This window comes from Methylobacterium sp. CM6241 (assembly GCF_054817845.1).
In genome coordinates this window covers 1,896,897-1,952,525 of sequence record NZ_CM139246.1, presented here as the reverse complement: position 1 = coordinate 1,952,525, position 55,629 = coordinate 1,896,897, and the positions used below count along the sequence as shown (strand labels likewise).

At 65.3% G+C, this 55,629-nt stretch carries 54 protein-coding genes and 1 tRNA gene (1 of these 55 cut by a window edge); 26 read left to right on the top strand and 29 right to left on the bottom strand.

Going from position 1 to position 55,629, the window contains the following annotated elements:
* Positions 1-670, bottom strand: the 5' portion of a protein-coding gene (locus ACYQR9_RS09040; protein WP_461229760.1) for a multidrug effflux MFS transporter. It extends 497 nt beyond the left edge of the window; only the first 670 of its 1,167 coding nucleotides appear in the window; its start codon is at positions 668-670; the stop codon falls past the left edge of the window.
* A 319-nt stretch (positions 671-989) separates the two neighbouring features.
* Positions 990-1,583: a hypothetical protein gene (locus ACYQR9_RS09035; protein ID WP_056432306.1), complete on the bottom strand. Its 594-nt coding sequence runs from the start codon at positions 1,581-1,583 to the stop codon at positions 990-992.
* Between the two features lie 260 nt (positions 1,584-1,843).
* Here ACYQR9_RS09035 and ACYQR9_RS09030 point away from each other — a divergent pair, with 260 nt between their 5' ends.
* Together ACYQR9_RS09030 and adh are read left to right on the top strand one after the other, a co-directional pair.
* Positions 1,844-3,283, top strand: a complete 1,440-nt coding sequence (locus ACYQR9_RS09030; RefSeq protein WP_461229374.1) for a serine hydrolase — start codon at positions 1,844-1,846, stop codon at positions 3,281-3,283.
* Between the two features lie 479 nt (positions 3,284-3,762).
* Positions 3,763-5,283, top strand: coding sequence for an aldehyde dehydrogenase (adh, locus tag ACYQR9_RS09025; RefSeq protein ID WP_056432300.1), 1,521 nt, complete (start codon positions 3,763-3,765; stop codon positions 5,281-5,283).
* Between the two features lie 76 nt (positions 5,284-5,359).
* Here the strand turns inward: adh and thrB are convergent, their stop codons facing one another.
* From thrB to ACYQR9_RS09005, 4 genes are all read right to left on the bottom strand, one after another.
* Positions 5,360-6,325 carry a homoserine kinase gene (gene thrB, locus ACYQR9_RS09020; protein ID WP_461229373.1) on the bottom strand — a complete coding sequence of 322 codons (966 nt, stop codon included), beginning with the start codon at positions 6,323-6,325 and terminating at the stop codon, positions 5,360-5,362.
* A gap of 79 nt (positions 6,326-6,404) precedes the next feature.
* Complete coding sequence (gene ispH, locus ACYQR9_RS09015) at positions 6,405-7,400, bottom strand: 4-hydroxy-3-methylbut-2-enyl diphosphate reductase (protein WP_056432293.1); 996 nt, start codon at positions 7,398-7,400, stop codon at positions 6,405-6,407.
* A gap of 124 nt (positions 7,401-7,524) precedes the next feature.
* A complete protein-coding gene (locus ACYQR9_RS09010; protein ID WP_461229372.1) occupies positions 7,525-8,751 on the bottom strand; it encodes an acyl-CoA dehydrogenase family protein in 1,227 nt (408 codons plus the stop codon).
* A gap of 95 nt (positions 8,752-8,846) precedes the next feature.
* A complete protein-coding gene (locus tag ACYQR9_RS09005) occupies positions 8,847-10,244 on the bottom strand; it encodes an aminotransferase-like domain-containing protein (RefSeq protein ID WP_461229371.1) in 1,398 nt (465 codons plus the stop codon).
* A gap of 141 nt (positions 10,245-10,385) precedes the next feature.
* On the opposite strand from ACYQR9_RS09005, the gene ACYQR9_RS09000 reads away from it, so the two are divergent.
* The 5 genes from ACYQR9_RS09000 to ACYQR9_RS08980 all read left to right on the top strand — a co-directional run bounded on the left by ACYQR9_RS09000 (position 10,386) and on the right by ACYQR9_RS08980 (position 15,725).
* Positions 10,386-10,682, top strand: a complete 297-nt coding sequence (locus tag ACYQR9_RS09000) for a DUF1127 domain-containing protein (RefSeq protein WP_207413215.1) — start codon at positions 10,386-10,388, stop codon at positions 10,680-10,682.
* 236 nt (positions 10,683-10,918) lie between these two features.
* Positions 10,919-11,209: a DUF1127 domain-containing protein gene (locus tag ACYQR9_RS08995; RefSeq protein WP_461229370.1), complete on the top strand. Its 291-nt coding sequence runs from the start codon at positions 10,919-10,921 to the stop codon at positions 11,207-11,209.
* A gap of 179 nt (positions 11,210-11,388) precedes the next feature.
* A complete protein-coding gene (locus ACYQR9_RS08990; RefSeq protein ID WP_056432278.1) occupies positions 11,389-13,296 on the top strand; it encodes a monovalent cation:proton antiporter-2 (CPA2) family protein in 1,908 nt (635 codons plus the stop codon).
* Positions 13,289-14,743, top strand: coding sequence for an MATE family efflux transporter (locus ACYQR9_RS08985; RefSeq protein ID WP_461229369.1), 1,455 nt, complete (start codon positions 13,289-13,291; stop codon positions 14,741-14,743). The genes ACYQR9_RS08990 and ACYQR9_RS08985 overlap by 8 nt, the downstream gene beginning before the upstream one ends.
* 118 nt (positions 14,744-14,861) lie before the next feature.
* Entirely contained in the window at positions 14,862-15,725 is an 864-nt protein-coding gene (locus ACYQR9_RS08980) for a DUF937 domain-containing protein (RefSeq protein ID WP_461229368.1), read from the top strand.
* Positions 15,726-15,761: 36 nt separating this feature from the next.
* On the opposite strand, the gene ACYQR9_RS08975 is transcribed toward ACYQR9_RS08980, so the two are convergent.
* From ACYQR9_RS08975 to ACYQR9_RS08965, 3 genes are all read right to left on the bottom strand, one after another.
* Positions 15,762-16,013, bottom strand: a complete 252-nt coding sequence (locus tag ACYQR9_RS08975) for a Flp family type IVb pilin (protein WP_461229367.1) — start codon at positions 16,011-16,013, stop codon at positions 15,762-15,764.
* Positions 16,014-16,353: 340 nt separating this feature from the next.
* The gene (locus ACYQR9_RS08970; RefSeq protein ID WP_082469922.1) at positions 16,354-16,599 is read right to left on the bottom strand and encodes a DUF3072 domain-containing protein; all 246 of its coding nucleotides are present in this window, start codon (positions 16,597-16,599) and stop codon (positions 16,354-16,356) included.
* Between the two features lie 252 nt (positions 16,600-16,851).
* Positions 16,852-17,415, bottom strand: a complete 564-nt coding sequence (locus tag ACYQR9_RS08965) for a TetR/AcrR family transcriptional regulator (protein ID WP_461229366.1) — start codon at positions 17,413-17,415, stop codon at positions 16,852-16,854.
* A 104-nt stretch (positions 17,416-17,519) separates the two neighbouring features.
* Between ACYQR9_RS08965 and ACYQR9_RS08960 the strand changes: the two genes are divergently transcribed.
* Positions 17,520-18,212 carry a glutathione S-transferase family protein gene (locus tag ACYQR9_RS08960; RefSeq protein ID WP_461229365.1) on the top strand — a complete coding sequence of 231 codons (693 nt, stop codon included), beginning with the start codon at positions 17,520-17,522 and terminating at the stop codon, positions 18,210-18,212.
* Between the two features lie 384 nt (positions 18,213-18,596).
* On the opposite strand, the gene ACYQR9_RS08955 is transcribed toward ACYQR9_RS08960, so the two are convergent.
* The gene (locus ACYQR9_RS08955; RefSeq protein ID WP_056432499.1) at positions 18,597-19,484 is read right to left on the bottom strand and encodes a branched-chain amino acid aminotransferase; all 888 of its coding nucleotides are present in this window, start codon (positions 19,482-19,484) and stop codon (positions 18,597-18,599) included.
* A gap of 204 nt (positions 19,485-19,688) precedes the next feature.
* On the opposite strand from ACYQR9_RS08955, the gene ACYQR9_RS08950 reads away from it, so the two are divergent.
* From ACYQR9_RS08950 to ACYQR9_RS08920, 7 genes are all read left to right on the top strand, one after another.
* Positions 19,689-20,306: a MarR family winged helix-turn-helix transcriptional regulator gene (locus ACYQR9_RS08950; RefSeq protein WP_207413231.1), complete on the top strand. Its 618-nt coding sequence runs from the start codon at positions 19,689-19,691 to the stop codon at positions 20,304-20,306.
* 1 nt (position 20,307) lies between these two features.
* Positions 20,308-21,033, top strand: coding sequence for a response regulator (locus ACYQR9_RS08945; protein WP_056432261.1), 726 nt, complete (start codon positions 20,308-20,310; stop codon positions 21,031-21,033).
* Between the two features lie 12 nt (positions 21,034-21,045).
* Entirely contained in the window at positions 21,046-22,452 is a 1,407-nt protein-coding gene (locus ACYQR9_RS08940) for an ATP-binding protein (RefSeq protein ID WP_082469920.1), read from the top strand.
* A 122-nt stretch (positions 22,453-22,574) separates the two neighbouring features.
* Entirely contained in the window at positions 22,575-22,766 is a 192-nt protein-coding gene (locus ACYQR9_RS08935; protein WP_056254034.1) for a hypothetical protein, read from the top strand.
* Between the two features lie 78 nt (positions 22,767-22,844).
* Positions 22,845-23,762, top strand: coding sequence for an extensin-like domain-containing protein (locus ACYQR9_RS08930; protein ID WP_461229364.1), 918 nt, complete (start codon positions 22,845-22,847; stop codon positions 23,760-23,762).
* 97 nt (positions 23,763-23,859) lie between these two features.
* On the top strand, positions 23,860-25,185 hold the full coding sequence (locus tag ACYQR9_RS08925; protein WP_461229363.1) for a L,D-transpeptidase family protein: 1,326 nt from the start codon (positions 23,860-23,862) through the stop codon (positions 25,183-25,185).
* A 239-nt stretch (positions 25,186-25,424) separates the two neighbouring features.
* Complete coding sequence (locus ACYQR9_RS08920; RefSeq protein WP_461229362.1) at positions 25,425-27,866, top strand: EAL domain-containing protein; 2,442 nt, start codon at positions 25,425-25,427, stop codon at positions 27,864-27,866.
* 215 nt (positions 27,867-28,081) lie between these two features.
* Here ACYQR9_RS08920 and ACYQR9_RS08915 read toward each other — a convergent pair whose 3' ends face one another.
* From ACYQR9_RS08915 to ACYQR9_RS08895, 5 genes are all read right to left on the bottom strand, one after another.
* Positions 28,082-28,306, bottom strand: a complete 225-nt coding sequence (locus tag ACYQR9_RS08915; RefSeq protein WP_461229361.1) for a hypothetical protein — start codon at positions 28,304-28,306, stop codon at positions 28,082-28,084.
* Between the two features lie 120 nt (positions 28,307-28,426).
* Positions 28,427-28,723 (bottom strand): hypothetical protein, encoded by a 297-nt coding sequence (locus ACYQR9_RS08910; RefSeq protein WP_461229360.1) that lies wholly within the window; start codon positions 28,721-28,723, stop codon positions 28,427-28,429.
* 271 nt (positions 28,724-28,994) lie between these two features.
* Positions 28,995-29,735 (bottom strand): ABC transporter permease, encoded by a 741-nt coding sequence (locus tag ACYQR9_RS08905; RefSeq protein ID WP_461229359.1) that lies wholly within the window; start codon positions 29,733-29,735, stop codon positions 28,995-28,997.
* Entirely contained in the window at positions 29,732-30,811 is a 1,080-nt protein-coding gene (locus tag ACYQR9_RS08900; RefSeq protein WP_461229358.1) for an ABC transporter permease subunit, read from the bottom strand. The genes ACYQR9_RS08905 and ACYQR9_RS08900 overlap by 4 nt, the downstream gene beginning before the upstream one ends.
* A 101-nt stretch (positions 30,812-30,912) precedes the next feature.
* Positions 30,913-31,830, bottom strand: a complete 918-nt coding sequence (locus ACYQR9_RS08895; RefSeq protein ID WP_207410361.1) for a glycine betaine ABC transporter substrate-binding protein — start codon at positions 31,828-31,830, stop codon at positions 30,913-30,915.
* Positions 31,831-32,091: 261 nt separating this feature from the next.
* Here ACYQR9_RS08895 and ACYQR9_RS08890 point away from each other — a divergent pair, with 261 nt between their 5' ends.
* On the top strand, positions 32,092-32,481 hold the full coding sequence (locus ACYQR9_RS08890) for a response regulator (RefSeq protein WP_056432242.1): 390 nt from the start codon (positions 32,092-32,094) through the stop codon (positions 32,479-32,481).
* A 166-nt stretch (positions 32,482-32,647) separates the two neighbouring features.
* Here the strand turns inward: ACYQR9_RS08890 and ACYQR9_RS08885 are convergent, their stop codons facing one another.
* Together ACYQR9_RS08885 and rsmI are read right to left on the bottom strand one after the other, a co-directional pair.
* Positions 32,648-33,040 carry a YraN family protein gene (locus ACYQR9_RS08885; protein ID WP_246747715.1) on the bottom strand — a complete coding sequence of 131 codons (393 nt, stop codon included), beginning with the start codon at positions 33,038-33,040 and terminating at the stop codon, positions 32,648-32,650.
* A complete protein-coding gene (gene rsmI / locus ACYQR9_RS08880) occupies positions 33,027-33,989 on the bottom strand; it encodes a 16S rRNA (cytidine(1402)-2'-O)-methyltransferase (protein WP_056432237.1) in 963 nt (320 codons plus the stop codon). The genes ACYQR9_RS08885 and rsmI overlap by 14 nt, the downstream gene beginning before the upstream one ends.
* A gap of 190 nt (positions 33,990-34,179) precedes the next feature.
* Here rsmI and ACYQR9_RS08875 point away from each other — a divergent pair, with 190 nt between their 5' ends.
* Positions 34,180-35,370 (top strand): penicillin-binding protein activator, encoded by a 1,191-nt coding sequence (locus ACYQR9_RS08875; protein WP_461229357.1) that lies wholly within the window; start codon positions 34,180-34,182, stop codon positions 35,368-35,370.
* Between the two features lie 111 nt (positions 35,371-35,481).
* Here ACYQR9_RS08875 and hemW read toward each other — a convergent pair whose 3' ends face one another.
* The 4 genes from hemW to ACYQR9_RS08855 form a co-directional block, all read right to left on the bottom strand.
* Positions 35,482-36,660: a radical SAM family heme chaperone HemW gene (gene hemW, locus ACYQR9_RS08870; protein ID WP_461229356.1), complete on the bottom strand. Its 1,179-nt coding sequence runs from the start codon at positions 36,658-36,660 to the stop codon at positions 35,482-35,484.
* 196 nt (positions 36,661-36,856) lie between these two features.
* Positions 36,857-37,492, bottom strand: coding sequence for an RdgB/HAM1 family non-canonical purine NTP pyrophosphatase (gene rdgB, locus ACYQR9_RS08865; protein ID WP_461229355.1), 636 nt, complete (start codon positions 37,490-37,492; stop codon positions 36,857-36,859).
* Entirely contained in the window at positions 37,489-38,202 is a 714-nt protein-coding gene (gene rph / locus ACYQR9_RS08860; protein WP_056432220.1) for a ribonuclease PH, read from the bottom strand. The genes rdgB and rph overlap by 4 nt, the downstream gene beginning before the upstream one ends.
* 122 nt (positions 38,203-38,324) lie before the next feature.
* Positions 38,325-38,645: a hypothetical protein gene (locus ACYQR9_RS08855; protein WP_056432217.1), complete on the bottom strand. Its 321-nt coding sequence runs from the start codon at positions 38,643-38,645 to the stop codon at positions 38,325-38,327.
* A 489-nt stretch (positions 38,646-39,134) separates the two neighbouring features.
* Between ACYQR9_RS08855 and ACYQR9_RS08850 the strand changes: the two genes are divergently transcribed.
* Positions 39,135-40,175, top strand: a complete 1,041-nt coding sequence (locus ACYQR9_RS08850) for a glutamine synthetase beta-grasp domain-containing protein (protein WP_056432213.1) — start codon at positions 39,135-39,137, stop codon at positions 40,173-40,175.
* 195 nt (positions 40,176-40,370) lie between these two features.
* Here ACYQR9_RS08850 and ACYQR9_RS08845 read toward each other — a convergent pair whose 3' ends face one another.
* Positions 40,371-41,300: a glutaminase gene (locus ACYQR9_RS08845; RefSeq protein ID WP_082469997.1), complete on the bottom strand. Its 930-nt coding sequence runs from the start codon at positions 41,298-41,300 to the stop codon at positions 40,371-40,373.
* Positions 41,301-41,532: 232 nt separating this feature from the next.
* On the opposite strand from ACYQR9_RS08845, the gene hrcA reads away from it, so the two are divergent.
* Positions 41,533-42,627: a heat-inducible transcriptional repressor HrcA gene (hrcA, locus tag ACYQR9_RS08840; protein ID WP_056432208.1), complete on the top strand. Its 1,095-nt coding sequence runs from the start codon at positions 41,533-41,535 to the stop codon at positions 42,625-42,627.
* Between the two features lie 574 nt (positions 42,628-43,201).
* Here hrcA and ACYQR9_RS08835 read toward each other — a convergent pair.
* Entirely contained in the window at positions 43,202-43,600 is a 399-nt protein-coding gene (locus tag ACYQR9_RS08835) for a DUF1236 domain-containing protein (RefSeq protein WP_311274149.1), read from the bottom strand.
* A complete protein-coding gene (locus tag ACYQR9_RS08830) occupies positions 43,567-44,001 on the bottom strand; it encodes a hypothetical protein (RefSeq protein ID WP_461229354.1) in 435 nt (144 codons plus the stop codon). Before ACYQR9_RS08830 ends, ACYQR9_RS08835 begins: the two co-directional genes overlap by 34 nt.
* Positions 44,002-44,417: 416 nt before the next feature.
* On the opposite strand from ACYQR9_RS08830, the gene ACYQR9_RS08825 reads away from it, so the two are divergent.
* The gene (locus ACYQR9_RS08825) at positions 44,418-45,779 is read left to right on the top strand and encodes an MFS family transporter (RefSeq protein WP_056432202.1); all 1,362 of its coding nucleotides are present in this window, start codon (positions 44,418-44,420) and stop codon (positions 45,777-45,779) included.
* A gap of 204 nt (positions 45,780-45,983) precedes the next feature.
* Here the strand turns inward: ACYQR9_RS08825 and ACYQR9_RS08820 are convergent, their stop codons facing one another.
* Entirely contained in the window at positions 45,984-47,861 is a 1,878-nt protein-coding gene (locus ACYQR9_RS08820) for a chloride channel protein (RefSeq protein ID WP_461229353.1), read from the bottom strand.
* 189 nt (positions 47,862-48,050) lie between these two features.
* Here ACYQR9_RS08820 and ACYQR9_RS08815 point away from each other — a divergent pair.
* From ACYQR9_RS08815 to ACYQR9_RS08790, 6 genes are all read left to right on the top strand, one after another.
* A tRNA-His gene (locus ACYQR9_RS08815) sits at positions 48,051-48,127 on the top strand.
* Positions 48,128-48,472: 345 nt separating this feature from the next.
* Positions 48,473-49,618 (top strand): transglycosylase SLT domain-containing protein, encoded by a 1,146-nt coding sequence (locus ACYQR9_RS08810; RefSeq protein WP_461229352.1) that lies wholly within the window; start codon positions 48,473-48,475, stop codon positions 49,616-49,618.
* Positions 49,619-49,920: 302 nt separating this feature from the next.
* Positions 49,921-50,442 (top strand): response regulator, encoded by a 522-nt coding sequence (locus ACYQR9_RS08805; protein WP_056432480.1) that lies wholly within the window; start codon positions 49,921-49,923, stop codon positions 50,440-50,442.
* A 223-nt stretch (positions 50,443-50,665) separates the two neighbouring features.
* A complete protein-coding gene (locus ACYQR9_RS08800) occupies positions 50,666-51,586 on the top strand; it encodes a transglutaminase family protein (protein ID WP_461229351.1) in 921 nt (306 codons plus the stop codon).
* Positions 51,587-51,658: 72 nt separating this feature from the next.
* Positions 51,659-52,465: a transglutaminase-like domain-containing protein gene (locus tag ACYQR9_RS08795; protein ID WP_056432473.1), complete on the top strand. Its 807-nt coding sequence runs from the start codon at positions 51,659-51,661 to the stop codon at positions 52,463-52,465.
* Between the two features lie 110 nt (positions 52,466-52,575).
* Positions 52,576-53,229 (top strand): L,D-transpeptidase, encoded by a 654-nt coding sequence (locus ACYQR9_RS08790; protein WP_461229350.1) that lies wholly within the window; start codon positions 52,576-52,578, stop codon positions 53,227-53,229.
* 72 nt (positions 53,230-53,301) lie between these two features.
* On the opposite strand, the gene ACYQR9_RS08785 is transcribed toward ACYQR9_RS08790, so the two are convergent.
* The 4 genes from ACYQR9_RS08785 to ACYQR9_RS08770 all read right to left on the bottom strand — a co-directional run bounded on the left by ACYQR9_RS08785 (position 53,302) and on the right by ACYQR9_RS08770 (position 55,195).
* The gene (locus tag ACYQR9_RS08785) at positions 53,302-53,631 is read right to left on the bottom strand and encodes a hypothetical protein (RefSeq protein ID WP_207410340.1); all 330 of its coding nucleotides are present in this window, start codon (positions 53,629-53,631) and stop codon (positions 53,302-53,304) included.
* Positions 53,632-53,772: 141 nt separating this feature from the next.
* Entirely contained in the window at positions 53,773-53,940 is a 168-nt protein-coding gene (locus ACYQR9_RS08780) for a hypothetical protein (protein WP_187273350.1), read from the bottom strand.
* Positions 53,941-54,176: 236 nt separating this feature from the next.
* Positions 54,177-54,437 carry a DUF2798 domain-containing protein gene (locus ACYQR9_RS08775; RefSeq protein WP_311274153.1) on the bottom strand — a complete coding sequence of 87 codons (261 nt, stop codon included), beginning with the start codon at positions 54,435-54,437 and terminating at the stop codon, positions 54,177-54,179.
* A gap of 269 nt (positions 54,438-54,706) precedes the next feature.
* Complete coding sequence (locus ACYQR9_RS08770) at positions 54,707-55,195, bottom strand: phasin (protein ID WP_027172066.1); 489 nt, start codon at positions 55,193-55,195, stop codon at positions 54,707-54,709.
* Positions 55,196-55,629 lie beyond the last annotated feature (434 nt).

The following is a 55,629-nucleotide window of genomic DNA, read 5'->3' as shown; positions in this document are numbered from 1 at the left end:
CGAAGACCTGCTGGGCCGAGCCGACATAGCCCATGATACAGCCGGTCAGCAGCCCGAGGGCGGTGGCATAGCCGACCGCCACTCGGGTGCGGAAAGTCAGCGCGACCGCCTGACCGATGGAGCGCAGCGAGAGCGGACGCCGGTATTCCGGGTGCAGCGTCTCCGGCATGCGCCAGGAGAACCAGAGGGTGAGGATGCCGGCCAGGGCCAGCATGGACACGAAGACATAGTGCCAGGAGCCGAGCAGCAGCATCGCCCCGCCGATGGCGGGCGCGATCATCGGCACGATGAGGAACACCATCATGATCAGCGACATGACGCTGGCCATTTCGCGCCCCGAATATCGGTCGCGCACGATGGCGGTGGAGAGGACGCGCCCGCCCGCCGCCCCGATCCCCTGGATGATGCGGGCGGCCAGCAACCACTCGAAGGACGGCGCGACCATGGCGAGCGCCGTGCCCGCCCCGTAGACCGCAAGACTGCCGAGCAGCACGCGCCGACGCCCCAGCGCATCCGAGACCGGCCCGTAGACGATCTGGGCCACGCCGAACCCGATCATGTAGACATAGACGAGAAGCTGCAGCGCATTCGGATCGGCGACCGAGAACCGCGCCTGGATCGCCGGAAAGGCCGGCAGCAGGTTGTCGATGGAGATGGCGGTCACCGCCATCATCAGGGCGACAATGCCGACGAATTCGCCGAAGCCCGGACCGTTCCAGACCGGTCCGACGGGCGGGAGAGCCCGTGCCGATCCCGGCTGATCACTCGGCGGAACCGGCCTCGAGGGTACAGTCACTCGTCTTGAGCCTCTTTGCGATCGCCGGCTCCCGGGCCGGCGATATCATGGTGGAAAGTGCGCGGCCGGACCTTCGGTTGCGCGCCCCTTCGCTGGGATGCGCGTTCGAGACGAGGCTCCGTACCGGCGGCGACGATGGTCACCCGATCGCATCCCGGTTGCCCGGCATCGTCGCCCGCCATGCCGAGTGGCGTTACTGGCTGCCGCCCGCCACCTGACCGAGCTTGTCGATGTTCTGGGTGACGAGGGCGATGTTGCCGTCGGACGGCTTCTTCGGCTCACCGGCGGCGATCGCCTCGTTGATGTCCTTCAGCGCGGCGGCCTTGTCCTTCGGCTTCATCTTCTTGTCGGCCTCGACGGCGGTAAGCTGCTTCTTCAGCAGGGGCACGACGCCGACATAGGTCTTCGTCTCGGGGTCGATGCCTTCCAGCACCGCCTCGACGCTGTCGGCCGCGTCCTGCAGGTCGTCGACGCTGGCAAAGCCGTTCTTCTTCGCGATCGCCACGGCCTGGGCCTGAACCTTCGGATCAGGCTTGTCCGCGTTGCCGCCAGGGAGTTTCGCCAGCTCGGGCTGCGCGGCCACGAGGCCGTCGATCAGCGCCTGGGTCAGGGCGACCTCCTTCTGCTCCTCGGCCTCGGGGGCCTGAGCGGGAGCGGCGGGGGCTGGGGCGGCTTTGGCGGGTGCCGGCGCCTTCTGCGGCGCCTGGGCGAAGCTGACCTGCGAGACCAGGGCGGAGGTACCAAAGGCGAGGGACGCTGCCAGCAGGGCGCGAGTGGTGCGGCTCATGGATGTCTCTTCCTGTTGCGTGGTTGGGGAAGGGCCGTCATCGGCGGAGCGGGTCCGACCGTGACGGATGGCTTCGTCCGTCGGCACGAAGGCGGGCCATGTTGCCGAGCTTCGGGGCGAAACAGTGATCTCGGCGCCCAGGCCGATCACGGTTTCGCGGGAATGCCGGTGATGTCGACCGGGGGGTGGCGCTCCCGCGCAACCACGCCACATTCCCGCGCAACCTTGGCAGGATCGCAGCCGACGGATCACCGCGCCCTATGCTCTCACGCTTCCTCGCCGGCGCTTGCGCCATGTTGATGCTGCTCGGCGCGGCGACTGCGCAGGAGCGTGCTCCCGGCGCGGCCATCGACGGCGAAACGGAGGCGTTCTCACGCAAGGCCGCCGCTTTGATGGAATCCCATGCGGATGGCGGCGTCTTCTCGGGTGCCGTCATCGTGGCGCGGGACGGCATCCCTCTGTTCCGCCACGCCTACGGCATGGCCGACCGCGAATGGGCGATTCCCAACACGCCGGACACGGTGTTCCGCATCGGCTCCATCACGAAGCAGTTCACCGCGGCGGCGATCCTGAAACTCGCCGAGGCCGGTTCCCTCTCCCTCGACGATCCCGCCATCCGCTACCTGCCCGAACTGCCGCCGGCCTGGGCGCCGATGACGATCCGGATGCTGCTCAACCACAGTTCCGGCCTGCCCAACGTCACCGCCCTGCCGGGCTATGCGACGCAACTCGGGCGGATCGAGCGCTCGCCGATGGAGACGGTGGGCCTCCTCTACCGCGAGGACCTGCTGTTCCCGCCGGGGAGCGGCCACGAATACAGCAATACCGGCTACATCCTCCTCGCCGGCTTGATCGAGCGGATCACCGGCCAGAGTTTCGCGCGCTATCTCAACGACGCTGTCCTGGGGCCGGCCGGATTGGCCTCGACCCGGGACGCCGATCCCGGCGCCATCCTCCCCCGGCGCGCCAACGGTTACCGCCGCGTCTCTGGCGAATGGCGCCACGCCCTGCCCCTGGCCGCCAGCGCCCCGTCGGGTGCCGGCATGCTGGCCTCGACCCTCGACGACCTCGTCGCCTGGGACAGGGTGCTGTTCTCCGGCCCTGTCCTGTCGGAGGCGTCGCGCCGGGCCATGGTGACGGATTACGGCCACGGCTACGGCCTCGGTTTGTATATCGGCACGGCCTACGGGCACCGTCTGTGGTCGCATGGCGGGTTCATCAGCGGGTTCAGCGCGATCAAGGATTCCTACCCCGATCTCGGCCTCACCATCGTGGTGCTCGGCAATTCCGAGATCGTGCCGGCCCAGGCCCTCTCGCGACAACTCGCGGCCCTCTATCTGGGCGAGCCGGCGCGCACCGAAATCAGCGTCGGACCGACCGTTCTCGACCGCTATGTCGGCTTCTACCGGACGGGCCCGCGCTCGGTCCTGGGCGTCACCCGCGACGGCGACCGTCTCACGGCGCAGGCGGTCGGTCAGGGATCGACCGAGTCCCGCATCACCCTCGTCGCCGAGAGCGACAGGGTCTTCGCGGCGGAGAACGGCGCGATCCGCGTGGCTTTCGACATCGAACCGGACGGACGCGCCACGGGCGTGATGATCCACCGCGACGGCATCGAACGGGCAGGCCCCCGGATCGACCGGGCCATCGCCCGGCGGATCACCGCACGCCGCTTCACCCGGCTGCCGTCGGGACGGTGAATGTCTTCCCTGACCTTAAACTCGGGTTGATACCGTCCGGTTTGTGGGGACTTTCACGCCGGTTCCGACACTCTGACCGTCATTCCGGGTCGCCGAAGGCGAGCCCGGAATCCAGAACCGCTACGGATGCCAGCATCGTCGCTGGGTCGGTCGCATGATCGAGCCGTCCTCGAGACTCGTGGCGGATCTGGATCCCGGGCTCCGCTACGCGGCCCCGGGATGACGGCAGGTCCCGCTCATTGTCATGCCGAACCCTATCGACCCGAGTTCGAAGGTCTCCGCGCCCGCCCACGGCATCGCCAGACCGCTGCAGAGGGGCTAGACTGCCTCAGCGCGTAGCTCCCCGCCACAGAAGCGGGACCACGCGCCGACCCGCTCGATGCCGTCGATCCGAGCCGGTTAGGCCAAAAGTCTATCTTGATTTGGCAATCCGCCCGGCTTCTGCTGGCGCACACAAGAACAACACGGAGGAAACGCACATGAACAAGCCAGAATTCCTGTCGTCAGGTACCAAGGCGCCCTTCTCGGCCCGCTACGAGAACTTCATCGGCGGCCAGTGGGTCGCCCCCGTCGCCGGCCGGTATTTCGAGAACACCTCACCGGTCACCGGCCGCGTCATCTGCGAGGTCGCCCGTTCGGACGCGCAGGACGTGGAGAAGGCCCTCGATGCGGCCCATGCCGCCAAGGAGGCCTGGGGCCGCACCTCGCCGGGCGAGCGCGCCCTCATCCTCAACCGCATCGCCGACCGGATGGAGGAGAATCTCGACCTGATCGCCCTCGCCGAGACCTGGGACAACGGCAAGCCGATCCGCGAGACGACCAACGCCGACATCCCGCTGGCCATCGACCATTTCCGCTACTTCGCCGGCTGCGTCCGTGCCCAGGAAGGCTCGATCTCCGAGATCGACCACGACACCGTCGCCTACCATTTCCACGAGCCGCTCGGCGTCGTCGGCCAGATCATCCCGTGGAATTTTCCCATCCTGATGGCGGTGTGGAAGCTGGCGCCCGCGCTCGCTGCCGGCAATTGCGTGGTGCTCAAGCCCGCCGAGCAGACCCCAGCCTCGATCCTCGTCGTGGCCGAGCTCATCGCCGACCTGCTGCCGCCCGGCACCCTCAACATCGTCAACGGCTTCGGCCTGGAATGCGGCAAGCCGCTCGCCTCCTCGCCCCGCATCGCCAAGATCGCCTTCACCGGCGAGACGACGACGGGCCGCCTCATCATGCAATACGCCTCGCAGAACCTCATCCCGGTGACGCTGGAACTCGGCGGCAAGTCGCCGAACATCTTCTTCGCCGATGTGGCCAACGAGGATGACGACTTCTTCGACAAGGCCCTCGAAGGCTTCACCATGTTCGCCCTCAACCAGGGTGAGGTCTGCACCTGCCCGAGCCGCGCGCTGGTGCACGAATCGATCTACGACCGCTTCATGGAACGGGCGATCAAGCGCGTCGAGGCCATCGTCCAGGGCTCGCCCCTCGACCCGACCACGATGATCGGTGCCCAGGCCTCCGGCGAGCAGCTCGAGAAGATCCTGAGCTACATCGACATCGGCAAGCAGGAAGGCGCCAAGGTCCTCACCGGCGGCGAGCGCAACACCCTCGAAGGCGACCTGGCGGAAGGGTTCTACGTGAAGCCCACCGTGTTCCAGGGCCACAACAAGATGCGCATTTTCCAGGAGGAGATCTTCGGCCCCGTCCTCTCGGTGACGACCTTCAAGGACGATGCCGACGCGCTCTCGATCGCCAACGACACGCTCTACGGCCTCGGCGCCGGCGTCTGGACCCGCGACGGAACCCGCGCCTACCGCTTCGGCCGGGCCATCCAGGCCGGCCGCGTCTGGACCAATTGCTACCATGCCTACCCGGCCCACGCGGCCTTCGGCGGCTACAAGCAGTCCGGCATCGGCCGTGAGAACCACAAGATGATGCTCGACCATTACCAGCAGACCAAGAACATGCTGGTCAGCTACTCGGCCAAGAAGCTCGGCTTCTTTTAGGCCTCAAGGTACGAGACCACCTTGCCCCGGCCCGAAACGGCCGGGGTATTTTCTTGGCATCACCTCTGAGCGGACGCTATTCGCGCCAGCCGTAATCCCGCGCATGGACGGCCGCGCGGTGGAACACCAGCCGGCGGTCGTATTCCAGCGGGTCCTTCGGCTGCACCAGAGCGCCGGGGGGCACGTTGAGCCAGTCCACCAGGCGGGTCAGCATGAAGCGCAGGGCCGCGCCCCGACACAGGATCGGCAGCGCCGCGACCTCGTCGTCCTGCAGGCGACGCACGGATTGGTAGCCGGCGATCATCGCCTCGCCCTTCTCGGGGAAGAACGTGCCGTCCGCCTCGAAGCACCAGGCATTGAGGCAGATGGCGAGGTCGTAGGCGAAGGCGTCGGTACAGGCGAAATAGAAGTCGATCAGACCCGACAGGTCGTCGCCGATGAAGAACACGTTGTCGGTGAACAGGTCGGCATGGATCACGCCGGAGGGCAGGCCGCGCGGCCAGCCGGCCTGGAGCACCGCGAGATCGCCGCGCACGCGCTCCGTCAGCCCCTCGGACACGCTGTCGGCGGCTGGGCCGGCGGTCTCGAACAGCGGCTGCCATGCCTCGACGGAGAGGTTGTTGGCGCGGGTCATGCCGAAATCGCTGCCGGCGCGATGCAGCCCCGCAAGGGCGACGCCCAGCGCCCGACAATGGTCGGGGGTCGGCCGCTTGACCGACACGCCCTCCAGGAAGCTCACGATTACCGCCGGACGGCCGCAGAGCGTGCCCAGCGCCACGCCGTCGCGACGCGCGATCGGCTGCGGGCAGGCGAGGCCGCGAGCGGCGAGATGCTGCATCAGGTTGAGGAAGAACGGCAGGTCGCCGGCATTCACCCTCTTCTCGTAGAGGGTGAGAATGTAGGAGCCCGCCGTGGTGTGCAGGAAGAAATTGGTGTTCTCGACGCCCTCGGCGATGCCCTTGTAGGACAGGAGCGTGCCGATCTCGTATTCGGAGAGGAAGGCGGTCAGCGCCTCGTCGGAGACCTCGGTATAGACGGCCACGGGCTTCGCTGAGGTTCGAGGGCGGAAACGCGAAGGGGCGCCCGCAGGCGCCCCCGGATAGAGAGCCGATGCGGCCGTGTTACTCGGCGGCTTCGCTGCGCAATTCGCGCGGCAGCGGGAAGGACATGTCCTCCACCACCGTGGAGACCGTATCGACGGTGACGTCGTAGCGGGCGGCGAAGGCGTCGATGATCTCTTCCACCAGCACCTCGGGCGCCGAGGCGCCGGCGGTGAGGCCGAGCTTGCGGATGCCCTCGAAAGCCGGCCAGTCGATCTCCTCGGCGCGGAGCACGAGGCGGGTGATCGGGCAGCCGACGCGCTCGGCGACTTCGCGGAGACGCTGCGAGTTCGAGGAATTCGAGGAGCCGACGACGATCACCGCATCCACCAGCGGAGCCACCTGCTTCACCGCTTCCTGGCGGTTGGTGGTGGCGTAGCAGATGTCGTCCTTGTGCGGCCCGGTGATGGTCGGGAACTTCTGCTTCAGGGCGGCGACGATGTGGCGGGTATCGTCCACCGACAGGGTCGTTTGCGTGACCCAGGCGAGGTTGTCGCGATTCTCCGGCTCCAGGGCGGCGATCTGCTCAAGATCCTCCACCAGGGTGATCGAGCCCTTGGGCAGCTGGCCCATGGTGCCGACGACTTCCGGATGGCCGGAATGGCCGACCAGCAGGACGTGGCGGCCGCGCTTGTGGTGGATCTCGGCCTCGCGGTGGACCTTGGTCACCAGCGGGCAGGTAGCGTCGATGGTGACGAGCCCGCGATTGTCGGCATTGGCCGGCACCGTCTTGGCGACGCCGTGGGCCGAGAAGATCACCGGGGCGTTGCCGTCCGGCACCTCGTCGAGCTCACGGACGAACACCGCGCCCTTCCGCTTCAGACTCTCGACCACGTATTTGTTGTGGACGATCTCGTGACGCACATAGACCGGAGGTCCGTAGATCGCCAGCGCCCGCTCGACCACGTCGATGGCGCGAACCACGCCCGCGCAGAACCCCCGGGGTGCGCAGAGCAGGATCTCCAGCGGCGGCTTGGCCGAACCGTCGGGAAAGGTCTTCGAAAGAGGATCGCTCATGATAGCCGGGATGTGGCGAGGCGAGGCCGCCCCTGTCAACCTCCTATAGCGTAAAATGCGCGGCGGTGTCAGGGCGGAGGGGGCACACCGGGGCAGGATCGGATGCGTCCCTCCCTTGCGTCACTTACCTGCGCCCCAGCATCCGGTCGCTGATGATCCGCCGCTGGATCTCGCTGGTTCCCTCGAAGATCGTGGTGAGCCGCGCGTCGCGCCAGTAGCGCTCCACCCGGCGTTCGGTGGTGTAGCCGTTGCCGCCGTGGAGCTGCATCGCCTGGTTGGTGACGCGCACCGCCATCTCGGTGGCCAGCAGCTTCACCTTGGCGGATTCGCTCTCGGCCGCCTCGCCCTCGTCGAGAAGGTGGGCCACCTGTTGCCAGTAGGCGCGGGCCTGATCGACCTCCGCCGACATGTCGGCCAGCGCGAAGCGCAGGGCCTGGAACTCGCCGATCGGATGGCCGAACTGCTGGCGCTCCTGCAGGTAGAGCTGGCAATCCTCCACCGCCGCGCGGGCGACGCCGACGGCGCGGGCGGCGGTGTGGACGCGGGCGATGTTGAGGCCACGCTGCACCGAGGCGAAGCCGCCGGAATCCGCATCCGCGCCGCCATCGCCGTAAAGGCCGGTGAGGCGGTCGCCCTCGGGCACGCGCACGCCGTCGAGTTCGAGCTCGAAGGTGAGGAAGCCGTGATAGCCGATCTTGTCGATGACATGGCCCGTCATGCCCTCGGGGAAGGTGCCGGGCTTCTTGACCACGAGGAACGGTTCCAGCCCGGCCGAGCGCGGCTCGCCCGGCTCCGGCTCGCGGGTGCGGGCCAGGACTTCGATGAAATCGGCGGCGAGCGCGAAACCGGCCCAGCGCTTGGTCCCGGTGAGAACCCATTCGTCCCCGTCGCGCACCGCGCGGGTCTGGACGCCGGCGAGATCGGAACCGGCAGTGGGCTCGGACAAGGCGATGCCGCCGATCCACTCGCCGCGGGCCGATCTCTGCAGGAGAGCGCGGCGGCGCTCCTCGTCGAGGGTCTGGGTGCCGAGCCCTTGCCCCCGCGCCAGAATGCTGCCGACGGAGAGCCAGGCGCGGGCGAGCTCCTCCGAGACGAGGCAATATTCGAACACGCCGAGGCCGAGCCCGCCATGCTCGGCCGGGATGGTGATGCCGAACCAGCCCTTGGCCGCCATCCGGTCGATGAGCGAGCGCGGCATCTCGGCCTTCTGCCGGTCGAGTTCGTCGGCGAGCGGCAGCACCACATCCCGGGCGAAGTCGCGCGCCTCCTGCTGAAGCCTGGCGCGCGCCTCCGTGCGCCAGGGGGAGAACAGCTCCGGCGGACGAGGCTGCTTCAGCTCCGACTTCGACATGGTTCCTCCCGAGATTTGTGTTGGGCGTCGCCCTTATCCAGCAAAGCTTCGCTTCGGCTCAGGGGTTCCACCTGTCCCGGCGCACCAGAAAGTCGTCAGGCCGCCGCCATGCTCTCTTCCAGCACGCGAAACAGGCGCGGATCGGCGCAATGGGCCACGTTGAAGCGAAGGAAGTCACGCCCGCTTGCGCCGATGCTGAAGGCCGCGCCGGGGGCGAGGACCACGTCCCGCGCCAGGGCGTTGCGGGCGATATCCGCCGAATCGAGCCCGTCCGGCAGGCGCGCCCAGAGGAAGAGGCCCCCACGCGGCTCGGTCCAGAGCGTGAGGCCGCAGCGCTCCAACCGCCGTGCGGTCTCGCCCATGGCGCGGGCGAGTTTTTCGCGGATTTCTGCGAGGTGGCGGCGATAGGCCCCGTCGGTGATGAGACGGTGCATCAGCGCCGCGGAGAGATGACCGTTGCCGAGGCTGAGGGCGAGCTTCAGGTCGATTAGCCCCTCCACCCAGTCGGGGCGCAGGGCGATGTAGCCGCAGCGGATCGAGGCCGAGAGGGTCTTCGAGAAGCTGCCCACCGCGATCACCCGGTCGAGCCCGTCGAACCCCGCCAGACGCGGGGCCGGGTCGGCTTCGAGATCTCCGAAGATGTCGTCCTCGACGATGAGCATGTCATGCGCCTCGGCGAGCTTGAGGACGCGGTGGGCTACGGCAGGAGCCAGGGTGGCGCCGGTGGGGTTATGGAGCGCGGAATTGGTCAGGTAGAACCGGGGCCGGTGCTCGACGATCAGCCGTTCGAGCTCGGCGACGTCCGGCCCGGCGGGGGTGAAGGGCACACCCACGACCTTCGCGCGGTTCGCCCGCAGCAGCGCATGGTAGTTGAAGTAGCAGGGGTCATCGACCAGCACGGCGTCGCCGGGGTCGAGGAGGAACCGGCACAGCAGGTCCACGGCTTGGGTCGCCGAATCCGTCAGGACGATCTGGTCGGCCTCCGCCTCGATCCCCTTCTCGGCGAGACGCCGGGCGATCTGGCTCCGCAACGGCGGAAAGCCGAGGGGCTTGTCATAGCAGATCACGTTCGAATCGGCGTCGCGGGCAATGTGGCGCAGGGCGCGCCGGACCGCCTCCTCGGGCATCCATGACGAGGGCAGCCAGCCGGAACCGGGTTTCAGCAGGTCCGGCCCGGATTGCATCGATTGCCGGGTGATCCAGAGCGGATCCACGGCGCGGTCGAGCTGCGGCCCGATCTCTTTTAGGCAGAGCGGGCGGGTCTTGCCCGCCACATAGAAGCCCGAGCCCCGGCGCGCGACGATGGCCCCTTCGGCGCCCAGGCGCTCATAGGCCTCGACCACGGTGGATTTCGACACGCCCATGGATTCGGCGAAAGCCCGCACCGAGGGCAACCGCGCGCCGGGCATGAGCTGGCGTCCGGCGATCCGCTCCATGATCGCGGACGACACCGTATCCACCAGGGTGAGCGTGGTCCGCGCCGATCCCGCCATCTGTACTGATCCTTCGCCCGGACAATTCAGCCAAAGCGTACTGGACTGTCCCTGTCTCCGCCAGCGGGACGGGGCCATCCCTGCCCTCCGATGAAACGCCGTCAGGCCCGCGCGGCAGGCCGGCGAAGGAAAGGCCTATCGATGACGACGATCCTGCAGCAGCGGAACACCACGCGGACGGGCGATCTCGCTCGGCGCGTCTCCCTCGCCGCCGCCCGGCTGTTCACCGGACTGGCCGCCGAGCTGTCGCGCCAGGCGATCAACCGGCGGGTCCTGCGTAAGCTCAGTGTCATGACCGATCGGGAATTGAAGGATATCGGCCTGATCCGGCAGGACGTGATGGATGCAGGCGCTGTTGAGGCCGACGCCTCCCAGTTCCTGCTGGTCCGCCAGGACGAGAGAAGGGAAGCACGCCGCACCCAAAGCGTTAAGATCTGATCAAGATGGCGGAACGTGCATTATTGAGCATGACTTCGAATTCGGCATGCCGCCAAACTGGTCATTCGGTTGGTGATTGAGGTTTATCCGTGGTCCGGTTCTACCAGACCTGCAGGCACCGCAAGTCTATTTGGGCTAAGTGCTCGATCGCACGTCTTTCAGGGCGGAGGGGGCGCACATCACCCTCATCACCTTCGCCGCAAAGATCGTGCGTCGAGAATTTGGAACTCAGGATCATGAACAGCACCCTCAACTGGACCCCGGGCGACGCGGCAGCCGAACAGGTCGGCCGGGCCACCCGCTTCATCGGCAACCTCTTCTCCCAGGCCGCGTCCCTGGTCTCGCGCAACGACGCCGACAAGCGCGGCCTCGTGGAGCTCGGCTCCCTTTCCGAGCGCGAATTGAACGATATCGGCCTCACCCGCTGGGACGTCCTGGACGCCTACGACGCGCCCTCGCCTTCGGACGCCACCAAGGTGATCCTGGCCCATCGCGCCGTCCGCCAGGTCACGCGCCGCTTCGCCTGACACGTCACGCGCCGCTTCGCCTGAACCGCGTGCCGCTGCGCACCGGTAGTGGATGCGACACGGCCCATCCACCACATGCAGGCGTGGCGGGGGCGATGCCCCTGGTCTAAGAGGAGAGCACGGCGACGCGCTCGCGGCACCGGCCGCGGGCGACCCCACTCCTCATAGACCGGATCGACATGGCGAGCGCCTCCACCCATGTGAGCTTCCTGCCGCCGGTGCTGACCTTCCTGTCGGCGGCGGTGATCGGCGTGCCGATCTTCCGTCTCATCGGGCAGAGCGCGGTACTCGGATATCTCGTCGCCGGGGTCATCATCGGCCCCTTCGGCTTCTCGCTCATCGCCGAGCCGGAGACCGCCGCGAGCGTCGCGGAACTCGGCGTCGTCCTCCTTCTCTTCATCGTCGGGCTCGAACTCGAGATTTCCCGGCTGATTTCGATGCGTCGCGACATTTTCGGGCTCGGTGCGGCACAGCTGCTCCTCTGCACGATCCTGCTTGCCGGCGCCTGCGCCCTGTTCGGCCTCACCCTGGCCGCGAGCCTCGTCATCGGCGTCGCCCTCGCCCTGTCGGCCACCGCCGTCGCTCTACAGCTCTTGGAAGAGCGCGGCGATCTCGGAACGCCCTATGGCGGACGCGCCTTCGCGGTGCTGCTGTTCCAGGACATCTCCGTCGTGGCCATCCTCGCCCTGATGCCGCTCCTCGCCTCCAGCGGCGGCACCGGCAACGACGAGTGGCTGGGGCACGCGCTGGCCTCCACGGGAACCGTCGGGGCGGCGATCCTGGCCGTGGTGCTGGTGGGCCGCTACGGCCTCAATCCGTTCTTCAGCATGCTGGCGGCCAGCGGCGCGCGCGAGGTCATGACGGCGGCGGCCCTCCTCGTGGTCCTCGGCACCGCGATGCTGATGGAGCATGTCGGCCTGTCCATGGCGATGGGCGCCTTCCTCGCCGGCGTGCTTCTCGCGGAATCGAACTTCCGGCACCAGCTCGAAGCCGATATCGAGCCGTTCCGCGGCATGCTCCTCGGCCTGTTCTTCATGAGCGTGGGCATGTCCATCGACGGCGGCCTGCTGAAGAGCGCGTGGCCCGCCCTCCTCGGCGCGACGGCGGCCGCCATCCTGCTCAAGGTCGCCATCGTGGCCGGCCTGTTCCGCCTGTTCGGATCGCCCTGGCTCGATGCCGTGCGCGGCGCGGCGATCCTCGCGCCGGCGGGCGAGTTCGCCTTCGTGCTGCTTCCCGCCGGGTCCGAACTGGGGCTGATCGACCAATCCTCCACCCGGTTCGCCGTGGCGCTCGCCGCCCTGACCATGCTGGTCGGCCCCGTCGCCGCCAAGGCCCTCGACGGCTACCTGTCGCGCCACCGGCCGGACGCGGTGGAGCACGCGCCCGACCAGATCGAGAGCACCGAGGCCCGCGTCCTCGTGGTCGGGTTCGGCCGTTTCGGACAGATCCTGACCCAGGTGCTCCTCGCCGAGGGAATCAGCGTCACCGTCATCGACAAGGACGTGGAGCAGATCCGTTCCGCCTCGCGCTTCGGGTTCCGCATCTATTACGGCGACGGCACGCGCCTCGACGTGCTGCGCGCGGCCGGAATCGGCCGGGTCGAACTGCTCTGCATCTGTGTCGACGATCCCCAGGCGGCGCTGAAGATCGTCGATATCGTGCATGAGGAATTCACCGGAGTGCGCACCTATGTCCGCGCCTTCGACCGGATGCATTCCGTGGAGCTGATGAACCGCGACGTGGATTATCAGCTTCGCGAGACCGTAGAATCGGCCATCGCCTTCGGCCGCGCGACCCTGGAAGGGCTCGGCATCTCGGCCGAGGCCGCCGCCGCAACGGCGCAGGACGTGCGCAAGCGCGACGTGGCGCGCCTCGTCCTGCAGCAGGCCGGCGCCCTTCCGGAGGAAACGCGCTATATCGGCGGCAGCCCCGAGATCAAACCCGAACCCTTGACCCGTCCGCAGCGCCCGTCGCGCGCCCTCAGCGCCGAGACCAGAGATATTATCGGCCTGGAACAGCGCGAAGCCGCGACCCGCACGTTGCAAGTCCAGGATTCCCCATTGCAGGACACGCCAGCGGATGCCTGAAACGAGCGCGGCGGCGGTGAAACCCGCCGCCCGACGGGAGACGGGCCGTTTCGTCACGGGATCGATCCTGCGGCACGTCGTGGTGATGAGCGGGACGGGCTCGATCGGGCTGATGGCGATCTTCGTCGTCGACCTGCTCTCGCTGATCTACGTCTCGAAACTCGGCGACCCGACGCTCACGGCGGCGGTGGGCTTCGCCACCATCGTCCAGTTCTTCGCCATCGCCATCAATATCGGCCTGATGATCGCCGCCGGGGCCCTGGTCTCACGGGCCATCGGCGCGGGCGACGAAGCGGGCGCGCGGCGGCTGGCCACCTCCGCCTCGATCCACGGCATCATCGTCTCGGGCATCCTCGTCCTCGCGATGCTGCCCTTCCTGCCGACCATCCTGTCCTGGATCGGCGCCGACGCCGAGACGCTGCCCGTCGCCGAGCGCTTCCTCTGGATCGCCCTGCCCTCGAACCTGCTCATGGGGCCGGGCATGATGTTCTCGGGCCTGCTTCGCGCCGTCGGGGCGGCGCGCCAGGCGATGTACGTGACGCTGGGCGGCGCCATCGTCACCGCCGGTCTCGATCCGCTCCTCATCTTCACGGCGGGGCTGGGGATCGACGGAGCCGCCATCACCACATGCGTGGCGCGGTTGACCTTCGCCCTCGTCGGCCTGTGGGGCGTGCGCCAGCACCGGATGCTCGCCACGCCGAGCGTCGCGGATGTGATCTCGGACGCGCCCATCGTCTTCAGGATCGCCCTGCCCGCCGTGCTCACCAATCTCGCCCCCTCGGTGGCGAGCGCCTTCATCGCCCATGCGCTGGCCAAGTTCGGCGCCGTGGCGGTGGCCGGCAACGTGGTGATCGACCGGCTGACGCCGGTGGCATTCGGCGGCCTCTTCGCCATGTCCGGCTCCATCGGGCCGATCCTCGGCCAGAACTGGGGAGCGGGGCGGTTCGACCGGATGCGCGGCGTGCTGAGGAACGGCGCGCTGGTGACGGCGGTCTATGTCGTGGTGGTCTGGGCCGCCCTGATCGCCTTTCGCGGGCCGTTGACGGGCCTGTTCGAACTCACCGGCACCGCCGCCGACCTGTTCGTCTTCTTCTGCCTCGTGAGCGGAGGCGTGTGGTTCTTCACCGGGCTACTGTTCCTCGCCAACGCCTCGTTCAACAATCTCGGCTTTCCTTTCCTGTCGACCTTCCTCAATTGGGGCCGTGCCACCATCGGAACCGTGCCCCCGGCGCTTCTCGGAGGCTATCTCTATGGCCCCGAGGGCATCATCGCCGGGGTGGGGTTCGGCTCCGTCGCCTTCGGGGCGATCGGCATCGCCCTCGCCTTCAGGACGGTGACGCAGCTCGAGCAACAGGCCGGTTTCGCGCGCGAATTGGCCTCGAAGGCCGATGCGGATGCCTCCGGGGGCGATATTCCGGCCCCGGAGAGGCCGAACGCACTGGTTTAGAGCCGGGACGGGCATGATCTCGGGCTGGTAAGTACGACTGGGATGCGACAGAGTTCGCGTCTCGACAGCAGGCCGAAGCAATTCGGCCTGGCCGCGATGGGATCAAGAGGCTGCCGCCATGTTCAACCTGTTCGATCTCTTGCAGGCGCAGGGCGGCATGGACCCCAATGGTTTCATGGGCGCCAACGGTTTCGGCCAGCAATTCGGATTGTCGCCGGATCAGACCCGTCGGGCCATGGAAGCGCTGATGCCGGCCCTGACGCTCGGCCTCCAGCGCAACGCCGCCGCCGATCCCACCGGCTTCACCCAGATGTTCAGCTTCATGGACCCGGCCGCGCTCACCGCCCCGCAGGCCAAGCCGCAGATGGATGCCATGATGCGCCAGCTCTTCGGCTCGCAGCATCTGAGCCAGGCCGTCCTGCAACAGGCAGCTGCGGTGAGCGGCGTGGCGACGCCCGCCCTTCGGCAGATGCTGCCGCTCATGGCCGGCATGGTCGTGGCGGGGATCGTCCACGTGATGATGAATCCAGGGCAGCCTGCTCCCCAGCCCGCGCCTCCCCCGCCCTCGCCCTTCGGCATCCCGACCCATCCCTATTGGACCGAGATAATGAACGGCTTCATGAAAGCGGGCGGCGCGATGCTGTCTCCGCCGATGCAGGCCGCCGCCCCTGCTCGTACCGCCACGGCACAGAAGAGCCTGCCGCCCGCACGCCTGTTCCCGGCGGCCCGACCGGCACAGGATTCCACCTCTGCACCAGAATCACGGCAAGCTTCGGCCGACGCGCCGCAAAGTCCGGCGCTGAACCCGTTCGATCTGTTGCAGCAGATGTTCCAGTCCGGGTTGGAGGTTCAGCAGGAAAACGCCAGGACGATGCAGAGCCTGTTCGACAGCCTGTGGCGTGACGGCATGGCGTCCATGGGCCCGTCGAAAGCCAACAACCCCAACCCGACGCCGAACCAGCCCGGCCAGACGCGGCGCTGAAGCCGGCCCGGCATAGGACGCGCGGGTCAGGAGACCTCAGGTACTCCGAGCGACGGCTTGGCCGATGAACTCGTAAAGCTCGTGGACCCGATCGGCGTAATTACGGAGCGCCGCGACAATCACCAAGAAGATCAAGCCGGCAACCAGCGTATATTCGATCGCGGACGTCCCGCTTGTATCTAGAGCGAACCGCAAAGCGATCCGTGTGAAACGGGACGAAGGGCCATCCGAGGACGAGATCGGCTTGGCGACCGTAGTTGTCACATCGTTTTTTTCAGAAATCGTCATCGAGCGAGGCGATCCCTGAAGAAGCAGCGCCCAGCTTCCTACGCAGGAAATCATTGCCGATGGTTTAAACAAATACCAGCGAAACGCCGTCGGACTTCCAATGGGTACGTGCCCCCCCGCCACCGCGAGCAGGGGCTCGACATCCGGTTCGATGTCCCACGATCCGGCAGCGACGGCCCAGCGCTTTCACCGCTCACATCGTCATTCCGCGTCACCGGGTTGCCCGGCCCCGAAGGGCCGAGCCCAAGGCGCGCTAGACATCACTATCCAGGACGAGACGGATCGGGTCTCGCCCTATCGAAAACGAGTGCCGCAAGCCCGCGACCGGGGCTGCCGACCATCAAGCTTTTCCGGATTCCTTGCGCAGCGCGTCGATCCGTTTCGAGGCCTCGGCCTTGTCCAGATCCGGCTCGAACGAGTCGGGTGATTTCGCCTCCTCCGACAAGGTCTTGAGATAGGAAGCCTGCGCGCCGGTCATCGGCTCGTCGCCCGTGGTCCACTCGCTCGGATCCTTGATCCGGTTCGATGCATCGCCGCCCGCCGTCTTCGGGTTCTCGTTTTCGTCCGTCGCCTGCTTCTTCGTCATCGCTCGACCTCGTTCATGAATTGTTCTCTCCATAACGAGGCGGTCGTCGATGAGTTCCGAACCCTGACCATCCCCGGGATGCGGGGTGTAAGCCTCACTTCGCCACGATCCTTCGTTCCGGCAACCGGCGGCCATATCGTTGGTGCCCCGCTAGAGCTGCGCCCGACCACGTTGGGTCGGGACACATCTCCAGGCCTTTGTTTTGCCGCGCTCTTTTTCGCCGAACCGGGATCCACTTCGGCGGAGAGCGCTCTAGCCCGGCAGAAGTCCCGCCTGACGGTAGGTGTCGATCGCCGCATCGTAGGCGGAGAGATCCGACCGGCTTCTCGCCAGAAGTTGCGCGCCGGCGATGGCTGCGAAGATGGCCCAGGCTCTCGACGTGGCGGTCTCGGCGGTGACCGGGGATGCGGCGGTCAGCTGTCTGCCGATCCAGGCCACGTTCACCTCGGCGAAAGCTCGCACCTCCGCCTTCACGTCGTCCGGCAGGTCGTCGTGCTCGGCGGCCATCATGCTGCCGAGGCACATTCGGTTGTCGTTCTGGAGCGCCGTGCGGAACGTGTCGGGGTAGCGCCGCAGACAGGCGACCGGATCCGGACATGCGTCCGATAGGGCCTCCAGGGCAGCGAACGCATCTTCCCGGTAGCGACGTGCAACCGCCGTCCCCAGGGCAGCCTTGCCGGGGAAATAATAGTGGATGCTCGCCGCCTTGATTCCCACCTCCTCCGCGAGATCGCGGAAGTTCAGGCCGCCATAGCCGCGTGCCTGCGCGGTCAGCCTTGCGGCGTTCAGGATCAGTTCCCGGGTGCTCTCGCTCATCCTCCGCTTCTACACCTGCATTCTATCGATTGGCAGGTAGACGTTGACGTGTCGTCATCGACCTGCATGGTATATCTACCAACTGGCAGATAGAGAGTGTGCCGATGAAAATCTACGACCGGGAGGCGGGTCCCCACCCCGCACGAATCCGCATCGTTCTCGCCGAGAAGGGGCTGGAGGAAAGGGTCGAGTTCGTCAGTATCGACCTCATCGCCGCCGAGCAGAAGCAGCCTGGTTTCCTGGCGATGAACCCGATCGGGAAGGTCCCGGTCCTCGAACTCGATGACGGAACGATCGTCACCGAATCCACGGCGATCACGGAATATCTCGACAACCTGGACGGCCATCCGACCCTCACGGGTACGACACCGCGTGACAAAGGCGTCATCCATATGATGCAGCGGCGCGCCGAGATGATGCTGATCGATGCCGTCGACGATTATTTCCATTACGGCACCCCCGGCCTCGGCGGCGCGCTGCGGCCATGGCGGATGCCGGATTGGAGCGGGGCCAAAGAATGGGGGCAGCGGCGCGGCGCCTATGCCGTCGCCAACATGCCCTATTTCAACGATCTGCTGGCGAAGCAGCCCTTTCTCGCCGGAGAGGGCTTCTCGATGCCGGACATCACCTTGTTCGCCGGGCTGATGTTCGCCGAGATCGTCGGCCTGCCGATCGCCCCGGAACTCACCGCCCTTCACGACTGGCGCGGCAAGGTCGCCAATCGTCCGGCCGTGAAGAACCGCAGCGGACAGGTCCCGCGTCCGGAAGACCTGGCGCGATACGGCGACGCGGCTTAGGGCCTATTCGGGCTGTTTTTCCAGGGCTTCGCCTCATCCTGCTGAGGTGCCGCGTATCGGCCTCGCAGGAGCCTTCCAGGGATCGGGCGACCACTGGAGGCCTCCTTCGAGGCCCGCTGACGCGGGCACCTCAGGATGAGGAAATCTGCTTGGATGTTCGATTTCGGTTAGGATCGTCCGCTGGAAAATCCGAGCAGACAGGTGTCTGGGAGCCGCAGGCTTCCAGACACCTGGACCGTCCATTGCGTCCGCTTGCGTGATGGACGGCGAGCCTCGTCACGAAGGACCAGCTCGATGTGAATCCCCGGTGAGCGAGGGCAAGGCGTCGTTCACGCCTCGTCCCCGCAAGCGCCCACGACGTGGCCGCGCGAAGAGCGGTCCGAACTACGCCGCCACCGCCTTCGGCTGAACCTCGGCGGTGTAATCGTCCATGAGCGTCTTGGTCATGGCGGCCGGCGTGAAGCGGTAGGGACCGATTTCGGAGACCGGTGTCACTTCGGCAGCCGAGCCGGTGATGAAGCACTCGGAGAAGCCCTCCATCTCCTCGGGCTTGATCCGCCGTTCGATCACCTCGAAGCCACGCCGGTGGGCGAGGTCGATGACGGTCTGGCGGGTGATGCCGTTGAGGAAGCGGTCGGCGAGCGGGGTGTGGACCACGCCGTCCTTGATGAAGAAGATGTTCGCACCGGTGCATTCGGCGACGTAATCCTCCCAATCGAGCATCAGGGCGTCGGCATAGCCCTTGTTCTCGGCCCGGTGCTTCGAGATCGTGCAGATCATGTAGAGGCCCGCCGCCTTCGAGGCGGAGGGAATGGTCCGCGGATCGGGCCGGCGATAATCGGCCATGTCGAGGCGGATGCCCTTCATCTTAGTCTCGGGATCGAAATAGCTCGGCCATTCCCAGGCGGCGACCGCGAGATGGATGGTGTTGTTCTGGGCCGAGACGCCCATCATCTCCGAACCGCGCCAAGCGACGGGACGCAGATAGGCGTCGGTGAGGCCGCTGGTCTTGAGCACGAGTTCCTTGGCCGCTTCGATCTCGGCGACGCCGTAGGGAATCGTGAAATCGAGGTACTGGGCCGAGCGGAGCAGGCGCTCGGCATGCTCGTGGCTCTTGAAGATCCGTCCGCCATAGGCGCGCTCGCCCTCGAACACCGCCGAGCCGTAATGCAGGCCATGGCTGAGCACGTGGATCTTGGCCTCGCGCCACGGCACCAGCACGCCATCGAACCAGATGGTGCCCTCGCGTTCGTCGAACGGGATCACGGACATGACGAATTCCTTGAAACCGCGGGCTCGCATCGGGGCGCCTGCGGGGTCGATCGATCGGGTTGGCGCGATGGCCAGGCAATGCCCCGCGCAGTATCCGCGGGGACGGAGGTCCGCAAGACGGCCGTTACGGCGAGCCGGCCCCGGGGAGGCTTGACGGGTATCAACGCCCCTGAGATATGTCAACAACACTGACGTATATTGAGGATGTCGCCGGACGTGACGCGCCAATCGACCCTGGCAACGAGCCCGCCCCCCATACCCCCGTCCGGGGAGGATGACGGGCTAGCGGATTCAGGTCTCGCGCCCGAAGGCGTGCGCGTATCCGACAACGGCATCACCAACGATCTCGTCGAACTGCTCTTCTTCGCCTACCGCGACTTCGTCGGCGACCCGGACCGGATGCTGGCCGAATACGGGTTCGGGCGGGCGCATCACCGGGTGCTCCATTTCGTCTACCACTATCCCGGCCTGACCATCGCCGAACTCCTCGACATCCTGCGGATCACGAAGCAGAGTCTGAACCGGGTTCTCAAGGATTTGATCGAACAGGGTCACATCGTGCAGAAGACCGGCCGGAGCGACCGCCGGCAGCGTCTGCTCTATTGTTCGGAGACGGGCGCCACCCTCACGGCCGAGCTGACGCGGGTGCAGGTACGGCGGGTCGCCCGCGCCATCGCGGACCCCGTGGGGGATGGTCCGAAGGACGCCCGGGACAAGAGCGGATTTGCAGCGGCACAGGGGTTTCTCATGGCGATGATCGAACCCGAAGAGCGCGCGGCGGTGACGAGCCTGATGGCGCGGCGCGCCCGGAGCCGTCGCTGACATGGCATCACCGGAACTGAAGGTCCGCGCCGAGCTTCCCGACCACGCGCCGCATATCCTCGTGGTCGACGACGACCGGCGGGTACGTGAATTGCTGTCGCGCTATCTCTACGAGCAGGGCTTCCGCGTCACCTCCGCCGGCAATGTCGAGGAGGCCCGGCAGCGGGCACAGAGCTTCGTCTTCGACGCCCTCGTCCTCGATGTGATGATGCCGGGCGAGAACGGTTTCGATTACGCCCGGCAGGTGCGCGAGACCTCGCGGGTGCCGATCCTGATGCTCACGGCCCGTTCCAACCCCAACGACCGGGTGATGGGACTCGAGATCGGGGCGGACGATTACCTGCCCAAGCCCTTCGAGCCGCGCGAGCTGATCCTGCGCCTCAACAACATCATCAAGCGCCGGCCGGACGGCGCGCCGCCATCGGACCGCACCATCGCCACGGTGACGTTCGGGCCGTTCTCCTACCGGATCGACCGGGGCGAACTGCGCCGCGACGAGGAGACCATCCGCATCACCGAGCGCGAACGCGAGATCCTAACGATCCTGGCCGAGGCCAAGGGCGGCAATGTCGACCGCGACGTGCTGGCCGGGAATGGCGGGCTCGCCGCCGAGCGCACCATCGACGTGCAGATCAACCGCCTGCGCCGCAAGACCGAGGTCGATCCGGGCAATCCCCTCTTCCTCCAGACGGTCCGCGGCATCGGCTACCGCCTCGCGATCGATTAGACAGGACCCGCCATGGCCCTCGCCGGCCTGAACCTGTCGCGGATCAGAACCAGCACCGCCGCCGCCTGGCGCGCGAGACCGCATCCCCGCCGGATGTGGAAGAGGCTCGCGCGCGCCATCGGCAACGCCCTGCCGAAGGGGCTCTACGCCCGCTCGCTCATCATCATCATCGCGCCGGTGGTGCTGCTGCAATCGGTCATCGCCTACACCTTCATGGAGCGGCACTGGCAGCTCGTGACCCGCCGCCTCTCGGCCGCCGTGACGGCCGACGTGGCGGCGATGATCGACGTCTATGAGAGCTACCCCCAGGACAAGGACGCCGACACCCTCACCCGCATCGCCGGCACGCGGCTGAACCTCGACCTCGACATCCTGAAAGGGGCGAAGCTCCCCCTGCCGGGGCCGCGCCCGTTCTTCTCCATCCTCGACGAGACGCTCTCGGAGGAACTCGCCAAGCAGATCGGCCGGCCGTTCTGGATCGACACGGTGGGCCGGTCCAGCCTCATCGAGATCCGCGTCGAGATCCCGGACGGGGTGCTGCGGGTGACCGCGCGGCGGAGCATGGCCTACGCCTCGAACTCGCACATCTTCCTGCTCTGGATGAGCGGTTCGTCCCTGGTCCTGCTCGGCGTGGCGATCCTGTTCCTGCGCAACCAGATCAAGCCGATCCTGCGGCTGGCCGACGTGGCGGAAAGTTTCGGCAAGGGCCGCGAGATCGAGTTCCGGCCGCGCGGCGCCCGCGAGGTGCGCCAGGCAGGCCACGCCTTCATCGAGATGAAGCGGCGCATCGAGCGGGCGATGGAACAGCGCACGACCATGCTCAACGGCGTCAGCCACGACCTTCGCACCATCATCACGCGGTTCAAGTTGTCGCTCGCCCTGGTGGAGCAGACTTCGGAGGTGGAAGACCTCCAGCGCGACGTCGACGAGATGAGCCGGATGCTGGAGGCCTACCTCGCCTTCGCGCGCGGCGATTCCGGCGAGGCCGCCGTGTCCACCGACATGCGGGCGATGCTGGACGACCTGCGCACCGACGTGGAACGCCTCGGCGCCCATGTGGCCGAGGTGGAGTTCGACGGCCGCGCCATGGTGACGCTGCGGCCGGACGCGTTCCGCCGCTGCCTGTTCAATCTCGCCGCCAACGCCGCCCGCTACGGCGAGACGGTGGCGATCCGGGGCCGCACGGAGGCACGCTCCTTCGTCGTCTCCATCGACGATGACGGCCCCGGCATCCCTCCCGAGAGCCGCGAAGAGGTGTTCAAGCCCTTCGTCCGCCTCGACGATGCGCGCCAGGATGCCGGCGGGTCGGGCCTCGGCCTCGCCATCGCCCGTGACATCGCCCGCGCCCATGGCGGCGACGTCGCCCTTCACGACAGTCCGCTGGGGGGATTGCGGGCCACCGTCCGCATCCCGGCGTGATGGTGGAGCGCCTGTGAATTTTGTTGCGTTCGGGGTGTCCCCTCGGGCGCAGTCCAATGCTATGACCGGTGCCGCTTTCAAGAGAAGGGCCGAACCCCGGTCCCGATACACGCGAGTACGCCATGAACCCGCTGGGTCCCGTCCTGATCGTCCTGCTCCTCCCGATCTCCGCCATCGGCCTCCTGCTCTACACCGATACCGGGATCGAGCCGGCGCTGTTCTCCGCCACGGTGAAGACCTTCGTCGCCCTGTTCGCCATCGCCGGGATCCTGTCCTACGGCGCGAGCCGGCTCGCCGCCCGCTCGGAAGGCTGAGGACCGCGTCTCCGGACCGGCCCCATGGCGGGGCCGGTTCTGCGCTGACGCAACGGTGACGATGGGATCGAGGACGACATGAAGGCCGCCCTCGCTCGAATTCCCCTGCCCGCCCGGCCATGGACGGCACTCGCCCTCTGCCTCGCGGCGGGCCTCGCTGCGCTATCCCCACTGGCCCTGGCCGCCGAGGAAAAGTCGGCTTCTCCGCCCGCGTCGATGCCGGAGCCGCCGGTTCGGCCCGCCGAGCTGAAGCCCGAGCCCGCGCCGACACCCGCGACGGTCCCGCCCCTGCCGGACGCTCCGACCCCACCCGAACGCCCGGCCGAACTCACGCCCCCTGCCCCGGCCGCCCCGGAGACGGGCCCGGCCTCGGAAATGCCGGCGCCGCCACCGCGCCCGGCCGAACTCTCGACGCCGCCGGCCTCCACGCCCGCCCTGACGCTGACGGTCGCCCCCCTCGACGATACCGCCTGTCGCAAGCGGCTCGAACGGCTGGGGGCGGTCTTCGAGGCGCTGCCGCCGATCTCGAACGGCCAATGCGGCGCGGAGAAGCCGTTGAAGCTCAGCCGTCTGTCCGGCGAGGTGACGCTCACCCCGCCCGCGACCCTGGTCTGCAACACCGCCGAAGCCCTGGCGCGCTGGACCACGGAGGCCCAGGAAGCCTCGGAGCGCATCCTGAAGGCTCCGCTTCGGAGCCTCTCCATCGGCACGTCCTACGAGTGTCGCGGCCAGAACCACGATCCCGACGCCAAGCTCAGCGAGCACAGCTTCGCCAACGGCGTGGACATCATGGGCTACGGCTTCGAAGGACGGGCACCGATCCAGGTGGGCGCCGGCCTCGACGGTGCGCCGGAGGCGACGTTCCAGGCCGCGACCCGGGCCAAGGCCTGCGCCTTCTTCCGCACCGTGCTCGGGCCGGGGTCGGATGCCTCCCACGGCAACCACCTCCATCTCGACGAACGCGAGAGGAATGCGGGACATCGCCTCTGCCAATAAGACTTGGTCTCTGCCAGTAGCAGCGGTGGAACGCCGAGGGGTCGGACCGGCTTGAAGGAACGAAGCTGTCGATCCCTAGGCGAAAGTTGATCTCCCGATGCCCCATCTGCCCCTGCCGAGCGCCGTCGCGCTCATGGCTCTTGTCTGCCTCGCGGCTCCGAACGCGGCAGTGGCGAAGCCGGCGGGAAACACATCCTCGGAGGCCAGCAAGGCGAGCTCCGACAAGGAGGCTCCCGGCGAGGCCCTGACCGCCGAGGCGATCAACGGCGCGACCTTCTCGGCGCCAGAGACGCCCGAGGGTGGCGGCAAGAAGGAGAGCAAGAAAGCGCGGGCGAAGGGCAAGGACAAGCGTCCTCAGCCGCTGCTGGTGAAAGTCCAGGTGCTGCTCGACCGGGCGCATTTCTCCCCCGGCGCCATCGACGGGCGGGACGGCGAGAACATGCGCAACGCCCTGTCGGCCTTCGCCGTGGCCCAGGGGCTGCCTGCGAGCCAGACCCTGAACCAGGAGCTCTTCGACAAGCTGGCCGCCTCCAGCGCCGACCCGGTGGTGGCCACCTACACGATCACCGACACCGACGCCTCGGGCCCCTTCGCGGAAAAGATCCCCGCCAAGATGGAAGAGCAGGCCGATCTCGAGGCGATGAGCTACACCAATCCGCGCGAGATGCTGGCCGAGCGATTCCACATGTCGCGCGACCTCCTCAGCGCCCTGAACCCCGACGCCGCCTTCGACAGGTCCGGCACCGGCATCGTCGTGGCAGCGGTCCCTCCGCTCGAAACCGGCAAGCCGGCGAAGGACGAGGCGAAGTCCAAGAGCAAGTCCAGCGGCAAATCGGAAGACAAGGCCCGCGACGCATCGGACGGCAAATCCGCGGACAAGCCGGCGGCGGACAAAGGCACGGACACGTCGAAGAAGGACGATGCGCCCAAGAGCGACGATACCTCCAAGAAAGATGATGCCCCAAAGAAGGATGACGCCCCGAAGAAGGATGACGCCCCGAAGAAGGACATCGTGCGGGTCGAGGTCGACAAGGTCACCAGGCATGTCCGAGGCTTCGGCGAGGACGGCACCTTGCGGGCCTATTACCCCGCCTCCATCGGCAGCGCCGAGAAGCCGGCCCCCTCAGGCGAGACCAAGGTGAAGGGCGTCGCCTTCGCGCCGGTCTACACCTACAACCCGAAATACGCCTTCAAGGGCGTGAAGACGAACAAGACCTTCTCGATCCGCCCCGGCCCGAACAACCCGGTCGGCATCGTCTGGATCGACCTGTCGATCCCGTCCTACGGCATCCACGGCACGCCAGAGCCGGAGAAGGTCGGCAAGACCGAATCCCACGGCTGCATCCGCCTGACCAACTGGGACGCCCGCGACCTCGCCACCCGCATCGAGCGCGGCGCGAAGGTGGTGTTCAAGGACGAGTGAGGTGACTTGGGCGTAGAGTTGGGACGTGCGCAGTTCGAACGGACGAGGGGCAGGCTCCGACCCGAGCAGCTCGTGAGTAACTCGGCTCTCAGGCCACCGGGCGGGATAGAGAGCACGACCGGAGGAACGGAGGTCCACTGTATAGCTCTGATTTCAATCGTATTCATCGAGAAATAGTTTAAATTTATTAAGGCTCTTGACGGCAGCGTGGTCGACATAAAACCACAGGGTATTCGTCAATGTACCGCGCCCTTCTCTGCCTAAGCGCGCAGCACGACGCCTGGGTCTTGCCCCTTGCTGCTATCGTATGCTGGGTATCGAGCCATACCGCGCTGCGGCTTGCCCGCCAGTCAACTAAGAGCCGTGGTCTGGAACCTTTGGCGTGGCTGTTGGCGGCGGGTTTCTCAGCTGGAGCCGGGGTCTGGAGTACGCATTTCATCGGTATGCTCGGTTATGACCCGGGACTCGTCGTCAGCTACAATACGCGCTTGACGCTGCTATCCTTGATGGCAGCCATACTGGCGTCGGTGGTCGCACTGGCGTTCGGACGTTGGGCCACCAATTCAGCCATGGCGGCGGGCGCTGGGATCGTTCTCGGGCTGGGCGTGGCGGCCATGCATTTTATCGGCATGGCGAGCATCCAGCTTCCTGGAGCTTTTGCCTGGGATCGAACGCTCGTCTTCGCCTCGGTGCTGATCGGTTGTAGCTTTTCAGCCGCCGCATTCGTCGCTTTCAGGCATCGGGGGCTGAAATACCCGAACGGTGTCGCCGCGACGCTTCTGACCGTCGCGATCGCGGGATTGCACTTCACCGCCATGGGCGCGGTGCAGATCACCCCTGACGGAGCGGAACCTGCTTCGGTGTCTGGGCTGCCACGTCTCGCCCTCGCCTCCGGCATCGCTGCGGTCATGCTTGCGATCCTGGGCTTTGCCGCGCTCGCCCTGTTCGCCGACCGCATGCGCCGCGCCAATCGCGCCTTGCGGACCAGTGAGACCGCTTTGCGGATCAGCGAAGAGCGTCTTGCGCTCGCCCTCGATAGCGGCAGCGACGGCCTTTGGGACTGGGATGTCGCGACAGGAAAGGTCTGGTTCTCAGACCGCTCGCAGACAATGCTCGGCTACGAGCCGGGCGAGATCGAGGGTCATGTGCGGTCCTTGATACGACTTACGCACCCTGACGACATCGAGCAGTCTCGAAGGCAGCTGGCCGACCACATAGAGGGGAAGACGAAGATCTACGAATGCGAGCAACGCGTCCGCAACAAAAGCGGTGCCTACACGTGGGTCCTGTCGCGCGGCAAGATCGTCGCGCGTGATGCCACGGGGGCTCCACTCCGCATCGTCGGCACACAGATCGACATCGCGGCGCGCAAACAGGCGGAGCAGCAGATCGAGTATCTGGCGTTGTACGATGCGCTCACCGGATTGCCCAACCGCACCCTATTTTGGGATCGCCTCGACCGTGAAATGGTGAGCGCGGAACGACGCGGACACTTTTTCGCGGTGCTCGCCTGCGATCTCGATCGTTTCAAATCCGTGAACGACAGCATGGGACACCCGGCGGGCGACACCCTTCTGCGCAAGGTCGCTGAACGGCTTACCGCGGCGATCCGTGAGGGAGACACTGTCGCTCGGCTCGGCGGCGACGAGTTTGCGATCGTTCTCAGAGGACTCGACCATCCGCAGAATTCCAGCACTACAGCGCAGCAGGTCATCGACGCCGTGAAGCTGCCTTTCGATATCGAGGGCCGCGCAGTCAGTGTCGGGATCAGTATTGGCATCGCGCTGGGGCCGCAGGATGGCTGCAATCCGGACCAGTTGTTCAAGAATGCCGATATCGCGCTCTACCGCGCCAAGGCCGTAGGTCGGAGCACTTACCGCTACTACGAGCCCGAGATGGATGCGGCGATAGCCGAACGCAATGCGCTCGAACTAGACCTTCGCGAAGCCGTTCGGCTGGGTGAGTTCGAGTTGTACTACCAGCCGATCATCCGCCTCGAGAACGATATGTTGAGCGGCTTCGAGGCGCTCATGCGTTGGAGAAGTCCTTCGCGGGGCCTCGTCTCGCCCGGAGACTTCATTCCACTGGCCGAAGAAATCGGCTTGGTCGTGCAGCTCGGCGCCTGGGCCCTGAAGGAAGCATGCTGCGAAGCGGCGAGATGGCCCGGCGACCTCAAGGTCGCGGTGAACGCCTCAACCGTGCAATTCGCCGAACTTGGTTTGGAGCATGCTGTTGTGACGGCGCTGGCGGCGTCAGGTCTGCCGCCGCAACGTCTCGAGCTCGAAATCACCGAGAGCGTGCTGATGAGCGACACGGAAAGCGCAATCCGTTGCCTGCATCGGCTGCGTGAGCTTGGAGTACACATAGCCCTCGATGATTTCGGCACCGGCTTTTCGTCCTTGAGTTATCTGCGGCGATTCCCATTCGACAAGATCAAGATCGACCGTTCCTTCATCCACGAAATCGGCAATGCCGATACGGCCGCGATCGTGCGCGCCATCGTCGGCCTCGCTGAACGGCTGGGCGCGAGCATCACCGCCGAGGGTGTCGAGGACGAAATGCAGCTTGCCCACGCACGTCGAGAGGGTTTCACAGAGGCACAAGGCTACTTGCTGAGCAAACCACTTTCAGCACGCGATGCTCTTCAATACGCCCGTGCTTCGAAAGATCTTGTGGCCTGATACCGCGTTTTCTTGTTCCACGCCGGCTACGAAGAACTGATGTTTTCGGGCAGGCGACCTTCAGCATCAACGGCAACGTTTGCTTCGGGACGCAAGGCCAGGACCCTACCGCTACGGTCCGGCAACGGTACCGGCTTCCAACGTCCGGCGATCTGAGCCGTTGGCGTGCCGATATGGCCGAGGTAGCCAAGATAGATTGAGTGGCAATGGCATGTCTACGATTTGTGCCGCCGCTCGATATCCTCGTTCAGCATCGGACCGACGAGGTGATCTCCGAGGCGAGCACCACTGGCGAGAGTTGTCGGGGAGCCCCGCTCCCCCTCGGGCTTCTCCTTGCCAACAACTTCGAGCGGTCCATGCAAGACGGCAATCCGCCCCGGACCGTCGCGCACGCAGGCATTGAGGCGGCCCGTGAGCGCATCGGGTCCAACCTTTGGCACGGTGACCAATCCGGTCGGCGTGCCATCCTCGGCTGCCCTTCACTCCGTCGGCTTTATCGCGTTTCGCCCTCGGCAGCCTCGCGTCCCAGTTGATGCAGGGGAACTCTCACATCCTGTCGGCTAGATCGTTTGTCTGCGCCAATGCGGATCATCGAGTTTTCTCCGCGCTATGTGCATCAGATCGTCCCGAACGGACTGGGTCGCGCTGAACGGGATATCGAAGTTCAGGCTATGATAAATCAGTCCGAGGACAGTGCTGTAGTCGGGGTCGTCAGCGCCGCCGTCGATGAAGTTCAAGACCCATTGGTAGACCGAGTCATGGTCCGACGGAGAGGAATCGTCCCCGACGACCAGCCGACCTCCGGTGATCCACTCGCTCCGCAATGCCGCGATGTCCTGTGACGTCGGGTTTGTCATACCGCCTCGTGACGTTCGAACAGGCCAGGAAACGACCGCGCCGAGTGTTTGAGCTCATCATCCCCAGCCGACCACCTCATCCTGAGGTACCGAAATGCGGCGAAGGCCTCGAAGGAGCCTTCCAGTTCGCGTAGCGGGTTCTGGAGCCCTCCTTCGAGGCCGCTACGCGGCACCTCAGGACGAGGTAAAGCATGGGAAATCAACTTAAACAGGCTCCGACCCGTCGTCGATTTTAGATCGCATAAACGGTCGCCGCCTTTACGAAACCCGTTCATTGCCGCGCGCGGTCCGCCGAGACCAAACTCGCCAGCCCGAGCAGCACCGCGTCGCAGAGGAAGGCCAGGGCGGCGGTGGCGAGCGCCCCCTGCAGCATCGGCAGGACGTTCTGGTTCTGCAGCCCGGCGACGATGGGGGTGCCGAGGGTGGAGGCTCCCGCCAGGGCTCCCACCGCCGTGGTGGCGATGGCGAGGACGAGGGCCGTGCGCAGGGCATCGACGAGGCCCGGCAGCGCCAGGGGCAGTTCCACCCGGAGCAGGACCTGGATCGGCGTGAAGCCCAAGGCCTCCGCCGCCTCGCGGGCCTCGGGCGGGACCGATTCCAGCGCGCCCACCGTGCCGCGCAGGCCCGGCATGATGCCGTAGGCCACGAGGGCCAATAGGGTCGGCGGCCCGCCGAAGCCGAGGATGGGCAGGGCCAGGGCCACCATCACCACCGGCGGCACCGCCTGCGCGGCGGCGGCGATGCCATCGATGCCGCCGCGCAGGGGCGCGGCGACCGCGCGCGTCACCAGGATGCCGAGACCGAGGCCGAGGGCGGCCACCAGGGCGAGCCCGAGCGCGGCGAGGCCGAGATGATGCGTCGCGAGGGCCAGCAATCGCTCGGCGCTCAGGCCCCGTCGCGGCTCCTCGCCGAGGCCGGCCACGATCCAGGCGGCCAGGGAAGGATGGCTCATCGCCGCGAAGATGGCTCCGACCAGGAAGATGCCGAGCGCGGGGCGCAGGCGGCGAATCATGCGTGCCACCTCGACCGGCAGCTTGCCTCCATCGCGCTCAAGGCCGCTTCCGCCGCGAGCGACAGGACGACGATGGGGATGGCGCCGAGGAGGATCAGGTCGGGCGCGAACTGGGCCATGCCGTCGAACACGATCCGCCCGAGGCCGCCTGCGCCGATGAGGGCGCCCAGTGTCGCGAGGCCGAGGCTCTGGACCGTCGCGACCCGCAAGGCTCCCACGAGCACCGGCGCGCCGAGCGGCAGCCTGACCTGCCGCAGGATCTGCCCCCTCGTCAGGCCGATGGCCTCGGCCGCGTCGACAGCGGCGGGGTCGGCGGATCGCAGGGCCGTGCCGATCCCGCGCCAGAGCGGAAGCAGCAGATAGGCGGCGATGCCGATGAGGGCGGGCCATGGCCCCAGCGCCGAGAGGCCGAGATCGCGCAGGGCCGGCACGGCGCGGACCAACCCGGAGACCAGAGCGACGAGGCCGCCGAATAAGGCGACGGCGGGAATCACCTGTATGCCGCTTACGACGAGCCCGACGATTCCCTCCCCCGAGCGCCAGAGCGACAGAAGCACCGCCGCCAGAAGCGCCAGGACGATCGCCCCGCCCGACAGGAGCAGATGCTCGGCGATGGCCTGGTGGAGCGCCTCCCGCCGCCCGGCATATTCCATGACGAGCGACAACCGGTCCAACCCGCCGCCGTGCCACGCCGCGATCAGGATTCCCGCGGCAGCGAGGGCGGCGAGCAGACCGAGACCGCGGATCCGGGCGCGTCCGATGCTGGCTCCGGCGAAGGCCAGGAGGCAGGCCGAGGCCATCCAGAAACCGGAGCCGAGGCTGGCTCTCGCCGCAGTAGGCATGGTCGCGAGGCGGCGAGTGGCCTCCGCCCCGAGGCCGAGCAGGAGGAAAGCCCAGGCCGCCGCGAAGAGGCCGACGGCAAGCACACCACCCATGCGTCGGGGCAGCGTCGCGAGAAGGACGAGACCGGCCAGCGACAGGAGCGAGACCAGGCCGATCGACCCATCGCCCAACCCGGACGCAGCCACGGGAGCGCCGGGCAGGAGGCGATTCGGCGCGATATCGAGCAGCGCCATCCGATGGAGGAATGCGATGAGAAGGCCGGCCCCGAAAAGCCCGGCCGATGACGCATGAAAAGCCGCCCGATGGCGGTTCGAACGCGGGTCCGATTCCGCTCTCATCCGATCAGCCCGCGCTCCGTGAGGTCGTCACGTGCGACCTTTTCCGCGATCTCGCCGTCCACGGTGATCCGCGCGTTCAGCCGGCGAAGGGTCGGCGCGTCGAGACCGGCGAAAATGCGGGCCAGGGCCGGACGGATCGCCGGAAATCGCTCCAAACCGGCGGCGCGGATGACCGGCGCGACCTCATAGACGATCTGAGCCGCAGCGGGATCGCTCATCACCACGAGGTCCAGGGCGGAGAGGGCCCCGTCGGTGCCATAGACCATCCCGGCATTGACCCCGCTGATCCGCTGTGCCGCCGCCCGCGCCGTCACCGCCGTATCGCCGCCGGGCAGGCTGATGATGCGGTCGAGGGGCAGGCTGAAACGGTAGGCCGCCTCGAAGGACGGCAAAGCCGCCGGGCTCTCCACGAACTCGGTGGAGGCCGCCAGCAGGATCAGGCCGTCATTCGCCACCTTGGCGAAATCCGCCATCGTGACCAGATGCCGCTCCCGCGCGAAATCGCCGTTGAGGGCGATGAGCCAGGTGTTGTTGGCGGGCGCCCTGGCGAGCCAGACCAGCCCCTTTTCGGCATCGCTCCGCCGGATGGTCTCGTAGGCGTCCTGAGGGATCTTCCAGGCGGGATCGGCCTCGGTGCTGGTGAAGAACGCGCCGTTTCCGGTATATTCCGGGTAGATATCTACGTCGCCGGACAGTAGGGCGCCGCGGACGATCAGGGTCGGGCCGAGGCCGAGCTTGCGCACCACCGGGACGTTGAGATGCTCGAGCGCCAGGGCGATCATCGCCCCCGTGAGCGCTCCCTCCGTATCGCTTTTCGAGGCCACGACGAGGGGCCGCTCAGCTCGGACAGGAGATGCAGCCGCGAAGGGCGCCGCGCCCAGCATTACCAGGGCGCCGCGACGATGAGTGGTCATGAGGCCGCGCCCTCGCTTGCTCCGCATGCCACAGGTATCGGCGATGTGCGTGAAAATGTATCGTCCGATAACATTAACCCGATCCTGAACCGCCGAGGCCACTTTCTGCGCCTTGACACGCCAAGCGGAACGGGCGACGGCTCGACCGTTGCCGCAGGAGCCATACGTCATTCCCGCCACCCCGACGGATGGCAAGCCTGCGAGGCTACGGATGACGGCACCGTTCCGGGCAGGAACGAATCGAAGGGAAGAATCCCCAGCGTGAGTGCTGAACAGAACGACACTCTCCTCGACGGCGCCAGGGTTCTGGTGGTGGAGGACGAAGCGGCCATCTCGATGCTGCTCGAAGACATGCTGCTCGACTTCGGGTGTACCGTAGTCGGTCCCGCTGCGCGTCTTGCGACGGCTTTGGAAATGGCTCGGAACGAGACCTTCGAAGTCGCGATCCTCGACGTCAACGTCGCCGGCGAGCCGATCTATCCGGTGGCCGAAGCGATCACCGAGCGCGACCTGCCCATCGTCTTCTCGACGGGCTACGGCGGCGCGGGGATTCGTGAGCCGTTCCGTGATCGTCTCGTGGTCCAGAAGCCATTCAGCCAGGCCGATCTGAAGCGCACCCTGATCGCTGCCCTCGCGGCAGCGAAGAAATAAGCCTCGGTCGACCTCGCTCGGGCGCTGCTCTTGGCTGATGGCCTCGTGTCAGCAGCGACCGCTCTTCCAGAGAGTACAGCGGCGCCTGCAGCCCTGCCCCATCAAGCTCGCGGGCGGGTCCGGACACGACACAACTCCGTCCTCGGATGGAGGGTTACCTCTCGGCTCAGAGTCCCTCGATCGTGAAGGCGTCAGGGAGATGGCGCGGCCAAGTCCTTGGCGCAACGAACACCGCATCCGCCCTGAACGTCATCCCCCCGTAGCGGGGATTGCGCGTGATCCAGGCACGCACGGCGCGGGAAAACCGGGCACGTTTCTTCGCATCGATAGCGACCAGGGCAGTCTCGAGATTCGCCCTTGCCTTCACCTCTACGAAAGCAACGGTGTCGCCCCGGCGTAGGACCAGGTCGATCTCGCCGCCATTCGCGCTGAAGCGCCGGGCCAGAGGGCGATAGCCTTTCATGATCATGGCGAGGAGGGCCAAGGTCTCGCCGGACTGGCCGCGCAGGTAGGTGGCGCGCCGCCGTCCTTTCGCATTGAGGAGCTTAGACGTCCGCATCGGTACGTCTGGCGAGGACGAGGGCCCGGGCATAGACGACCCGGCGGGGCTGGCCGGTGGCATCGGCCACGAGAGCAGCGGCATCCTTAATCGAGTGACGCGAAAGCGCTGCCTCGATCGCCGCATCGAGACCGGCCTCGACCTCCTCCTCCGGCGGTTCTTCCGGGTTGGTCCCGATCACCACCACCACCTCGCCCTTGGGAGCCCCCTCCTCTGTGAAGGTCTCGGCCAGGGTCGCGAGGGTGCCGCGCCGGATCGTCTCGTAGAGCTTGGTCAGTTCGCGGGCGACCGCCGCGGGCCGGCTCCCTCCGAGGATCGCGGCGGCATCCACCAGCATTTCGGGCAGGCGGTGGGGTGATTCGAACAGGACCAGTGTTCCGGGGATCTGCCCGAGCGCCGCCAGGCGATTGCGCCGGGCACCGGATTTCTGCGGCAGGAAGCCTTCGAAAAAAAACCGGTCGGTGGGCAGGCCCGCCGCGACGATGGCGGTCATCACCGCCGATGGACCGGGGATAGGCGTCACCGCAATACCCGCCTCGATGGCGGCCTGAACAAGCTTGAAACCCGGATCCGACACCAGCGGCGTCCCGGCATCCGAGACCAGGGCCAAGGCTTCGCCGTTTTGCATCCGTGCGATCATCCGCTCGCGGACAGCCGCGTTGGAATGCTCGTGATAGGCGACCAGCGGCGTCGTGATGCCGTAATGCATCAACAGCGTGCGGGTGACGCGGGTGTCTTCGGCGAGCACCGTATCAGCCGCCGCCAGAGTCGCGAGCGCGCGGAACGACACATCCTTGAGGTTGCCGATCGGGGTCGCCACCACGTGCAGGCCAGGGTCGAGCGGTTCCGCCTCTGCCGCAAGGCCGAAGGCGGTGAAGGTCGAGATGGGCTTGGCCGGATCGTGGACAGCCCTGGAGCGGCGCGTCCGATTGTCGATTCTCTGAGTCATGAGGCAGACATTGCCACGGGGACACGGGCCGGAGGAATGCCTGCACCGGGGGTGTCGCGACATTTACTTTTGTCGTTCAGGCTTTAACCGTGCGCGCATCGGGCGTGAGATGCGGATTGGCGACGAGGAGTACCGTGCAATGGAGAAAAGCCTTGCAAGGGGCCACCGTCCGGCAATGCCCGTTTGGGCGATGGCGGTGGCTATTCTCCTGCTCGCCGGGGGGCTCGGCGGCTGCATCGGCGGCCCCGATGGTGGCCCACGCGCTACGAAAGCCTCTCCTAACCCGGATATCGCCGCCGCTGGCGATCCGCAGGCGCCGTCACCGGGCGCGATGAAGATCGGCACGGGCTCGGTCAAGATCGCCCTCATCCTGCCCCTGTCCGGTCCCGGTGCGACCGTCGGAACGGCCCTCCGCAATGCGGCGGAACTCGCCGTCGAGGATTTCCAAAAGCCCGACCTGCAGATTTTGGTGAAGGACGATCGCGGCTCGCCCGATGGCGCACGCGAGGCGGCCCAGGCCGCCCTGTCCGAGGGCGCCGAACTGGTGCTCGGCCCCCTGTTCGCGGCCAATGTCCAGGCAGCTGCCGGCGTCACGCGCGCGGCGGGCAAGCCGATCATCGCCTTTTCCACCGATGCGAGCGTCGCGGCACGCAGTGTCTATCTCCTCAGTTTCCTGCCGCAGACCGAGGTGGACCGGGTAGTCGACGAGGCGGTGGCGGCCAGGCGACGCTCCTTCGCCGCGCTGATTCCCGAGAGCAGCTACGGCAATGCCGTGGAGGCACAATTCCGTGAGGCGGTGGCCAGAAAGGGTGCTCGGCTGGTGGGGATCGAGCGCTATGTGCCCGGCGCGCCAGCCCCCGCTATCTCTCGCCTTGCGGGCCTCATCAATGGTCCTGGCGCTCAAGCTGACGCTCTGTTCCTGCCGGAAAGCCCGGAAGGCTTGGCCATCGTCGCACCGGCGCTCGCCAAGGCGGGATTTTCTCCCAGCCGAGTGAAGCCCATCGGCACGGCGGTGTGGAACGACCCGCGCCTTTTCGCCCTGCCCGCCCTGCAGGGCGGCTGGTTCGCAGCGGCCGATTCGAAGGGATTCAGCGATTTCTCACAGCGCTATCAGGCGCGGTTCGGCTCTGCACCTCCGCGTGTGGCGACGCTGGCCTACGACGCTGTCTCGCTCATGGCAGCGCTGTCGCGGCAATATGGATCTCAGCGCTTCGCCGACGCGACGCTGACGACGCAGGCCGGCTTCTCGGGGATCGACGGCACCTTCCGCTTCCGGCCGGAGGGGGTAAGCGATAGGGCTCTAGCCATCTACGAAATCCGCAGCGGCGCACCGGCTATCGTGAGCCCGGCCCCGCGCACGCTCGGCCCCTCTGGCACCTGATCCGGCTTGCGCGTCAAGTATGGTCGAGAAAGGCTGCGCAGAAGGTAGCACTGGCCGGCCATGCACCCTGGTCAATGTGATAGATCATGAGCAAGCGGATGGGGGCCAGCATCAGGCAGCGAGTTCCGCCACCACGGCGTTGAGAACCGGCGCACCGCGCGGGGTCGCGGCGATGCGGCCTCCGTCCAGGCGGGCGACGAGCCCGTCGCCGATCAGAGCCTCGACACGCGCCGCATCGATGGGACGGCCTTTCAGCATCGCGTAACGGTCGGGGTCGACGCCCTCCTTGAGGCGCAGACCCATCATAAGGAACTCATCGCCCTGGTCGGCACATGAGAGTGCTTCGGTCTCGATGATGCCATGACCGTTGCGCTCGACCTGAGCAAGCCACGCCTCCGGCGTCCGCTCAGTGACGGTGCCCATCCGCCCTTCTTCCGTCACAAGCCGGCCATGCGCGCCTGGACCGATGCCGGCATACTCGCCGTAGCGCCAGTACAGGAGGTTATGACGCGATTGCGCGCCGGGGCGAGCGTGATTGGAAATCTCGTAGGATGGGAGGCCCGCGGCGTCGCATACCTCTTGCGTCACATCATAGAGTGCCCTCGCCATGTCGTTGTCCGGTGGGACAAGCTTGCCGGCCGCATGCAGGCCGAAGAACGGCGTGCCGGGCTCAATGGTGAGTTGGTAGAGGGACAGGTGCTCCGCCGCCCGCGCGATGGCCTCCTTCAACTCGGCCCGCCACGCCGACGCGCTCTGGTTCGGCCGCGCATAGATGAGATCGAAGGAGTAGCGTTCGAAGTGGGCAGCCGCCGTCTGCACCGCCGACATTGCCTCCGCGGCCGTATGGAGGCGCCCCAGCGCTTTCAGGGAGATGTCGTCCATGGCTTGGACACCGAGCGAGACACGGTTCACCCCCGCGGCCCGATAGCCGCGAAAGCGACCGGCCTCGACGCTCGTGGGATTGGCCTCCAGCGTGACCTCGATATCGGGGGCCGCCCCCCAGGCATCGTCAATGGCCTCGAGAAGCCCCGCCACGGTTGACGGCTGCATGAGGGACGGCGTGCCGCCGCCGAGGAAGATGCTGGAAACCGTGCGGCCCGGAACGCGCGCCGCGACATGGGCGATCTCGGTCCGGAATGCCGCCAGGAAACGTCCTTCATCCACCGGGGCATGGCGGACATGGCTATTGAAGTCGCAATAGGGGCATTTCGAAGCGCAGAAAGGCCAATGGACATAGATTCCGAACCCGGCGTCGCGGGTCGGGTGGTCCGGTCCTGAAGAGTCGGTCATTCAACGGATGTGCGCGCGGATAACAGTTTTGGCAATGGTCCCGGAGACATCCCGCGCTCAGCCTACGCCCCCTTCTTGGATTCATCCGTCACAAGAAGGTCTCGGTGAGAGACCGTTGCGGCCGTCGATGAATCCACCTGCTCCCGTCGGCACGACTGAGATCAGGGTCATCCAATCTCAATCTAGACGAGACCGGTCAGACCGGACGCTGCAGGCAACTTTGGGCCAACAGCACGAAGGCCCGTGCCCGGTGCGACAGCGCATTTCCGCTCTTCCAATCGACACCGTGCTTCTCCTCTGAGGAGATCTCACCGAAGGTTCGGTCGTAGCCGTCGGGCAGGAACATCGGGTCGTAGCCAAAGCCTTGTGAGCCGCGCGGCTCTACGAGATCGCCGAAGACACGGCCTTCGAACGTTTCGGTGTGGCCATCGGGCCAAGCGATGACGAGGGCTGAGACAAAATGAGCCCGGCGGGTCGTGGCTCCTCGCTTGTCGAGTTCGGCCACGATGCGAGCCATCGCACTGGAAAAGTCTTTGCTCGACCCGGCCCAGCGGGCGGAGAACAGTCCGGGTGCGCCATCGAGGGCGTTGACGCAAAGTCCGGAATCGTCAGCGAAGGCGGGCAGGCCCGAAGCCTGCGCCGCAGCGATAGCCTTGATCGCTGCGTTCTCCGCAAACATCGTCCCGGTCTCCTCGGGCTCCGGCAAGCCGAGTTCGCCGGCAGAGACGGCCTCGACACCGAAGGGCATCAGAAGCTCGCGCATCTCTACGAGCTTGCCGGCATTATGAGTGGCGATGACAACTCGCCCGGTGAGAATGCGCGGCGCGCTCATGCGATCGCCTGCTTCTGAAGGGCGACGAGTTGCTCGACGCCGCCGCGGGCTAGGCGCAGCAACTCGATGAGTTCGGCTTCCGAGAAGGGCTTTCCCTCGGCGGTGCCCTGCACCTCAACGAGGCCGCCGGAGCCGGTCATGACGAAGTTCGCATCGGTCTCGGCGGCCGAATCCTCGGCGTATTCGAGATCCAGCACGGGGGTGCCTTTGTAGATGCCGCAGGAAATGGCGGCGACATGCTCACGCAGGGGATCGACGGAAATGATGGAGCGCCCGCGCATCCAAGTGAAACAATCATGCAGAGCGATCCAGGCGCCCGTGATCGCGGCAGTGCGAGTGCCGCCGTCCGCTTGAATCACATCGCAATCCACGGTGATCTGACGCTCGCCGATGGCGGGAAGATTGGTGACGGCGCGGAGCGAGCGGCCGATCAGCCGTTGGATCTCCTGCGTCCGTCCGGAGGGCTTGCCGGAATTTACCTCACGGCGGGTGCGCTCATGGGTAGCGCGGGGGAGCATGGAGTACTCCGCGGTGACCCAGCCCTTTCCCGAGCCGCGCAGCCATGGCGGACCGCGCTCTTCGAGGGAGGCGGTGCAAAGAACTTTCGTTTGACCGAACGTCACGAGGCACGAACCCTCGGCATAACGGGCGACGGAGCGCTCCAGAGTCACGTTGCGCAATTCGTCGTTCGCGCGCTTCGAGGGCCGCATGGGCACTCTCCTTGGTCGGGTTCCGGGATGGTCGTCCGGGCTCTTAGGCCGCGGTCCGGCTACCGGCAAGCGCAGCGCGGTAAGGTAGGGGCGCGCCTCGCGGCGCGCCCCAAACTCGGGCCTCAGTAGCGGTAGAAGCGGCGGTGATGATGGCCGAAATGGCGGCGGTGATGGTGATGACCGAAGCGACGACCGTAATGATGGCCGAAATGGCGACCGCGATGATGGCCGAAATGGCGGCGATGATGCCGGCCGTGGTGGCGCCAGTGTCCGCCGCCGTATTGAACCTCGGTGGCGGCCGCGTTCGCCGCGCCGGCGACTTCGCTGGATACCGCCATCGGTGCGGCTTCAGCACCACGGGGCGTTCCCAGGATCATCGCGCCCACCAGGGCGACCACGATGGCGAAGGTCTTCGCCATGGCGGACAGGGTTGGGTTCTTCATCAGGACGGGCTCCGTTTGACAGATATTTGTTTCGTCGACCGCTGGGTGCGGATGCGGTGCAACGCATCTTCGACGGAAAACGACGCACGACCTGGGGAGATTATATATTTTTTGTTTCGGGATTAAGCAGGGGCCGATCAGAATAAGGCTTTTATTCCTTTAAATTCGTCGAGCCTCCATCCTCGCTCGACAGAATGCGCCGGAATGAGCGAGCGGTGATCGCCCTACGCCCGCTAGATTCATAACCCGAACTCGTTGCTCTCCCATTCGGGTGCCTCAGGTTTGCAGGTGCACAGCATATTCCAGACCGTCGTCCCTGCCATGTCACTATCTCTCATCGCCCACGCTCTCCGCGGAACGCACAGCCATCAACCGTCCGTGCAAGTCATTGGCATGAGATATGCTAATGGCGAATCCGGCTACGAACGGCCGCGAACGATGTGAGGGGAAACCCGGCTGTCGGATCGCTTGAGGTACGAGAGGCTCGAAATGACGAAATATAAACTCGAGTATCTATGGCTCGATGGATACACGCCGGTGCCGAACCTGCGTGGCAAGACCCAGATCAAGGAATTCGATGGCTTCCCGACCCTTGAGCAGCTTCCGCTGTGGGGCTTCGATGGCAGCTCGACGATGCAGGCCGAGGGCGGCAGCTCCGACTGTATGCTGAAGCCTGTGCGCCACTTCCCCGATAGCACTCGCAAGAATGGCGTCCTCGTTCTCTGTGAAGTGATGATGCCGGACGGCGTCACCCCGCACGTCTCGAACAAGCGCGCAACCATCCTCGATGATGACGGCGCCTGGTTCGGCTTCGAGCAAGAGTATTTCTTCTACAAGGACGGACGCCCCCTCGGCTTCCCCGCCACCGGCTACCCTGCCCCGCAGGGTCCCTATTATTGTGGCGTCGGCTATAAGGAAGTCGGCAGCATCGCTCGCAAGATCGTCGAGGAACATCTCGACCTGTGCCTCGATGCCGGTATCAACCACGAGGGCATCAACGCCGAGGTGGCCAAGGGCCAGTGGGAATTCCAGATCTTCGGCAAGGGCTCCAAGAAAGCCGCCGACGAAATGTGGGTCGCCCGCTACCTTCTCCAGCGCCTGTGCGAGACCTACGAGATCGATGTCGAGTACCATTGCAAGCCGCTCGGTGCGACGGATTGGAACGGCTCCGGCATGCACGCGAACTTCTCTACGGAGCACCTGCGCACGGTGGGCGGCAAGGCCTATTTCGAAGCGCTCATGGCAGCGTTCAAGGAAAACCTGGACGACCACATCGCGGTCTACGGGCCTGACAACCACATGCGGTTGACCGGCAAGCACGAGACCGCTGCGATCAACGAGTTCAGCTATGGCGTCGCCGATCGTGGTGCCTCGATCCGGGTGCCCCACAGCTTCGTCAACAATGAGTACAAGGGCTACTTGGAAGACCGCCGTCCCAACAGCCAGGGGGACCCCTACCAGATCGCCTCGCAGATCCTGAAGACGATCGCGACGGTTTCAACCGCCGACGAGGCGAAAGCGGCCGCCTAAATATTAGGCAGACAATTAAGGCTTTTGCGCCAATTATAATCGATGCCTGTCGCAGGGTCTGTGGCAGGCATTCTTTTTTGCTCATTTGGAAGGCAAGCGGGTCTCAATGAACAAGTCGCTTGGCTACCTCGGTGCAACACGCTTCTTTTCGCCTACATCACGATGGGGCGTAGGGGATTACCGTCCCTACTGAGTTCACGCGCCGAAGATCGACCAGCCAAGGCGCCGAGTGAGCATCTCGAGGGCGATCCGGCCGAGATGCGAATTACCGGATGCGTCGAGGCCCGGCGACCATACCGCGATCGACGCTTTTTCGGGGGCCACCGCGATAATTCCGCCGCCGACGCCACTTTTGCCGGGAAGGCCAACACGATAAGCGAATTCGCCGGACCCGTCGTAGTGACCGCAAGTCAGCATGACTGCGTTGATACGCTTGGCGCGCTCCGGAGAGACCACGGAATGCCCGGTGAGAGGGTTGCGGCCGGAATGAGCGAGGAAGCGGCTCGCCGTGGCTAGCTGCCGGCACGACATGCCGATGGCGCAATGATGGAAATAAACACCCAGGGTGAAATCGACCGGGTTATCGATATTGCCGAAGGATTTCATGTAGTTGGCAAGCGCGATATTACGGAAACCCGTGCGCAGCTCGGACGCGGCCACCGCCTCGTCAATGGTAATGGTCGGGTCCTGGGCGAGGAACTGCATGAAGCGCAGGATTTCACCGAGTGCCTCCCGGGGCTGGTGGCCCGACAGTATCGTGTCGGTCACCGCGATGGCACCGGCATTGATGAATGGATTGCGGGGGATGCCGCGCTCACGCTCGAGCTGGACAATGGAGTTGAAAGGACTGCCGGACGGCTCGCGACCGACTCGGCGCCAGAGCCGATCTCCCGCCATGCCGAGGGCCAGAGTCAGCGTGAACACCTTCGAGATGCTTTGGATCGAGAATGAAGTGTCGCTGTCCCCTCCCGCCGCCACATGCCCGTCAGCATCGATGACGACAATTCCGAAGGCCTTCGGATCGACACGGGCGAGTTCCGGGATGTAGGTGGCGACCTCACCTCGGTCTGGCCGGTCAGCCATCTCTTCGGCGATTTCTCTGACGACGGTATCAAGGTCGGGCACGGCGTCGCTCATCTGCGAGGAAACGGGTATCGATGCGAGCCAAGACGGAACCCGCATGCCTCCGCCACGGCGCCATCCGACAGATGGCGGAGTTTCGCGGCCGGCCGCACCGCGACGCAAAGGGCATTCCTTTTGGACGAAGCGGATTGCCGGAAAACAACGTCGATGCCGCGGGCCTAGAGGTTGTGCGCGAGGGCAGAGCCGGACACAATCGCCGCTCAGGAAGAACCCATTGAACGATCGCCCCCGCCCCTTCTCTTCTCAGCAGCTCCAGCCCCTCGCCGCTCTAAACGAGCGCACACGCGAGATCTTTCGACAGATCGTGGAGAGCTACCTCACGACGGGCGAACCTGTAGGATCCCGCAACCTCGCGCGCATCCTGCCCATGGCGCTGTCGCCGGCCTCAATCCGCAATGTCATGGCGGATCTGGAGCATTCTGGCCTGATCTTCGCGCCTCACACATCCGCCGGCCGACTTCCGACGGAAATGGGCCTGCGCTTCTTTGTCGATGCCATGCTGGAGATCGGCGATGTCGGGCGCGAGGAGCAGGAGCGGATCGAGGCCCAAATGCGTGCCGCCGCATCTGGCCACACATTCGAAAGCGCCTTGGCCGAGGCCTCGACGCTGCTGTCCGGAATTTCCCGGGGAGCAGGCGTCGTGCTCACCACCAAGACAAACGTGCACCTGAAACACATCGAATTCGTCCGGCTCGATCCGGCCCGCGCCCTCGTCGTACTGGTGTCGGATGACGGTTCGGTGGAGAACCGCCTCCTGGATCTGCCCCCGGGCCTTCCGGCCAGCGCCCTGCAGGAAGCCTCCAACTACCTCAATGCCCGCCTTCATGGACGCACACTGGGAGGCTTGCGCGCCGAGATCGAGGCCGGCCGCGAGGCGATGAAGCGCGAACTAGACGTCATTACCGAGCGCCTAGTGGACGCGGGCCTAGCCACCACCGTCGGGCCGTCCGACGCACGTCAATTAATCGTGCGCGGCCAAGCCAACCTTCTCGACGACCTGCGCGCGGTGGAGGATCTCGAACGCATCCGCCTACTCTTCAACGACCTTGAAACGCAAAAGGATGTGATCGAACTGCTCTCCCGCGCCGAGGGTGGAGAAGGAGTGCGCATCTTCATCGGCTCGGAGAATAAACTGTTCTCGCTTTCCGGCTCGTCGATGATCGCCGCACCTTTCCGGGACGGTTCTCAGAAAATCGTCGGCGTCGTTGGTGTCATCGGCCCGACGAGACTTAACTACGCGCGGATCGTGCCGATGGTAGATTACACTGCTCGGGTAGTCTCGAAGATGCTCGACCGCAACGGGCGCTGAGCGTCATTGCGTTCATCTCACCGGACAAGACTTCGCTTCTTACAGAAAGCTCTACCACGACTTGAAGGAAACTGAACCAATGGTCGACGACGCCCCTGCTTCAGGGATTAATGTCGAGACACTGGAGACCTTCATTCGAAGTTCGGCACATAAGTAGCCAACGGCCTGCTGAAAGGCTCTGACTTAGCCGCCCTCCTGCCGGAAAGCGAAACTCGCTGCGATCACTCGCATAGAAGTCTCAGTCTTTCACCTCGCTGTGATCTTGCCACGCGCCCGCGTCAGGCGCAGCCTGAGAATAACGTTCTCAACCTAGCCTGTTGCACTCATGCGGCACTGCAGAGTTTAGTAAGAGGAAGAGGCCCAGCCTCGCAGGTCGTTTGACACGCGGACCAAACATAATTCCTTGCCTGAAACATCCAGGCTCCGGATCGCTGATGACAGCTTATCCGGAGCCTGGAGTCTCTTCTCACGTCACCACTTCGATCCGGCAAAACATCAAGCGCTACGGTTCACAATTCGACAGCGTATGCGCATCGCCAGAAGAAGTTCCCCTCGAGGGCACCACAGATGAAGATCAACCGCGGATGACGTCCACAATCTCATAGGTGTCCGGGTCAACGATGACGATGTCGTCGTCGACAAGTACGTATCTGTAATCTTCGTATTCGGGCACGATCTGCACGATGTCAGGCGGCAGGTCGTAGAGAGTGTAGCTTCGGGCGATTGCAGTCCCCACCGTCAGAGCGAAAGCACCGGCAGCGAGACGGGGGATCCCGCGACGAAGTACGCTCTGGCGAAATTCTGTACGCTGCGGAGCACCCAGTCGGCCATAAGCCCCGCGCACGGCGCCGCTATCGCCTCGGCCCGCACGATCTCGACGCCCGGCTCGATCACCCCGGTCGCTGTCGCTCCTCTCGCCACGATCCGCTTTGCCATCCTTCAGGCCGCGATCGGCCTTGCCGCTTCCGTCCATCCGCTCATCACGATCGGCCCTGCCGTCTCGATCAGACTTGCCGTCTCGATCAGACCTGCCGTCTCGATCCGGCCGGGCTGCGGGATCGCTCCTGCTGCCAGCACTCGGGCGTTCGCCCTGCTCCATGCGGCCATTTCGTTCGCCGCCAGCATCACCGCCTCGCTCCATTCCAGCCGCGCCACCGCGCTCACCCGCAGGGCCGCCGCGATCCCCCGAGGCACCACCGCGTTCCATACCACCTGCGGCTCCACCACGCTCGGCTCCGCCGCCACCGGCGCCCCGCATGCCGGCGCCACCAGCCGATCCGGCACCACCCGCGCCACCGCCGGGCGCACCGGCGCCTGCCGCGCCGCCGCCACCCGCACCGCCACCTGCTCCAGGCCCACCTTGGGCGAAAGCACTCGCCGCACCGACGACGAGAACGGCAGCCGTCACCGTACTCCGCAAGAGCTTGCTCATGTCAGTCAGTCCATCTCTTGGTTGATTGCTGACGCCACGCGGCGCCGACGCGAAGCCGAAACGGAAAGACTGCCAAAACCGTTCCGTGAATTAAAACTACTTCCCACGTTGTCATCACACTGAACAGGCAACCTAAGCCCAAGCTTCACGGTAACGGACTTCCAAGTATTTCCACTTGGAGAAGACGATGACGTACCTTTGCCATGGCGGGAAGGGCGATGGGGATGAGGGAATGGATGACATTTGCAGCCTGCTGTAGGAAAGCCGCGTTGAGGCGCTTGTGAATTCTCCATCGCCGCTTAACGTCGCCGACCAAGAGGCCCAGGTAGGGCCCCGACAAGGATGGTAGGGAGTGCCCATGTCCGACGCTATCGCGATCGATCCTTCGAAGCCTGACGATCCGGAAGACCGCCGTCGGCGGATATTCGCCATCGTGGGCTCGTCGTCGGGTAATCTCGTCGAGTGGTTCGACTTTTATTGCTACGCCTTCTTTGCCCTCTACTTTGCGCCGGTCTTCTTTCCCGAAGGCGACGATACCAGTCAGCTCCTGAAATCCGCCGCCGTGTTCGCGGTCGGATTCTTCATGCGCCCCATCGGTGGTTGGTTGTTCGGCCGTATCGCCGATCGCCTTGGCCGTAAGACCTCGATGATGATCTCGGTGCTGATGATGTGCGGCGGATCGCTCATGATCGCCGTGCTACCGACCTATGCCAGCGTGGGGCACTGGGCTCCCGCCCTGCTCTTGCTCGCACGTATGATCCAGGGCCTTTCCGTGGGCGGCGAGTACGGCACCAGCGCCACCTACATGAGCGAGGTCGCCCTGAAGGGTCAGCGTGGATTCTTCGCCTCGTTCCAGTACGTTACCCTAATCGGCGGACAGCTCCTGGCCTCGCTGGTGCTGATCATTCTGCAGAGCTTCCTCACCGCCCAGCAGCTCACTGCCTGGGGCTGGCGCATCCCGTTCTTCATCGGTGCGATGGCGGCCGTGGTGGCGCTGTTTCTACGTTCGTCGCTCGCGGAGACGGCGACCAAAGAGGACATGGCCTCGAAGGAATCCGGCACCTTTTCGGCCCTTTTCAAACATTGGCGTGCGTTCTGCGTAGTACTCGCCTACACCGCCGGCGGCTCCTTGAGCTTCTATACTTTCACCACCTATATGCCGAAATATCTCTTCAACACGGCGCATATCGACAAGATCACCGCATCGCAGATCTCCACTGCGGCGCTCCTTGTCTACATGGTGATCCAGCCCTTCTTCGGCTGGCTTTCGGATAGGATCGGCCGCAAGACCAACATGCTGCTCTATAGCGGGCTCGGCACGCTGATGGTGGTGCCGCTAATGACGGCGATCGGCTCCACTACGAACCCCTACCTCTCGTTCGGCCTGATCATGATCGGCCTCACGGTGATCAGCTTCTACACGGGCATCAGCGGCATTGTGAAAGCAGAGCTGTTCCCGACCCAGGTCCGGGCGCTGGGGGTCGGCCTCTCCTACGCGGTGGCGAACTCGATCTTCGGTGGCACGGCGGAGGCGGTAGCCCTGTATTTGAAGCAGATCGGCTCGGAAAGCAGCTTCTTCTGGTACGTCACGGCGATGCTCGCCATCGCCTTCATCGGCTCGCTGATCATGCCGAACCCCAAGCGTCACGGTTATCTCGACGGTGACGGCACGGTGGAAGAGGCGCTGATGCGCAAGTCACGCCGGGCGCTGCCCGCCTAAATTGCCGCTCTGTCGAAAGGTCAAACGCACGCGGTGTTAGCTCGCCGCGTGCGTCTTCATAAGTGCCGCACAGCAACCGCGCTCGGGTTCAGGTGATGTCGTCGGTGACTATTCCTGATGCAGTGCGAGCCAGTCGGGCGATGTGCATGATTTGGCCCTCCGCATCCGCATGGCCGAGACTTGCAGCGAGGAACTGGATCATTTTCACGCAGCGTCGCCCATGATCGCTCGTCGCTGCCGGTCGAGCTCCTCGCTGTAGCGCTTGAGGGTGTGGCTCTCGGTGAGCAGCCCGATCACCCGACGCGAGACCGGATCATCCACCACCGCCAGAGCTTCACTCTCCGCGCTGTCGAAGGCCGAGGCTGCCTGTTTGGCATTCATGCCGGCGGTGAGGAACACGTCTGTATAGCGCATGGCCTCGATGAGACTGGCCTCGCTATCGGCCGTCACCAGGGCATGAGCCTCGGGCACCAGCACGATTCCGGCGTAGCGCCCTTCCTTATCCACCATCACAACGCGGGACGGCGAGCCGAGGGGATGAGCCGCAAGGAAATCGCAGAGCTTCATATCGACCGGCACGGTTTCGACCTCGCGACGCATGAGCGCCCCAACGGTGAGTGACCTGATCCAGCCGATATCATGCGCGCTACGGATGCTTTCGCCGCGAAGGTGGAAGCGCCAGGTGGCAAAGGAATAGCCGAAGGTCTTCCGCACGGTCATCGACGAGGCGATCACCGCCACCAGTACGAGGCCGGTGATCGGAAAGCTGCCGGTGAGCTCGAGGGCGAGGAATGTCATCGTGAGCGGGCCGCCGATGACTGCCACCGCCAGGGCGCTCATGCCGATCACCGCATAAGCCAGCGGTGTGAGAGCGAAGAAGGTGAGTCCCTCCAGGCCGGATAGTCCATGAACGCCGGAAAGGGCCGGGATTGCCTCCGCCATCAGCGCGGCAAAGAGCTTGCCCGCCAGAGCGCCAAGAAACAGCGAAGCGAAGAACAAGCCGCCGCGAAAACCCGAGCCGATCGAGATCGCCGAGGCCGAGGCCTTCGCCACGAACAGCAGCGCCAGAGCAGCGAACCCCATGGCAGGCATGTTGGTGTCGAGATGGAGATGGAGCGCTCCGTGCCCACCGGAAAGTATCTGCGGGGAGACAGCTAGGGCCAGGACGCCAACGCAGAGACCGCCGATGGCGGGGGCGAGGAAGGCCGGCAGGCGGGTCGCCCGCACACCCTGCTCGACTAGGGTGACACCACGCATAATCAGAATTCCGAGCCCAGCGCACGCGAAACCGAGAGCGAGGCTCGGTAGCGTATCGATTCCGGAGACCGCCCTCGTTGTCAGGACATCGAAACCGTTGGCAGTCACCAGGGGACTCTGCGTTACGAGCGCCTTGGCGACGAGGCTACCGCACAGGGCCGAGACGACCACCGGTGTGAGAGTGGCGATGGAATAGGTGCCGATGATGAGTTCGAACGCATAGAATGCCCCCGTGAGCGGCGCCCCGAAGGCAGCGGCGATGGCGGCGGCCGAGCCGCAGCCCACTAGGGTACGTAGATCCGAGCGACGCATTTCAAAGGAGAGGCCGAGACGCGAGGCGATGCCGGCGCAGATCTGGGTATAGCCCGCTTCGAGACCGACCGATGCACCGCTGCCATTCGAGATCACATTTTGCGCCGCCACGGCAGCAGACCCCTTCAGCGAGAGGCGCCCGCCATGCAGGGCATTGGCCTCGATGGGATCGACGATCGACTGCTGCGGGCTGCCTCGGCGACGAGCCAAGCCCAGAGCGATCAGGCCGAGGATGAGACCGCCGACGGCCGGGCCGACTAGAATAAGGATCGGGGCCACATCCGTCGAAGCGCTGAGTCGGGCGCCGTGCGGTAGTCGATAGAGGATCTCGCGCAGGCCCTGCGTCGCGAGACTCATGGCCGAGACTGCGATCCCGGCGATCGCGCCGACGCAGGCGGCCAGCGCCACGAGCCCGGCTTCGCTGCCGCGCACCAGGGCACGCAATCGACTTGGCACGTGGACCAGCAGCTGGCCGGCGGGAGATCCACGGCGCGGCGCGGTTTCTGAGTTCATCGACCGACGGGGGGATTGGCACGAAAGGGGTACGAAGACCGCGGCACCTTAGGGGTGGGGTGCAAGGTCCGTCGACCGAATTTCCACGTCCGGCGGCATCGATGGGGCGAAGAGTTTTCCCCATTCTGCATTCCTTGCGTCTCTAACGCTTGAAATGCCCGCAGCCTCAGGATACATCGCAGCCCGAGTGCCGCTGTAGCTCAGTTGGTTAGAGCGCTTGATTGTGGATCAAGAGGTCCCCCGTTCGAGCCGGGGCAGTGGTACCATTCGACTATATTGGCGTCTTTGGCGACGCCTTGCAGGCTAAGAATCGGCAGCTGTTTCTAAAGCTCCCTGATTGGCCTTGCCTGCCTAGAATGATGCGTACCGCCCGATTACGGGAGCGCCGTTCTTGCTAGATCAGCTCCGATGCAATGTTGTCGTGAATGCCCGGTGGTTGCTGGTGCCTTCCGTCCGACCCTGTCGCATGCGGACGGTAAAGGCTCGTAATGGCTAAGCTGCCGCAAAGTGGCCATCGACGCCACGGGATGATCACGAGCCTAGCCGTTTTGTCGCCACAACTGTCCTCGTAAATGCCGATGTGCGCCACCACACGGAGACGAGTCGATCAGATGCGGGTTCAAAAGGTCGGATCATCACGAGTTACCCCTCCCTCGCGCCGCTTCGGCGCTGGCGGTGATGCGGCAACTTCATTCGATGCGCTGACGCTCAAGAATCGGGTCGGACACGACCATGGGAGCCGCCCCGCCCTCACCCGCTCCGTTCTGGCCATGATGCTGGTCGCGGGAGGCCTGAGCGCCGTCGTTCTCAACGGCACCGGCACCAGTGGCTTTGGCGCCGTGGTACAATCGGCTCAGGCGATGACCGAGCTGTCGATGCCGAAGCCCAGAATTCAGTCGGCGGTCCCGGGAGTTCTAGAAGCTCCACCCACCGTACTCACGTCATCCTCGGCCTTTGCCCCCGTCCACGACCTCGACACCGAAATCGGCTCTAATGCCGTCGATCGTGTCTCCTACGATTTCCTGTTGACCGAAAGCGCTGTCGGCGACCCGAACGATATCCTCGATTTCGGACCCATGAAGATTCGCCGCCACTTGGTGCAGAAGATCGTCCGCGCTGCGCAGGCCGTACAGACCGACCCCGTCCTGCTGATGGCGGTAGCCGACAAAGAGTCGAGCTTCATCACCGAAGTGCAGGCCAAGACGTCCTCGGCGACCGGCCTGTTCCAGTTCATCGAGCGCACCTGGCTCGGTGTTGTGCGCGACTTCGGACCGAAATACGGCCTGACGCAGGAAGCGGCCCTCGTGGTCTCCGGCGATAACGGCAAGCCGAGCGTGGCAGATGCCGCCGAGCGGACCCGCATTCTCGAATTGCGGCGTGACCCCTATCTCGCCGCACTGATGGCAGGCGAGATGCTGAAACGCGACGCAGCGCGAATCTCCCTGCGTATCGGCCGCGAGCTGACCCTGGGCGAAGTGTATCTCGCCCACTTCCTCGGTCCCGACGATGCCGAGGAGTTCCTCGCTACCGTTGTCGACAAGCCGACATCCGCCGCCGCCCAGATGCTGCCGGGCCCGGCGCGCGCCAACCGTTCCATCTTCTTCGCGGCCCAACGCGGTCGACGCAAGGCAGCGAGCCTGTCGGTGGCCCAGGTTCATGAGAAGTTCGAGACTATGATGAGCACTCGTGGTGCTCGCTACCGCGATGTCCGCTCTCTCTCGGGCGTCATGGCCTATGCCGACGCCTCGGTGGAGTAACCGCGCCTCACCGCGTTTTATGCGCCGATCTCGCTGTCAGTCCTGAACCCCAGCAATCGCATTTCCCGGACCGATTCGCCGTCGACCCAACCCTTGTTGCGCCTTGGGAGCAACTGACGCCTGAGTCCCTACGTTGAGCTTGGGGCCGCACGCGGCGGTACCATGCAGATGACGAAAACCGGAGGGATGACGTGCTCGATCCGAAAGGCCCGTCGAACGATCGTTCGCCCACTCCTTTCAAGGATGTTCCGAAAAAGCGCGCAGGCAACGATACGCTCGCGCCTGGCCTCGCCCTCGACCAAATCGGCGAAGCCCTAGCGTCTTTCTATGACGACCTGATCGCCGAGGGCATTCCGGAGAACTTGGCTGCCCTCGTTCGTCAGGTCCACCAGCCGGAAGCCACGCCTGAGCCCGATCCCGTTATCTCCGCGCCGATTCGTAAATCCGGCCGCCTCGCCCTCGTGGTCGAGGATGATGCATCGACACAAGGCTTGGCAGTCGCCCTGTTGGACGAGACTGAGCTCGATGCTATCGGCTGCGCTACGGCGGAAGAGGCTCTGGCCGTGATGCGGGACAGGGGCGGCGATGTCGCTTTGGTCTTTGCCGATATCCAGCTCTCGGGTGTCATGGACGGCCTGCAACTGGCGCGTGCCGTCGCGATGCTGTGGCCTACGGCGAGGATGGTGGTCACGTCCGGCCGACGTGCTCCGCGACCGGACGCATTGCCGGAAAGGGTGGTCTTCATCCCCAAACCCTGGCGCCCCCAGGATGTGTTGGTGGAAGCCGAGCACGCGACCAGCAATCCTCCTCCGCCAGTGCCCTGAACTCTGCACGCCGCGGATGAATCGGCCAGGGGCCAGGGCCGCTTTCACTTTGATGAAGATCGCTATCGAACCAGCTCAAGGAGCATTGCCCCAGCGGTGATATTCAGGCCAATACTCCTGTGCCGTGAAGGCGACATCACGGGCCGCCATGACGTTGGGCGCACCTCTTGCATTGCATCGATCCAAGAGAGTGGTACCGACCGGTGCTGCGGAGCCTGTGAACGTGCCGATCCTATCCGTCCGTCACATTACGACCTACCGGTACCGCCAGCCCGTCGGCTTGGGCGAACACCGGATCATGTTTCGTCCGCGCGACAGCTATGACCAGCGCCTGATCGCCGCGACGCTGAAGATCACGCCCGAGCCGTCGTCTCTGCGGTGGTTGCACGACGTGTTCGGAAATTGCGTCGCCGTGGCGACATTCCAGGGTCGCGCCTCCACCCTGTCCTTCGAATGCTCGATCACCCTCGATCACACGCCCGAGCTCGCGCCGGAATTTCCGATCGCGCCGCATGCGGCCTTCTACCCTTTCGGCTACGGCGCCGACGATATGCCGGATCTCAGCCGCTCCATCGAGCGCGAGCACCGCGATCCGAAGAACGAGGTCGATGCCTGGGCGCGCAGCTTCGTTCCCCCCGCCGGCCGCATCGGCACACAGGATCTGCTCGCCGAGATGACGCGCCATGTCCGGCGCAACTTCGCCTATCTCGCGCGCTCGGAGAAAGGCGTTCAGGACCCCGTCACAACCCTGCGCCTCAAGCGCGGAAGCTGCCGCGATTTCGCGGTACTGATGATCGAGGCCGTGCGCGCTCTCGGCATGGCCGCCCGCTTCGTCTCCGGCTACCTCTACAATCCACGCGGCGACCGCAACCGCCATGTGGGCGGTGGCTCCACCCATGCATGGGTCCAAGTCTACTTGCCCGGTGCGGGCTGGATCGAGTTCGACCCCACCAATGGCATCGTCGGCAATCGCGACCTCATCCGCGTCGCCGTCGCCCGCGATCCGCGGCAGGCGGTGCCGTTGCACGGCTCCTTCTTCGGGTTTCCCGCGGACGATCTCGGCATGTCCGTGAGCGTCGAGGTCGATGAAGTCGAACTCGGTTCCCTCGAGCAGCGTACACCCGATGCGATGGTGGTGCGTTGAAGACGTTCATTCCGCTGCCATCAGATGGCGGCTGGGTTCCAATCATATTTTTTCAGACATGGGGCCAATACGATGAAGATCAGGACTGGGTTCGACATCGCCTTCGAATCGGTTCAGCCGACGCCCATGATTCTTGAACTGAGCGTGCATCCATCACGCATGCCGGATGTGATGACCCCACACGTCATCAGCTTCAACCCGCCGATACCTTTCCAGGAATATCGGGACGTCTACGACAACATCTGCACGCGCATCGTCACTCCGGTTGGCCGTCTCGACATCTCGGCCGATTTTACCGTTTACGATTCCGGATTGCCGGACGAATACGCTCCGCATGCGCAGCAGATCGACGTCCAGAACCTACCGAGCGATGTCCTCGTCTATCTCCTCGGCAGCCGCTATTGCGACACCGACAAGCTGTCTGAGACGGCCTGGTCCCTCTTCGGAGGAACGATGCCTGGCTGGTCGAGGGTCCAGGCGATCTGCGACTACGTTCACGACCGCATCCGGTTCGACTACATGCTCGCCGATGCCACGCGCACGGCCTGGGACGGTTTCATGCAGCGCCAGGGCGTCTGCCGCGACTTCGCCCATCTGGCGGTTGCTTTCTGCCGATGCATGAACATCCCGGCGCGCTACTGCACCGGTTATCTCGGCGATATCGGCATCCCGCCAGTGCCGGACCCGATGGATTTTTCGGCATGGTTCGAAGTGTATCTGGACGGGCGCTGGTACACATTCGACGCCCGTCACAATACACCGCGGATCGGCCGCATCGTCATGGCCCGCGGTCGCGATGCCACTGATGTCGCGATCACCACAAACTTTGGTTATTCGCACCTTGCCCGTTTCGACGTGCATACGGACGAGGTGTACTAAATTCATAAGCTCACGTTAACGAGACGCGAAATCTGCGACCGGGGGTGGAACCACGCGCCTACGCCTACGCTTGTATAGCAAAGGTTACCGCACAGGTAAGGCATCCGACCATGAAGACGTTGGCGACCGCTTTTGCAGGCATGATGGGTGCTTGCATCCTCGCTTCCACCCCCGTTCTCGCCGCCTCCTCCTACGATCCGTTCGGAACGGGGGGCGACGATTACTATCCCAAGACCGAGTACAGCCAGCCCTCCTACGACCCTTATGGCTATCAGGGCACCGTCGGTCAGGGCGCGCAAGCAGCTCCGCAGGCCCAGGTCTCGCCGATTCCGCGCGAGATCGTAACCTTCCGCGGCGCATACAAGCCTGGCACGATCGTCGTCTCGACCGCTGAACGGCGTCTCTACTTCGTTCTGCCGAACGGTGAAGCTATCCGCTACGGCGTTGGCGTCGGTCGTCCCGGCTTCACTTGGTCAGGCACGAAGACCGTTACCGCCAAGCGCGAATGGCCGTCATGGACGCCCCCGGCCGCAATGATCGCCCGCCGCCCCGACCTGCCGCGCTACATGGCGGGTGGTGTGGAGAACCCTCTGGGCGCCCGCGCCATGTATATCGGCAATACGGAGTACCGGATCCACGGATCCAACGAGCCCGACACGATCGGTCAGGCAGTTTCGTCAGGTTGTATCCGGATGACCAATGACGACGTCACCGACCTTTACGAGCGCGTGAAAGTAGGCGCCAAGGTCGTCGTCCTCAACTGAATTCCACGTCTCTGCAGAACAACGCCGCGTCATCCCAGGATGGCGCGGCGTTGTTTCTTTCCGGTTCGACCCTTACGGGACGACACGTCCAACCGCAGTCTGCGGTGAACTGAAGGACGCGATCGGCATGTCGCAGAAACAGCGCGCCCCGAGGGGACGAGGTCCGGGCAACGGGCAGGAATAGGGCTGCAGGCCGCTGATTCCCGACTGGACAGCATCGCAGTTCAAGCCGACGGCCCGGCGGGGCGGGGGCCCGCGGTCCTCGTAATAGTCGCGCCGGGGCGCGGGGCGGTAGTAGCCGTCGTCATACTGGGCGCTGGCGGCGCCAGCGGATAGCACACCGGCCAGAGCGAGGGCCAACAGGCCAAAACGCTGGGCGGCGCGCGAAAAAGCAGGTCGCATGAAGGTTCGCCCTCTTCGACGAGCCCGAAATCCGGGCGGGGCGCCAGGGTTAGGAGACCGGCCGTCGCGGTGCAAGCGCCGTGTCGCACCTCGTTCGCAGCCGTCGCCGACGGGACTACGGCACCGGCGAATGAGGACCTTTCAAAGAACCGTGAGGGAGGCGATCGGCAGCCACGCTTCCAGTTCGTCGCCGTCGACGTCGCCATCCACGAACCAGCGGCACAGGGCCTTGTCGTCCACGATCTCGACGACGGTCATTGTCGCCTCGTTGTCGTCCGACCCTACGTAATCACCCGGCTTGATGGTCATCGATCCCCGTTCCTCCCGATCTCCGCTGCATGGCCATCCTAAGCTTTGGTGACTTGAGACTGTCGAGCAGGACTGCCGCACCGTCCCGGACATGGTCTCAGGAGCGATACGGCAGTTTCATATGCCGTGCCGGCTCGTCTGAGAACCTGCCTCCGCCCTCGCTGTTATGCTCGGATCATCGTTGGGAGCGACTCATGGAGCCGCACATTCGAAATCCGGGGCGGGCACGGCACGCATCAGGCGGGCCTGACCAGGAACCCGACGATCCGGCGGACCAGGGGCAGGACCAGGAGAAGCGTCGGGAACGCCACCACCCAGGACAAAGCCCAGGCTGGCGGCCAATGCTCGAGGAAAGCCGCATCGGCACCCAAGGTCTTGTAGGTGGAGATCGCCGAGACGACGAGCGTCATCAGCAGCGAGAGCATCAGCGGCATGATGAGCCACTGACTGCTCGGCGGCAGGCATCCGCGGAGGCTGAACGATTGCAGGCGGTTCATGATAACCCGACGTCTGTACCGCAATCCGGGGCAGCGCTGACACCGACCGGAAGACGGATCGGAAAATGCGTTGCTTGACGTCAGACGCTTACGGCACGCGCTTGGCGCGGCGAAACTTGACTAGGGCAGCTTGGCCGGGACCGTCAATAGCCGAACATCGAGCCCGCTTATCGCGTCCATCTTCAGAAAGACAGTAAGGCCCGCCTCACCGTGCGGGCGGGGCGGGCCTCTATCGTCGGACGGATCAGATCCGTCGCATTTCGAAAATATCAGGAATTGGCGTTGCGAATGGCTTGCTCGGCATCGGCGCCGGCCTTGCGAGCGGCCTCGGTGCCCTGCTCCATCGCCTTGCGAGTGTTCTCAGCCGTCTCCTGCATCGCTGCCTTGGCCTTCTCGGCGCCTTGCTGCATTGCACTCTGCGCCAAGCCACCGAACTCCTTGGCCTGGGCCTGGATTGCGGCGAACTGGCTGCGGACGAACTCAGCCTGATGCTGCATGGCTTCCTGCAAGTCGCGCGAGCGAACGAGCTTCTGGGCGAGGTCGAAGGCGGCATTCACGTTCTGCTCGGCGAACTCGAAGCCGCGCGCGGAGACGTCATGTGCACTGGTACGGGCCGTGTCGGCCGAACCCTGGACCGTGTCGGCGGTGCGACGAGCGGCGCCAATGAATGAGTCGAAGGCCTTGCGAGCCTGATCGACGCTCTTCTCAGCGAAATCGCGCATTTCAGCGGGCACTTCATAGTTCGGGGTGTTGCTCATGTCCGTCTCCTCTGAACTTGCTTGTTGATCGTTTGTTGTGCGCTGCACAATAACACAGCGCCCGCTCTATGCCACCCTCGATCACGGCATTAAGGATGACAAAAGGTAAACGCGCATCGGCGGCGCTTGGTGTCTACATCCGCGGCGCGTTGCGGTTAAAAAAGGGTGCGAATCACTCACGTGTCACGCGAAACGGGTACGAATGTTCGAAAGACGGGCTGAAGAACCGATATCCGGCCCTGAACCGGACCTCGGCGACCTTATTAGACACTGGAGCGGTGATTCGCGGTTTGGCGCTCGCCTGAGCGGCCCAGACGCGGTGTGGCTTGTGCTCGACGGTACGGCGGAGCGAATCCTGCTGGCTTCGACGGCGGATGGCCTTGCACGGTCTCTGAGCGGCGGCGAATCGGGCCGGATCGACGACGGGATTCGTA

Bases quoted from the DNA above. Each gene is read 5' to 3' on its own strand.
- ACYQR9_RS09005 (WP_461229371.1), bottom strand. From the start codon at position 10,244: ATGGCGGGATCGGCGCGGACCACGCTCACCCTGGTGGATACGGTGTCG.
- ACYQR9_RS08990 (WP_056432278.1), top strand. From the start codon at position 11,389: ATGGCGAGCGCCTCCACCCATGTGAGCTTCCTGCCGCCGGTGCTGACC.
- ACYQR9_RS08975 (WP_461229367.1), bottom strand. From the start codon at position 16,013: ATGACGATTTCTGAAAAAAACGATGTGACAACTACGGTCGCCAAGCCG.
- adh (WP_056432300.1), top strand. From the start codon at position 3,763: ATGAACAAGCCAGAATTCCTGTCGTCAGGTACCAAGGCGCCCTTCTCG.
- ACYQR9_RS08785 (WP_207410340.1), bottom strand. From the start codon at position 53,631: ATGCGACCTGCTTTTTCGCGCGCCGCCCAGCGTTTTGGCCTGTTGGCC.
- ACYQR9_RS08875 (WP_461229357.1), top strand. From the start codon at position 34,180: ATGGCGGTGGCTATTCTCCTGCTCGCCGGGGGGCTCGGCGGCTGCATC.
- ACYQR9_RS08960 (WP_461229365.1), top strand. From the start codon at position 17,520: ATGAAAATCTACGACCGGGAGGCGGGTCCCCACCCCGCACGAATCCGC.
- ACYQR9_RS09010 (WP_461229372.1), bottom strand. From the start codon at position 8,751: ATGTCGAAGTCGGAGCTGAAGCAGCCTCGTCCGCCGGAGCTGTTCTCC.
- ACYQR9_RS08810 (WP_461229352.1), top strand. From the start codon at position 48,473: ATGCGGGTTCAAAAGGTCGGATCATCACGAGTTACCCCTCCCTCGCGC.
- ACYQR9_RS08775 (WP_311274153.1), bottom strand. From the start codon at position 54,437: ATGAACCGCCTGCAATCGTTCAGCCTCCGCGGATGCCTGCCGCCGAGC.
- ACYQR9_RS08995 (WP_461229370.1), top strand. From the start codon at position 10,919: ATGAACAGCACCCTCAACTGGACCCCGGGCGACGCGGCAGCCGAACAG.
- ACYQR9_RS08970 (WP_082469922.1), bottom strand. From the start codon at position 16,599: ATGACGAAGAAGCAGGCGACGGACGAAAACGAGAACCCGAAGACGGCG.
- ACYQR9_RS08895 (WP_207410361.1), bottom strand. From the start codon at position 31,830: ATGACCACTCATCGTCGCGGCGCCCTGGTAATGCTGGGCGCGGCGCCC.
- ACYQR9_RS08850 (WP_056432213.1), top strand. From the start codon at position 39,135: ATGACGAAATATAAACTCGAGTATCTATGGCTCGATGGATACACGCCG.
- ACYQR9_RS08770 (WP_027172066.1), bottom strand. From the start codon at position 55,195: ATGAGCAACACCCCGAACTATGAAGTGCCCGCTGAAATGCGCGATTTC.
- rph (WP_056432220.1), bottom strand. From the start codon at position 38,202: ATGCGGCCCTCGAAGCGCGCGAACGACGAATTGCGCAACGTGACTCTG.
- ACYQR9_RS08900 (WP_461229358.1), bottom strand. From the start codon at position 30,811: ATGGCGCTGCTCGATATCGCGCCGAATCGCCTCCTGCCCGGCGCTCCC.
- ACYQR9_RS08985 (WP_461229369.1), top strand. From the start codon at position 13,289: ATGCCTGAAACGAGCGCGGCGGCGGTGAAACCCGCCGCCCGACGGGAG.
- ACYQR9_RS08930 (WP_461229364.1), top strand. From the start codon at position 22,845: ATGAAGGCCGCCCTCGCTCGAATTCCCCTGCCCGCCCGGCCATGGACG.
- ACYQR9_RS08920 (WP_461229362.1), top strand. From the start codon at position 25,425: ATGTACCGCGCCCTTCTCTGCCTAAGCGCGCAGCACGACGCCTGGGTC.
- ACYQR9_RS08780 (WP_187273350.1), bottom strand. From the start codon at position 53,940: ATGACCATCAAGCCGGGTGATTACGTAGGGTCGGACGACAACGAGGCG.
- ACYQR9_RS08885 (WP_246747715.1), bottom strand. From the start codon at position 33,040: ATGCGGACGTCTAAGCTCCTCAATGCGAAAGGACGGCGGCGCGCCACC.
- ACYQR9_RS08790 (WP_461229350.1), top strand. From the start codon at position 52,576: ATGAAGACGTTGGCGACCGCTTTTGCAGGCATGATGGGTGCTTGCATC.
- ACYQR9_RS08825 (WP_056432202.1), top strand. From the start codon at position 44,418: ATGTCCGACGCTATCGCGATCGATCCTTCGAAGCCTGACGATCCGGAA.
- ACYQR9_RS08795 (WP_056432473.1), top strand. From the start codon at position 51,659: ATGAAGATCAGGACTGGGTTCGACATCGCCTTCGAATCGGTTCAGCCG.
- ACYQR9_RS08835 (WP_311274149.1), bottom strand. From the start codon at position 43,600: ATGGACGGAAGCGGCAAGGCCGATCGCGGCCTGAAGGATGGCAAAGCG.
- ACYQR9_RS08910 (WP_461229360.1), bottom strand. From the start codon at position 28,723: ATGACAAACCCGACGTCACAGGACATCGCGGCATTGCGGAGCGAGTGG.
- hemW (WP_461229356.1), bottom strand. From the start codon at position 36,660: ATGACCGACTCTTCAGGACCGGACCACCCGACCCGCGACGCCGGGTTC.
- rdgB (WP_461229355.1), bottom strand. From the start codon at position 37,492: ATGAGCGCGCCGCGCATTCTCACCGGGCGAGTTGTCATCGCCACTCAT.
- ACYQR9_RS09035 (WP_056432306.1), bottom strand. From the start codon at position 1,583: ATGAGCCGCACCACTCGCGCCCTGCTGGCAGCGTCCCTCGCCTTTGGT.
- ACYQR9_RS08945 (WP_056432261.1), top strand. From the start codon at position 20,308: ATGGCATCACCGGAACTGAAGGTCCGCGCCGAGCTTCCCGACCACGCG.
- ACYQR9_RS08820 (WP_461229353.1), bottom strand. From the start codon at position 47,861: ATGAACTCAGAAACCGCGCCGCGCCGTGGATCTCCCGCCGGCCAGCTG.
- ispH (WP_056432293.1), bottom strand. From the start codon at position 7,400: ATGAGCGATCCTCTTTCGAAGACCTTTCCCGACGGTTCGGCCAAGCCG.
- ACYQR9_RS08905 (WP_461229359.1), bottom strand. From the start codon at position 29,735: ATGATTCGCCGCCTGCGCCCCGCGCTCGGCATCTTCCTGGTCGGAGCC.
- ACYQR9_RS09000 (WP_207413215.1), top strand. From the start codon at position 10,386: ATGACGACGATCCTGCAGCAGCGGAACACCACGCGGACGGGCGATCTC.
- ACYQR9_RS09030 (WP_461229374.1), top strand. From the start codon at position 1,844: ATGCTCTCACGCTTCCTCGCCGGCGCTTGCGCCATGTTGATGCTGCTC.
- ACYQR9_RS08965 (WP_461229366.1), bottom strand. From the start codon at position 17,415: ATGAGCGAGAGCACCCGGGAACTGATCCTGAACGCCGCAAGGCTGACC.
- ACYQR9_RS08950 (WP_207413231.1), top strand. From the start codon at position 19,689: ATGTCGCCGGACGTGACGCGCCAATCGACCCTGGCAACGAGCCCGCCC.
- rsmI (WP_056432237.1), bottom strand. From the start codon at position 33,989: ATGACTCAGAGAATCGACAATCGGACGCGCCGCTCCAGGGCTGTCCAC.
- ACYQR9_RS08955 (WP_056432499.1), bottom strand. From the start codon at position 19,484: ATGTCCGTGATCCCGTTCGACGAACGCGAGGGCACCATCTGGTTCGAT.
- ACYQR9_RS08925 (WP_461229363.1), top strand. From the start codon at position 23,860: ATGCCCCATCTGCCCCTGCCGAGCGCCGTCGCGCTCATGGCTCTTGTC.
- ACYQR9_RS08980 (WP_461229368.1), top strand. From the start codon at position 14,862: ATGTTCAACCTGTTCGATCTCTTGCAGGCGCAGGGCGGCATGGACCCC.
- ACYQR9_RS08940 (WP_082469920.1), top strand. From the start codon at position 21,046: ATGGCCCTCGCCGGCCTGAACCTGTCGCGGATCAGAACCAGCACCGCC.
- ACYQR9_RS08935 (WP_056254034.1), top strand. From the start codon at position 22,575: ATGAACCCGCTGGGTCCCGTCCTGATCGTCCTGCTCCTCCCGATCTCC.
- ACYQR9_RS08855 (WP_056432217.1), bottom strand. From the start codon at position 38,645: ATGAAGAACCCAACCCTGTCCGCCATGGCGAAGACCTTCGCCATCGTG.